The 57671-nt window shown below is 71.2% G+C and carries 50 protein-coding genes (1 of these 50 running past the window's edge); 39 read left to right on the top strand and 11 right to left on the bottom strand.

The annotated features are described in order from the left end of the window. The 14 genes from OO67_RS32760 to OO67_RS32695 all read left to right on the top strand — a co-directional run. On the top strand, positions 1–1121 hold the 3' portion of the coding sequence (locus tag OO67_RS32760) for a CTP synthase (protein WP_033305455.1). Its footprint begins 550 nt before the window's first position; 1121 of the gene's 1671 nt are visible here — the last part of the coding sequence; its start codon lies off the left edge, out of view; the stop codon is at positions 1119–1121. Between the two features lie 78 nt (positions 1122–1199). Then, positions 1200–1826: an NUDIX domain-containing protein gene (locus tag OO67_RS32755; protein WP_033305454.1), complete on the top strand. Its 627-nt coding sequence runs from the start codon at positions 1200–1202 to the stop codon at positions 1824–1826. Positions 1827–2161: 335 nt separating this feature from the next. Then, complete coding sequence (locus OO67_RS32750; RefSeq protein WP_033305453.1) at positions 2162–4237, top strand: tetratricopeptide repeat protein; 2076 nt, start codon at positions 2162–2164, stop codon at positions 4235–4237. Between the two features lie 165 nt (positions 4238–4402). Then, entirely contained in the window at positions 4403–5518 is a 1116-nt protein-coding gene (gene ald, locus OO67_RS32745; RefSeq protein ID WP_033305472.1) for an alanine dehydrogenase, read from the top strand. A gap of 359 nt (positions 5519–5877) precedes the next feature. After that, positions 5878–6996: a ParA family protein gene (locus tag OO67_RS32740; protein ID WP_033305452.1), complete on the top strand. Its 1119-nt coding sequence runs from the start codon at positions 5878–5880 to the stop codon at positions 6994–6996. Then, positions 6993–7574: a hypothetical protein gene (locus OO67_RS32735; protein WP_033305451.1), complete on the top strand. Its 582-nt coding sequence runs from the start codon at positions 6993–6995 to the stop codon at positions 7572–7574. The genes OO67_RS32740 and OO67_RS32735 overlap by 4 nt, the downstream gene beginning before the upstream one ends. 105 nt (positions 7575–7679) lie before the next feature. Beyond that, positions 7680–8822, top strand: a complete 1143-nt coding sequence (locus tag OO67_RS32730; RefSeq protein WP_033305450.1) for a segregation and condensation protein A — start codon at positions 7680–7682, stop codon at positions 8820–8822. Next, a complete protein-coding gene (gene scpB, locus OO67_RS32725) occupies positions 8819–9469 on the top strand; it encodes an SMC-Scp complex subunit ScpB (RefSeq protein WP_033305449.1) in 651 nt (216 codons plus the stop codon). Before OO67_RS32730 ends, scpB begins: the two co-directional genes overlap by 4 nt. Then, positions 9469–10641, top strand: coding sequence for a pseudouridine synthase (locus OO67_RS32720; protein WP_033305448.1), 1173 nt, complete (start codon positions 9469–9471; stop codon positions 10639–10641). The genes scpB and OO67_RS32720 overlap by 1 nt, the downstream gene beginning before the upstream one ends. A gap of 139 nt (positions 10642–10780) precedes the next feature. Then, positions 10781–11434 (top strand): nicotinamide riboside transporter PnuC, encoded by a 654-nt coding sequence (gene pnuC, locus OO67_RS32715; RefSeq protein ID WP_033305447.1) that lies wholly within the window; start codon positions 10781–10783, stop codon positions 11432–11434. Then, complete coding sequence (locus OO67_RS32710) at positions 11431–12510, top strand: AAA family ATPase (protein WP_033305446.1); 1080 nt, start codon at positions 11431–11433, stop codon at positions 12508–12510. The genes pnuC and OO67_RS32710 overlap by 4 nt, the downstream gene beginning before the upstream one ends. Continuing rightward, a complete protein-coding gene (locus OO67_RS32705; protein WP_033305445.1) occupies positions 12507–13250 on the top strand; it encodes an NUDIX hydrolase in 744 nt (247 codons plus the stop codon). Before OO67_RS32710 ends, OO67_RS32705 begins: the two co-directional genes overlap by 4 nt. Beyond that, positions 13247–14269, top strand: coding sequence for an ADP-ribosylglycohydrolase family protein (locus tag OO67_RS32700; protein WP_033305444.1), 1023 nt, complete (start codon positions 13247–13249; stop codon positions 14267–14269). Before OO67_RS32705 ends, OO67_RS32700 begins: the two co-directional genes overlap by 4 nt. Positions 14270–14272: 3 nt before the next feature. Beyond that, positions 14273–15064, top strand: coding sequence for a nucleotidyltransferase domain-containing protein (locus tag OO67_RS32695; RefSeq protein WP_033305443.1), 792 nt, complete (start codon positions 14273–14275; stop codon positions 15062–15064). A 14-nt stretch (positions 15065–15078) separates the two neighbouring features. Here the strand turns inward: OO67_RS32695 and OO67_RS32690 are convergent, their stop codons facing one another. Beyond that, positions 15079–15771, bottom strand: a complete 693-nt coding sequence (locus tag OO67_RS32690; RefSeq protein ID WP_033305442.1) for a nucleotidyltransferase domain-containing protein — start codon at positions 15769–15771, stop codon at positions 15079–15081. Between the two features lie 19 nt (positions 15772–15790). After that, positions 15791–16189: a Rieske (2Fe-2S) protein gene (locus OO67_RS32685; RefSeq protein ID WP_033305441.1), complete on the bottom strand. Its 399-nt coding sequence runs from the start codon at positions 16187–16189 to the stop codon at positions 15791–15793. Positions 16190–16408: 219 nt separating this feature from the next. Here OO67_RS32685 and aroH point away from each other — a divergent pair, with 219 nt between their 5' ends. The 5 genes from aroH to der all read left to right on the top strand — a co-directional run bounded on the left by aroH (position 16409) and on the right by der (position 20878). Continuing rightward, a complete protein-coding gene (gene aroH, locus OO67_RS32680; protein WP_033305440.1) occupies positions 16409–16771 on the top strand; it encodes a chorismate mutase in 363 nt (120 codons plus the stop codon). Next, entirely contained in the window at positions 16768–17853 is a 1086-nt protein-coding gene (locus tag OO67_RS32675) for a prephenate dehydrogenase (RefSeq protein ID WP_033305439.1), read from the top strand. The genes aroH and OO67_RS32675 overlap by 4 nt, the downstream gene beginning before the upstream one ends. Positions 17854–17972: 119 nt before the next feature. Next, positions 17973–18689, top strand: coding sequence for a (d)CMP kinase (cmk, locus tag OO67_RS32670; protein ID WP_033305438.1), 717 nt, complete (start codon positions 17973–17975; stop codon positions 18687–18689). Next, positions 18686–19345 (top strand): lysophospholipid acyltransferase family protein, encoded by a 660-nt coding sequence (locus OO67_RS32665; RefSeq protein WP_033305437.1) that lies wholly within the window; start codon positions 18686–18688, stop codon positions 19343–19345. Before cmk ends, OO67_RS32665 begins: the two co-directional genes overlap by 4 nt. 63 nt (positions 19346–19408) lie before the next feature. After that, a complete protein-coding gene (gene der, locus OO67_RS32660; protein ID WP_033305436.1) occupies positions 19409–20878 on the top strand; it encodes a ribosome biogenesis GTPase Der in 1470 nt (489 codons plus the stop codon). A 67-nt stretch (positions 20879–20945) separates the two neighbouring features. Here the strand turns inward: der and OO67_RS32655 are convergent, their stop codons facing one another. Continuing rightward, positions 20946–21251, bottom strand: a complete 306-nt coding sequence (locus OO67_RS32655; RefSeq protein ID WP_033305435.1) for a hypothetical protein — start codon at positions 21249–21251, stop codon at positions 20946–20948. 137 nt (positions 21252–21388) lie between these two features. Further along, positions 21389–22171, bottom strand: coding sequence for a hypothetical protein (locus OO67_RS32650; RefSeq protein ID WP_033305434.1), 783 nt, complete (start codon positions 22169–22171; stop codon positions 21389–21391). Between the two features lie 300 nt (positions 22172–22471). Between OO67_RS32650 and OO67_RS32645 the strand changes: the two genes are divergently transcribed. Both OO67_RS32645 and OO67_RS32640 read left to right on the top strand, forming a co-directional pair. Beyond that, entirely contained in the window at positions 22472–23752 is a 1281-nt protein-coding gene (locus tag OO67_RS32645; RefSeq protein WP_033305433.1) for a glycosyltransferase, read from the top strand. A 432-nt stretch (positions 23753–24184) separates the two neighbouring features. Further along, positions 24185–24400 carry an I78 family peptidase inhibitor gene (locus OO67_RS32640; RefSeq protein ID WP_033305432.1) on the top strand — a complete coding sequence of 72 codons (216 nt, stop codon included), beginning with the start codon at positions 24185–24187 and terminating at the stop codon, positions 24398–24400. 128 nt (positions 24401–24528) lie between these two features. On the opposite strand, the gene OO67_RS32635 is transcribed toward OO67_RS32640, so the two are convergent. Beyond that, the gene (locus OO67_RS32635) at positions 24529–25557 is read right to left on the bottom strand and encodes a phosphatase PAP2 family protein (RefSeq protein WP_033305431.1); all 1029 of its coding nucleotides are present in this window, start codon (positions 25555–25557) and stop codon (positions 24529–24531) included. 491 nt (positions 25558–26048) lie between these two features. Here OO67_RS32635 and OO67_RS32630 point away from each other — a divergent pair, with 491 nt between their 5' ends. Further along, the gene (locus tag OO67_RS32630) at positions 26049–27782 is read left to right on the top strand and encodes an MFS transporter (protein WP_033305430.1); all 1734 of its coding nucleotides are present in this window, start codon (positions 26049–26051) and stop codon (positions 27780–27782) included. 89 nt (positions 27783–27871) lie between these two features. Further along, positions 27872–29089, top strand: a complete 1218-nt coding sequence (locus OO67_RS32625; RefSeq protein WP_033305429.1) for an acyl-CoA dehydrogenase family protein — start codon at positions 27872–27874, stop codon at positions 29087–29089. A gap of 22 nt (positions 29090–29111) precedes the next feature. Here the strand turns inward: OO67_RS32625 and OO67_RS32620 are convergent, their stop codons facing one another. Beyond that, positions 29112–29552: a cell division protein SepF gene (locus OO67_RS32620; protein ID WP_033305428.1), complete on the bottom strand. Its 441-nt coding sequence runs from the start codon at positions 29550–29552 to the stop codon at positions 29112–29114. A gap of 309 nt (positions 29553–29861) precedes the next feature. Between OO67_RS32620 and OO67_RS32615 the strand changes: the two genes are divergently transcribed. Continuing rightward, positions 29862–31073, top strand: coding sequence for a DUF5685 family protein (locus tag OO67_RS32615; RefSeq protein WP_208861115.1), 1212 nt, complete (start codon positions 29862–29864; stop codon positions 31071–31073). Between the two features lie 80 nt (positions 31074–31153). Here OO67_RS32615 and OO67_RS32610 read toward each other — a convergent pair whose 3' ends face one another. After that, on the bottom strand, positions 31154–32086 hold the full coding sequence (locus OO67_RS32610; protein WP_033305426.1) for an ABC transporter substrate-binding protein: 933 nt from the start codon (positions 32084–32086) through the stop codon (positions 31154–31156). 450 nt (positions 32087–32536) lie between these two features. On the opposite strand from OO67_RS32610, the gene OO67_RS32605 reads away from it, so the two are divergent. The 10 genes from OO67_RS32605 to OO67_RS32560 all read left to right on the top strand — a co-directional run bounded on the left by OO67_RS32605 (position 32537) and on the right by OO67_RS32560 (position 43009). Further along, positions 32537–33403 (top strand): amino acid ABC transporter permease, encoded by an 867-nt coding sequence (locus OO67_RS32605; RefSeq protein ID WP_033305425.1) that lies wholly within the window; start codon positions 32537–32539, stop codon positions 33401–33403. Continuing rightward, complete coding sequence (locus tag OO67_RS32600; protein ID WP_033305424.1) at positions 33400–35241, top strand: FAD/NAD(P)-binding protein; 1842 nt, start codon at positions 33400–33402, stop codon at positions 35239–35241. Before OO67_RS32605 ends, OO67_RS32600 begins: the two co-directional genes overlap by 4 nt. 45 nt (positions 35242–35286) lie before the next feature. Next, the gene (locus tag OO67_RS32595) at positions 35287–36189 is read left to right on the top strand and encodes an amino acid ABC transporter permease (protein ID WP_033305423.1); all 903 of its coding nucleotides are present in this window, start codon (positions 35287–35289) and stop codon (positions 36187–36189) included. A 35-nt stretch (positions 36190–36224) separates the two neighbouring features. Beyond that, a complete protein-coding gene (locus tag OO67_RS32590) occupies positions 36225–36977 on the top strand; it encodes an amino acid ABC transporter ATP-binding protein (RefSeq protein ID WP_033305422.1) in 753 nt (250 codons plus the stop codon). A gap of 29 nt (positions 36978–37006) precedes the next feature. Beyond that, positions 37007–37981, top strand: coding sequence for an ABC transporter substrate-binding protein (locus OO67_RS32585; protein WP_033305421.1), 975 nt, complete (start codon positions 37007–37009; stop codon positions 37979–37981). A gap of 16 nt (positions 37982–37997) precedes the next feature. Beyond that, positions 37998–39074, top strand: coding sequence for an LLM class flavin-dependent oxidoreductase (locus OO67_RS32580; RefSeq protein ID WP_033305420.1), 1077 nt, complete (start codon positions 37998–38000; stop codon positions 39072–39074). Then, positions 39071–40360: an NtaA/DmoA family FMN-dependent monooxygenase gene (locus tag OO67_RS32575; RefSeq protein ID WP_033305419.1), complete on the top strand. Its 1290-nt coding sequence runs from the start codon at positions 39071–39073 to the stop codon at positions 40358–40360. The genes OO67_RS32580 and OO67_RS32575 overlap by 4 nt, the downstream gene beginning before the upstream one ends. Before the next feature lie 4 nt (positions 40361–40364). Then, positions 40365–41171, top strand: coding sequence for a DUF1684 domain-containing protein (locus OO67_RS32570; RefSeq protein WP_033305418.1), 807 nt, complete (start codon positions 40365–40367; stop codon positions 41169–41171). Between the two features lie 269 nt (positions 41172–41440). Next, the gene (locus OO67_RS32565) at positions 41441–42343 is read left to right on the top strand and encodes a S1 family peptidase (protein WP_033305417.1); all 903 of its coding nucleotides are present in this window, start codon (positions 41441–41443) and stop codon (positions 42341–42343) included. A gap of 186 nt (positions 42344–42529) precedes the next feature. Then, positions 42530–43009 (top strand): hypothetical protein, encoded by a 480-nt coding sequence (locus OO67_RS32560; protein WP_033305416.1) that lies wholly within the window; start codon positions 42530–42532, stop codon positions 43007–43009. Positions 43010–43021: 12 nt separating this feature from the next. Here the strand turns inward: OO67_RS32560 and OO67_RS32555 are convergent, their stop codons facing one another. Next, complete coding sequence (locus OO67_RS32555) at positions 43022–43951, bottom strand: DUF4231 domain-containing protein (RefSeq protein WP_033305471.1); 930 nt, start codon at positions 43949–43951, stop codon at positions 43022–43024. A gap of 211 nt (positions 43952–44162) precedes the next feature. On the opposite strand from OO67_RS32555, the gene fxsA reads away from it, so the two are divergent. The 4 genes from fxsA to fxsT all read left to right on the top strand — a co-directional run bounded on the left by fxsA (position 44163) and on the right by fxsT (position 52095). Next, positions 44163–44327 (top strand): FxSxx-COOH cyclophane-containing RiPP peptide, encoded by a 165-nt coding sequence (gene fxsA / locus OO67_RS37350; protein ID WP_078598423.1) that lies wholly within the window; start codon positions 44163–44165, stop codon positions 44325–44327. Between the two features lie 110 nt (positions 44328–44437). Then, positions 44438–46714 carry a radical SAM/SPASM protein FxsBH, inactivated beta-hydroxylase extension form gene (fxsBH, locus tag OO67_RS32550; RefSeq protein ID WP_078598421.1) on the top strand — a complete coding sequence of 759 codons (2277 nt, stop codon included), beginning with the start codon at positions 44438–44440 and terminating at the stop codon, positions 46712–46714. A gap of 150 nt (positions 46715–46864) precedes the next feature. Continuing rightward, complete coding sequence (gene fsxC, locus OO67_RS32545) at positions 46865–48166, top strand: FxsC protein (RefSeq protein ID WP_157841754.1); 1302 nt, start codon at positions 46865–46867, stop codon at positions 48164–48166. Next, positions 48163–52095: an FxSxx-COOH system tetratricopeptide repeat protein gene (fxsT, locus tag OO67_RS32540; protein ID WP_078598419.1), complete on the top strand. Its 3933-nt coding sequence runs from the start codon at positions 48163–48165 to the stop codon at positions 52093–52095. The genes fsxC and fxsT overlap by 4 nt, the downstream gene beginning before the upstream one ends. A gap of 51 nt (positions 52096–52146) precedes the next feature. Here fxsT and OO67_RS32535 read toward each other — a convergent pair whose 3' ends face one another. Further along, complete coding sequence (locus OO67_RS32535) at positions 52147–53031, bottom strand: alpha/beta fold hydrolase (protein WP_033305414.1); 885 nt, start codon at positions 53029–53031, stop codon at positions 52147–52149. 437 nt (positions 53032–53468) lie between these two features. Here OO67_RS32535 and OO67_RS32530 point away from each other — a divergent pair, with 437 nt between their 5' ends. After that, on the top strand, positions 53469–54554 hold the full coding sequence (locus tag OO67_RS32530) for a S1 family peptidase (RefSeq protein ID WP_033305413.1): 1086 nt from the start codon (positions 53469–53471) through the stop codon (positions 54552–54554). Between the two features lie 80 nt (positions 54555–54634). Here the strand turns inward: OO67_RS32530 and OO67_RS32525 are convergent, their stop codons facing one another. Together OO67_RS32525 and OO67_RS32520 are read right to left on the bottom strand one after the other, a co-directional pair. Then, on the bottom strand, positions 54635–56620 hold the full coding sequence (locus tag OO67_RS32525; RefSeq protein WP_033305412.1) for an N-6 DNA methylase: 1986 nt from the start codon (positions 56618–56620) through the stop codon (positions 54635–54637). Positions 56621–56933: 313 nt separating this feature from the next. Then, the coding region (locus tag OO67_RS32520) for a C40 family peptidase (RefSeq protein WP_037665772.1) at positions 56934–57671 on the bottom strand (738 nt) is incomplete at its 5' end.

Raw genomic sequence — 57671 nt, 5'->3', positions numbered from 1 at the left:
CCTACATCGGCCCGTCCGGCGAGCTGAAGACCAAGCCCACCCAGCACTCCGTCGCCGCCCTGCGCAACATCGGCATCCAGCCGGACGCCATCGTGCTGCGCGCCGACCGCGACGTCCCGACCGCCATCAAGCGCAAGATCTCGCTGATGTGCGACGTCGACGAGACCGCCGTGGTGGCCTGCAAGGACGCCCGGTCGATCTACGACATCCCCAAGGTGCTGCACACCGAGGGCCTGGACGCCTACGTCGTCCGCAAGCTCGACCTGCCGTTCCGGGACGTCGACTGGACCACCTGGGACGACCTGCTGGACCGCGTCCACAACCCCGACCACGAGGTCACGGTCGCCCTGGTCGGCAAGTACATCGACCTGCCCGACGCCTACCTCTCGGTCACCGAGGCCATCCGCGCGGGCGGCTTCGCGAACAAGGCCCGCGTCAAGGTCAAGTGGGTCGCCTCCGACGACTGCAAGACGCCGGCCGGTGCGCAGCGGCAGCTCGGTGACGTCGACGCCGTCTGCATCCCCGGCGGCTTCGGCGAGCGCGGTGTGGTCGGGAAGGTCGGCGCCATCCAGTACGCCCGCGAGAACAAGGTGCCGCTGCTCGGCCTCTGCCTCGGCCTGCAGTGCATCGTGATCGAGGCCGCGCGGAACCTCGCGGGGATCACCGACGCCAACTCCACCGAGTTCGACGCCGCCACCGGCCACCCCGTCATCTCGACGATGGAGGAGCAGCTGGCCTACGTCGAGGGCGCGGGCGACCTCGGCGGCACCATGCGGCTCGGCATGTACCCGGCGAAGCTCGCCGAGGGCTCCCTCGTCCGCGAGGCCTACGCCGGCGAGCCGTACGTCGAGGAGCGCCACCGCCACCGCTACGAGGTCAACAACGGCTACCGCGCGGAGCTCGAGAAGAAGGCCGGACTGGTCTTCTCCGGCACCTCCCCGGACAACAAGCTCGTCGAGTACGTCGAGTACCCGCGTGAGGTCCACCCCTACCTGGTCGCCACCCAGGCGCACCCGGAGCTGCGTTCCCGCCCGACCCGCCCCCACCCGCTCTTCGCCGGCCTGGTGAAGGCCGCCGTGGAGCGCAAGGTCGCGGCACACGGGACGGGCGCCGACGCGTAAGAGCGATACGGTTGACCGGGGTACGGATCCTTCACGGGATGCGTGCCCCGGTTTCTGTTTGTTCGTGGGAGGACGTACATGGGTTTCCAGGACACGCCCGAGGAGTGGCAGGTCACCGCGACGGTGACCCCCTTCACCGGTAACAAGACCAGCGTCCGCACCGACGACGTGGTGATGCCCGACGGCAGCGTCCACGGCCGGGACTACCAGGTCCACCCCGGTTCCGTGGCCGTGCTCGCGCTCGACGCGGACGGCCGGGTCCTCGTCCTGCGGCAGTACCGGCACCCGGTGCGCCACAAGCTGTGGGAGATCCCGGCGGGACTGCTCGACGTCCCCGGCGAGAACCCGCTGCACGCGGCGCAGCGCGAGCTCTACGAGGAGGCCCACGTCAAGGCCGAGGACTGGCGGGTGCTGACCGACGTCTACACCACGCCCGGTGGCTGCGACGAGGCCGTGCGCATCTTCCTCGCCCGGGACCTCTCCGAGGCCGAGGGCGCGCGCTTCGAGGTCTCCGAGGAGGAGGCCGACATGGAGCAGGCACGGGTGCCCCTCCAGGAGCTCGTACGGGGTGTGCTCGCCGGTGACCTGCACAACAACTGCCTGGTCGTGGGCGTCCTGTCGCTCACCGCGGTGCTCGCGGGAGACGGCGTGGACTCGCTCCGCCCGGCCGAGGCGCCCTGGCCGGCCCGCCCGTTCGAGGCCTGACCCGGCCCGTCCGCCCTCGCCGCCTGCCCACCCCGGCCCGCCGTTCGGCGGCCCGGGTGGGACGGGCGGCAGCCGCACGGCCGGTCCGCGGTCGCCCGCAGCGGCCGGTCCGTCGCCGTCGGCCGGTCCGTCCCCGGTCGGCCGGTCCGTCCCCGTCTCGCGGTCGGGTGGTCCGACGTAGGGCCGACAGAAGGCTGATCGTACGAAAGGTTGATCCGATCGAGGGACGTGTCCGCCGCGCTCGGCCGTGATCGTCCGCACCACTGAACTACGCTCGAAAGGCCCCGACCGGAGTTCCGGCGGGCAACCGCGTGCAGCGAAGTGGAGCGTGGCCCGTGACCGATCAGGCGGTGGACACCAGCGGCCCGGCCGAAGCGGCGGGGACGGCGGGAGCCAAGGAGCCGCCGGATGTGACACTGCCTCAGTTCTTCGGCCGTGAACGCGAGTTGAGAGCCCTTCAGGAGGACATCGAGCGCGCGGGCCTGGACACCCTGGCCGGCCGCAAAGCGGCCCGTGCCCGGGTCCTGCTGATCGCCGGCCGGCCCGGATCCGGACGCACGGCTCTCGCCTCCGAACTCGCCCGAAGGCTCGCGGAACCGGGTGACTACCCCGACGGGGTGTTCCGGATCTCCCTCACCGAACCGGAAGGTGAACGCGTCCCGCCGGAGCGCACCGCGCGCGCACTTCTGGACCTGCTCCACGTCAAGGCTCCGCCCGGAGCCGACGAGGACGAACTCTCCGAGATGGTCCGCGAGGCGTTCGCCGGACGACGCGCGCTGATCCTGCTCGACGACGCGGTGGACGCCCAGCAGGTCGATCCCCTGCTGCCGGACAACCCGGACTGCCTGGTCGTCGCCACCGCGACCGGCCCGCTCACCGGAATCCCCGGCGTCCGCCCGTGCACCATCGGCGGACTGGACACGGGATCCGCCGTGCAGCTGCTAGCCCGCGCCATCGGCCAGGTCCGCGTCACGGTCGACCCGCGGACCGCCGAGACGCTCGCGGAGGAGTGCGGGGGGCAGCCCGCCGCACTCACCCTGGTGGCGGGCTGGCTCGCAGCCCGGCCCGGCGCGTCGGTCGCCGACGTGGCCAAGCAACTGCGCGACCGGCAGGACGACCCTGAACAGCCCGCCGCCGCACGGCCGTTGGCCCGCGTCTTCCGGCTGGTCCACGAGTCGCTGCCACCGGCCGCCGCCCGGATACTGCGGCTGCTCGCACTCGCGCCCGCCGGGCTCGCCGACGCCCACACCGCATCCGCGCTGGCCGGATGCTCGGTGTCGGCCGCCCGGACGACCCTGGACGACTTCGTCCGGTTCGGACTGCTCAGGACGAACGGCGCCAGGGTGCCGCAGTACGAGGTGCCCGGATGTCTGGCACCGCTGGTGCGCGCCGTGCTGGAGGAGCAGGAGCGGCCCGCCGAGATCCAGCTGGCCCGGGCCAGGATGCTGGAGCGGACCGTGCGCCGGCTCCAGGCCTGCCGTGCCGTCACCGATCCGGAGGACTCCCCGGCCCGCCGCCGGCTCGCCGGGCTGCCGCGCTCGCTGCGCTTCCCCGATCCGGGGTCCGCCGCCGAGTGGCTGCGGATCCGTGAGCCGGCGCTGCTGGCCTCCGCCCGAGCGGCGGTGAGCGACGGGGGACTGGACACCCTCGCCCGCCGGCTGGTCGCCGCGCTGGTCCGCGCCCTCGCAGCGCACCGGGGCACCGAGGAGGCCGCGCCCGTGCTGTACGGGCTGCACGGCCTGGTCCTCGACGTGGCGGAGCGCCGCGACCTGCCCAGGGAGAAGGCCGCCGCCCTGCTCAACCTCGCCGACCTGGACGCCAGGACCGGCCGTACGCGAGAGGCGCTGGCCCGCTACCGGGCCGCGCTGGACGCGGGACGCGCGGCGAACGACCTCTACGCGACCGGCAGGGCCATGGAATCCGCAGGCGGCGCATACGCGGAACTGGGGGACTACAACCGGGCCTCCGACTGGTACGGCAGGGCTCTGGCGCAGCGGCTCTCGCAGGGGGAGCGGGCCGACGAGGCGAGGCTGTACGGGCGGCTCGGAGCGGTCCACACCTACGCCGGGCGCTACGGCGAGGCCCTGCGCAACTGGCGGGCGGCGGCCGCGGGCCACCGCAGGCTCGGGGACGTCCCGGCCCAGGCGCGGGCGCTCAGTGAGGCCGCGCGGGTGCAGGAGTACGCGGGCAGACCGCAGGAATCGCTCCACACCTGCCGGGAGGCGGTCGGACTGGCCGGCCGTGCGGGTGACGTGCGACTGCAGGCCGCGCTGGAGATCAGGCTGGCGGACACCCTGGACCGCCTCGGGGATCCGGCTGCGGCCCGGTTGCACCGTGCGGCGGCCGACAGACTGCTCGACGAGGACGGTCAGGCTGCTGAGCAAGGAGAGGTCGACCTACGAAATCCGTAGTGCTTCGATCAAAACTTAATGCTTTGTAAGGCTGGACAGCGAGAAGCCCTTCATTAATGATGGCTCTGCCGCACATCACTGCGGTGTCTCCCCTTATGCTTGGTTTCATACGGGTACCTCCCGCTGTGTCCGAGCGTTTCTCCGAGCCCAAGGACCGTGATCGACGTGAAGGTCGGCATCCCCCGCGAAGTCAAGAACAACGAGTTCCGGGTGGCGATCACCCCTGCCGGAGTGCATGAGCTCGTCCGCCACGGCCACCAGGTCCTCGTCGAGCAGCACGCCGGCGAGGGATCCTCCATCCCGGACGAGGAGTACATCGCCGCCGGCGCGCGCATCCTGCCCACCGCCGACGAGGTCTGGGCCGCCGCGGACCTGCTGCTGAAGGTCAAGGAGCCGGTCGCCGAGGAGTACCACCGCCTCCGCAAGGGCCAGACGCTCTTCACGTACCTGCACCTCGCAGCCTCCCGCGCGTGCACGGACGCCCTGCTCGAGTCGGGCACGACCGCCATCGCGTACGAGACCGTGGAGACCGCGAGCCGCGCACTGCCCCTGCTCGCCCCGATGTCGGAGGTCGCGGGCCGCCTCGCCCCGCAGGTCGGCGCGTACCACCTGATGCGTTCGGTCGGCGGACGCGGCGTGCTCCCCGGTGGTGTCCCCGGCACGGGGTCGGCCAGGGCCGTGGTCATCGGCGGCGGGGTCTCCGGCTGGAACGCCACGCAGATCGCCGTCGGGCTCGGCTTCCACGTCACGCTCCTCGACAAGGACATCAACAAGCTGCGTGAGGCCGACAAGGTCTTCGGCACGAAGGTGCGCACCGTCGTCTCCAACGCCCTCGAGCTCGAGAAGGCGGTCGTCGAGGCCGACCTCGTCGTGGGCGCGGTGCTGATCCCGGGCGCGAAGGCGCCGAAGCTGGTCACCAACGAGCTCGTCGCCAAGATGAAGCCCGGAAGTGTTCTTGTCGACATCGCGATCGACCAGGGAGGCTGCTTCGAGGACTCGCATCCGACCACGCACGCCGAGCCGACCTTCGCGGTCCACAACTCGGTCTTCTACTGCGTCGCCAACATGCCGGGTGCGGTGCCGAACACCTCGACCTACGCGCTCACCAACGCCACGCTGCCCTACATCCTGGAGCTCGCGAACCGTGGCTGGGCCGACGCCCTGCGCCGGGACGCCGCGCTGGCCAAGGGCCTCAACACCCATGACGGGCAGGTCGTTTACCGCGGGGTGGCCGAGGCGCACGGTCTCGACCACGTCGAACTGAGCACGCTTCTCGGCTGAGCGGGTCAACCCTCTCCGTCAACCTCACGCGTCCGGCCGGACCTTGCCCAGCAAGGTCCGGCCGGACGCGTGAGAGGCCCCGGCCCAACTCGCCGGAGACATGACCCTCTACCCTTTTTGCACCCCCGCGAAAGGTGCGCGCCGGGCGCTCCGCGCTCTTGACAGAGGGGTGTTCGATTGCCGACACATCGGGCCGGGTCCGGCGGATTGTGTTGCTGCGAACCGGTGACACGCCATAGAGTCGCCAATCGTCGGCATGGTGCCACGCTGACCTATCGATAAGTTTCCTGGTCACATCCAAGGAGGTAAGACGACTTGTGAATGAGTCGACAATTACTCCCGGGGGTGGTCAACCAGGGATGCCTGCACGGGGTCTGAGCCCGATCGGGCTCGAAGCTGTCGGCTCCGTCGCTGTCCGCACCTTCGCCACCCACCAGCACATGACGACAGCCCCCCAGATGATGGACGGCCTACACGTGAACGCCATGGCCGGCAACGAAAGTGGCCGAGAGACCTCCCACTTCGCCGACTTCGCCGAGGTGCCCGAGGGGCACTTCTACGACCCCGATGCCGAATACGAGCCCGATCCGGAGTACGCGGCCACGCTCGCGCCCGACGCCGCTCGCCAGCGCCGCGAGCGGATCGGCCCGACCGGCCGGCCGCTGCCGTACTTCCCGATTCCCGGTCCGCTGACCGATCACGGCCCCGCGAAGATCATCGCGATGTGCAACCAGAAGGGCGGCGTCGGCAAGACCACGTCGACCATCAACCTGGGCGCCGCACTCGCGGAGTACGGCCGGCGCGTCCTGCTCGTCGACTTCGATCCGCAGGGAGCCCTCTCCGTCGGCCTCGGGGTCAACCCGATGGAGCTCGACCTCACCGTCTACAACCTGCTCATGGAGCGGGGCATGGCGGCCGACGAGGTCCTGCTCAAGACGGCCGTGCCCAACATGGACCTGCTCCCCAGCAACATCGACCTCTCCGCCGCCGAAGTGCAACTGGTGAGCGAGGTCGCCCGGGAGTCGACGCTGCAGCGCGCCCTCAAGCCGCTGATGGCCGACTACGACTACATCGTGATCGACTGTCAGCCCTCGCTCGGCCTGCTCACCGTGAACGCACTGACGGCGGCTCACAAGGTGATAGTCCCGCTCGAGTGCGAGTTCTTCGCGCTTCGCGGTGTGGCGCTGCTCACCGAGACGATCGAGAAGGTTCAGGAGAGGCTCAACCCCGAGCTGGAGCTGGACGGCATCCTCGCCACCATGTACGACTCCCGCACGGTGCACAGCCGTGAGGTGCTCGCGCGCGTCGTCGAGGCCTTCGACGACCACGTCTACCACACCGTCATCGGGCGCACCGTGCGCTTCCCGGAGACGACGGTCGCCGGTGAACCCATCACCACGTACGCGTCGAACTCGGTCGGTGCCGCCGCCTATCGCCAGCTGGCCAGGGAGGTGCTCGCCCGGTGTCACGCCGAGTGAGTCTGCCGGGGGCCGACGAGCTGTTCCGTACCACCGGGGGCATGGGTCTTCAGGCCTCGTCCTCCGCCGAGCGGCGACGCAAGGCGAACGGCGAGGCGCGGGTGCCCGCACCTGCCGGAGGGGGTGATCCGGCTGCCGAGACCGGCCAGGGCGGAACCCCGGGCGGGGACACGTCCGCCGGGGCGTCCCGTGAGGAGCACTCCGCGGCGGAGGCCGACGGCACCGGCTCGCGCAGCCGCGCCGACGGGGAGGTCCGCGGCGCGGCCGCCCCGCCCCGGCCGCGTACCGCGCCCGCCCAGGAGGCGGCGCCCACCGTCCAGCCGCAGCGCGGACGCGGGGGCGGGCGGGGAGCGAACCGACGGCCCAGCGGCCGGGAACGCCACGACGAGAAGATCACGGTCTACGTGTCGGCCGAGGAGCTGATGGACCTCGAGCACGCGCGCCTCGTGCTGCGCGGTGAGCACGGGCTGGCCGTCGACCGCGGGCGCATCGTCCGGGAGGCGGTCGCCGTGGTGCTGGCCGACCTGGAGTCGCGCGGCGACGCGAGCATCCTCGTACGGAGACTGCGGGGCCGCTGAGCGGTGCCGCGCCGGTAGCCTGCCGGGGGAGGGCTGCCCCTGTGCGGGGGTGGCCCCGCCCGGGGCCCACCGCCCGCCTCCCGCCGCACCCCTGGACCCCAGTACATGCCGACTGCCGACGACCCGACCCGTCCCGCCCGCCGTGCCCTCGGCCGTGGGCCGGGGACGAGGCCTGCGGCTCCTGATCCCCTCACCACCCCTCCGGAGGCCCTGGAGGCTCCCGCGACCCCGTCCGGGGCTCCGGAGCCCCCGGCGGTCCTTCCGGGCGCCCCAGGGCCCGTCGAGGGCCCTCCTGCCGCGGATGTCCCGTCCGCGCAGGCGGCGGAGCCCCGCGGGGCCGGGCACGAGGCGGCCGGTGAGGGCGGGGACCGAGCCGTTCCCGGCCCGGAGCCCCAAGCCGTGCCCGGGGAGGCCGGGGAGGGCACCACCGAGGCCGCGGACGACCGGCGGTTCACCGTACGGCTGGTCAACTTCGAGGGCCCCTTCGATCTGCTCCTCGGGCTGATCTCCAGGCACAGGCTCGATGTGACCGAGGTCGCGCTGTCGAAGGTCACCGACGAGTTCATGGCCCACATCAGAGCCATGGGGCCGGACTGGGACCTGGACCAGACCACCGAGTTCCTCGTCGTCGCCGCGACCCTGCTCGACCTGAAGGCCGCCCGGCTGCTCCCCACCGCCGAGGTGGAGGACGAGGCGGACCTCGCCCTCCTCGAGGCGCGGGACCTGCTCTTCGCGCGGCTGCTGCAGTACCGCGCGTACAAGCGGATCGCGGAGATCTTCAGCGACCGGCTGGAGTCCGAGGCCCGCCGCCACCCCCGCACCGTGGGCCTCGAACCGCAGCACGCCGAGCTGCTGCCCGAGGTCGTGATCAGCATCGGCCCCGAGGGGTTCGCCCGCCTCGCGGTGAAGGCGATGCAGCCCAGGCCGAAGCCGCAGGTGTACGTCGACCACATCCACGCGCCGCTGGTCAGCGTGCGCGAACAGGCGGAGATCGTGGTCGCGCGGCTGCGGGCGGAGGGCGAGATCAGCTTCCGGGCGCTCACCGAGGACGCGGAGGACACCCTCACGGTCGTCGCCCGTTTCCTGGCGCTCCTGGAGCTCTACCGGGAGAAGGCGGTCGCGCTCGACCAGGAGGAGGCGCTCGGTGACCTCCTGGTGCGCTGGGCCGGCGGCGAGGGGGCCGGACCGGTGGTCACGGACGAGTTCGACCAAGAGGTGCGCGACGTACAGGAGGACGTACAGGCATGACCACGGACGACGACGGGCGCGAGTCCGCGGTGGCCGGGCTCGACCTCAGGCCCGCCCTGGAGGCGGTCCTCATGGTCGTCGACGAGCCCGCCACCGAGGAACACCTCGCCAAGGTCCTCCAGCGGCCCCGCAGGGCCGTCGCGGACGCCCTGCGGGAGCTGGCCGACGAGTACACCGTCCAGCGCCGCGGTTTCGAGCTGAGGCTCGTGGCGGGAGGCTGGCGCTTCTACACCCGTCCGGAGTACGCGGAGGCGGTCGAGGGCTTCGTCCTGGACGGCCAGCACGCCCGGCTCACCCAGGCGGCGCTGGAGACACTCGCGGTGGTCGCGTACCGCCAGCCGGTCAGCCGTTCGAGGGTCTCGGCGGTGCGCGGAGTGAACTGCGACGGCGTCATGCGGACCCTGCTCCAGAGGGGTCTCGTGGAGGAGGCGGGCGCGGAACCCGAAACAGGTGCGATCCTGTACAGGACGACGAACTACTTTCTGGAGCGCATGGGCCTGCGAGGCCTGGACGAGCTCCCGGAGCTCGCGCCCTTCCTCCCGGAGGCGGACGCGATCGAGGCTGAGACGCTAGAGGGTGTGCCGTCGTTCGATCCGGACGCACCGGACACCCCGGAAACTCACGCAGACGACAAGACGGACTTTTGATGCGAAGCAGTGGCAGGAACAGCGGCAGCAGCGGCAGCGGCGGCGGCAGGAACAGCAGCGGCGGCGGCGGCAGGAGCGGTGGCGCAGGCGGCAGGAACAACAGCGGCAGCGGCAGGAACAGCAACCCGAACCCCCGGGTCTCCGGATCCGGGCGCGAGGACAAGCAGGACGACAAGCGCCCCCGCCGGCCCCGTCCCGAGGAGCGCCGCTACGACGTGGGCTCCGACAAGCCGGGCGGCGACGGCGGCCCCCGCAAGGGCCGCGGCGCGGCGGCACGCGGAGGTGCCAAGGGCGGCCCGAAGCCCGCACAGAACGTGAGCAAGGGTGGACGACGGGTCGGCGCTCCGTCCCGCCCCCGCGAGCTCGACGCCAAGATCGAGCAGCGCAACCGTGACCGGTACGCGGACAAGCCCGAGATCAAGACCCCCAGGACCAACCCGGGGGCCGAGCAGGAGGGCGAGCGTCTGCAGAAGATCCTCGCCCGCGCCGGGATGGGCTCGCGCCGGGCGTGCGAGGAGCTGATCGAGCAGGCCCGCGTCGAGGTCAACGGCGAGATCGTCCTCGAACAGGGCAAGCGCGTCGACCCGCAGAAGGACGAGATCAAGGTCGACGGCCTGACCGTCGCGACCCAGTCGTACCTCTTCTTCGCGCTGAACAAGCCCGCCGGCGTGGTCTCCACCATGGGCGACCCGGACGGCCGCCAGAACCTCGGTGACTACGTCAACAACCGCGAGACGCGGCTGTTCCACGTCGGGCGGCTCGACACCGAGACCGAGGGCATCATCCTCCTCACCAACCACGGGGAGCTGGCCCACCGCCTGACGCACCCCCGGTACGGCGTGAAGAAGACCTACCTCGCCGCCATCCAGGGCCCGCTCCCGCGTGACCTCGGCAAGCGGCTCAAGGACGGCATCCAGCTGGAGGACGGGTACGCGCGCGCCGACCACTTCAGGGTCGTCGAGAACACCGGCAAGAACTACCTGGTCGAGGTCACCCTCCACGAGGGCCGCAAGCACATCGTCCGCCGCATGCTGGCCGAGGCCGGCTTCCCGGTCGACCGCCTCGTGCGGACGTCCTTCGGACCGATCCCGCTGGGTGACCAGAAGTCGGGCTGGCTGCGCCGCCTGACCAACACCGAGGTGGGCATGCTGATGCGCGAGGTCGGCCTGTAGCGCACCGGGGCACTGCGCCCGACCCCGAACGGCCCGCGGCCGGTTCCTCGTTCACTTCTTCGAACAGGAACCGGCCGCGGGCCTTTCGCGTCCGCCGTTTCTTCTTTATAGTCAGAGTGACCATTAAGAAGGAGGCGGCGTGACGCTCGCGGACGTACTGCATCCCCTGCAGCAGCCACTGGTGACGGTCCTGGACACCCCGGTCAGCTGGACCGAGGTCCTCGGCTTCGGCAGCGGTGCGCTGTGCGTCTGGCTCGTGGCCCGCCAGCACCTCGCCAACTGGCCGATAGGCATCGCCAACAACCTGTTCTTCATCCTGCTGTTCGCCCAGTCCGGTCTGTACGCCGACGCCGGCCTGCAGATCGTCTTCATCTCCCTCGCCGCGTACGGCTGGTGGACCTGGACCCACGGGGGTGGACCGGGTACATCCGTCCTGCCGGTGCGGAGCACCACCCGCACCGAATGGACCTGGCTGCTCGCGGCGGGGGCCGCGGGGACCCTCGGTCTCACCCTGCTGCTCTCCCGCGCCACGGATTCGACCGTGCCGTTCTGGGACGCCCTGACCACCTCGCTGTCGTTGATGGCGACGTACGGGCAGTGCCGCAAGCGCGTCGAGTCATGGTGGCTGTGGATCGCCGCCGACGTGGTCTACATCCCGCTGTACGCGTACAAGGAGCTCTACCTGACCTCCCTTCTGTACGCCGGTTTCCTGACGCTCTGCGTCGTCGGGCTGCGCAACTGGAGCCGGGACCTCGCCCCGGTCCGGCGCCAGAACGCGGTGGCGCCCGTATGAAGCGTCACGGCCACGGTCTGGTGCTCGGCAAGTTCTATCCGCCGCACGCCGGCCACCACCACCTCGTCCGCACCGCCAGGGACCGCTGCGAGAAGCTCACCGTCCTGGTCTGCGCCGCCTCCGTCGAGTCCGTCCCGCTCGCCGACCGGGTCGCCTGGATGCGGGAGGCGCATCCCGACGTCAGGGTGGTGGGGGCCGTCGACGACATTCCCGTGGACCTCACCGACGCGGCCGTCTGGGAGGCCCACATGGCCGTGTTCACCGCTGCCGTGCCCGGACGGGTCGACGCCGTCTTCACCTCGGAGGAGTACGGCGAGGAGCTGGCACGCCGCTTCGGCGCCGAATCCGTTCTCGTCGACCCCGGCCGTACCCTCTTCCCCGTCTCCGGCACCGCGGTCCGCGCCGACCCCGCCGGGTGCTGGGACTATCTGGAGCCGCCCGTACGGGCCGCGCTGGCACGCCGGGTCGTCGTCCTGGGCGCCGAGTCCACCGGCACCACGACCCTGGCCCGCGCCCTGGCCGACCACTACCGGGGGCGCGGCGGCATCTGGGCACGGACGCGGTACGTCGCCGAGTACGGCAGGGAGTTCAGCGAGGCGAAACTCGCCGCCCTGCGCAGCCGGTGGCCGGGAGCCCAGTGGGAGGACGTCACCTTCACCACCGACGACTTCCCCCTCATCGCCGAGACCCAGAACGCCAGGGAGGAAGCCGCCGCGCGGGTGGGGTCCCCGGTCCTCTTCTGCGACACCGACTCCTTCGCCACCACCGTCTGGCACGAGCGCTACATCGGCGGCCGCAACCCGCTCGTCGAGCAGACCGCCGACCGGGCCGTCCACCACCTCTGGCTGCTCACCGACCACGACGGTGTCGCCTTCGAGGACGACGGACTGCGCGACGGCGAGGAGCTGCGGCCCTGGATGACCGACCGCTTCCGTGCCGAACTCACCCGTACAGGACGGAAGTTCATCGAGGTCACCGGATCCCGCGGCGAGCGCCTCGACACGGCGGTCGCCGCGGTGGACGCGCTCCTCGCCGCCGGCTGGAACTTCACCGCCCCCCTGCCGGAGAAACGATGAGCAGCGCCCCCGAGGGGTACGACCCCCACGCCTTCTTCCCCTTCGCCGTCACCGTCGATCTCGCCGTCTTCACGGTCCGCGAAGCCCGGCTGCACGTGCTGCTCGTGGAACGCGGCGAGGCCCCCTACAAGGGGCGGTGGGCGCTGCCCGGCGGCTTCGTCCTGCCCCGGGAATCAGCCGAGGCGGCGGCCCGCCGCGAGCTCGCCGAGGAGACCGGCCTCACCCAGAAATCCGTGTGCGGCTTCCACCTGGAGCAGTTGCGCACCTACAGCGACCCGGACCGCGACCCCAGGATGCGGGTCGTCTCCGTCGCGTACGCCGCGCTCGTGCCCGATCTCCCCGAGCCACGGGGCGGCGGGGACGCGGCTCACGCGCAGTGGTGGGACGCGGGCGCCACCGGGCCGCTCGCCTTCGACCACGACCGCATCCTGGCCGACGCGCACGACCGGATCGGTGCGAGGCTCGAGTACTCCTGCCTGGCCACCGCGTTCTGTCCCGCCGAGTTCACCCTCGGAGAGCTCCAGCAGGTCTACGAGACCGTCTGGGGCGTCGAGCTCGACCGGCCCAACTTCCGGCGCAAGGTCCTCACCACGCCCGGCTTCGTCAAGGCCGTGGACGGACCGCCGCGCCGCACCGGCGGACGGGGAAAACCGGCCGCCCTCTACCGGGCGGGTGCCGCTACCGCCCTGCACCCGCCATTGCTGCGCCCGGAAGGACGCCCTGAAGGACGGACATCATGATCCCGACACGGATTCTCACCAAGCAGGCGGCCACGGGCGCGCTGACCGGGCTCGCGCTCGGCGACGCGCTGGGCTTCCCCACCGAGTTCAACGACGTCCCCTCGATCCTCGCCAAGTGCGGGCCCTGGCGCGGTATGCGACTGCCGAAGCCCGCGTTCGTCACCGACGACACCCAGATGACGCTCGCACTGGGCCAGGGCATCCGTACCGCCATGGACCGGGGCCTGCTCACCCCGGAGCGCCTGGTGGGGCCGGTCCGGGAGGAGTTCGTCCGCTGGTACCGCTCCCCGGACAACAACCGTGCGCCGGGCCGCACCTGCATGACCGCCTGCCGCATGCTCGAGGAGGAGAGGCCCTGGCAGGAGGCCAGCCAGACCGGCTCCAAGGGCTGCGGCGCCAACATGCGGGTCGCACCCGTCGGTCTCGTACCGGGCCTCAGCGAGGAGCAGCGCTCCGGTGCCGCCCAGCTCCAGGCCGCGCTGACGCACGGCCACCCCACGGCGCTGGCCGCCTCCGACCTGATGGCCCGCGCGGTCTTCCTGCTGGCCCAGGGGGCCGAACCCATGGGGTTGGTGGGCCAGTTGCGGAGCTACGCCTACGAGAACGCCGGCCGCTACCCGGCACGTTGGCTCGGCGACCTCTGGCGGTACGCGGGCGACGCCTCACCCGAGGCGTACATCCGGCGCGGCTGGGACGAGTGCCTCACGGCGCTCGCCCGGGTCCAGGACGCCCTGCGGGCCCCGTCGCCCGAGACGGACCCGTGCGAGCGGACCGGCGACGGCTGGGTCGCCGAGGAGGCCCTCGCCACGGCCCTGCACTGCTTCCTGCTCTTCCCCGAGGAACCGGTCACCGCCTTGCGCCGCGCCGCCTGCACACGGGGCGACTCCGACTCCCTCGGATGCCTCACGGGCGCGCTCGCGGGAGCACACCTGGGGGCGGAGGCCTGGCCCAAGGAGTGGTCGGAACGCATCGAGTACCGCAGCGACCTGCTGTCGCTGGCAGCGCTCTGGGACGCGTGATCCATGCACAGCGACACGACGCTCCTCGGACGCGCCGGCCTGCCGGTCACCGACCTGACTCCGGTACTCGCCGGGGAGCCCTGCCCGCTCCTGTTCGCCACGGTGTCCGGCGCCCACCTGTACGGCTTCCCCTCGCGGGACTCGGACGTGGACCTGCGGGGGGTCCACGTCCTGCCCGCGGAGGACCTGGTCGGCCTCCGGACACCGGAGGAGACACGGTCGCGGATGTGGGACCAGGACGGGGTCGAGATGGACCTCGTCACCCATGATCTCCGCAAGTTCGTCCGGCTCATGCTGAAACCCAACGGCTACGTGCTGGAACAGCTGCTGTCCCCGCTGGTGGTGCACACCACGGCGCTCCATGCCGAACTCGTCGCGCTGGCCCCGGCAGTGCTGACCCGCAACCACGCCCACCACTACCGGGGGTTCGCCGGCACGCAGTGGAGGCTGTTCGAGAGGACCGGCGAGCTGAAGCCGCTCCTCTACACCTTCCGCGCGCTGCTCACCGGCATCCATCTGATGCGCACCGGCATGCTGGTGGCGCATCTGCCGACCCTGCTGGGCGAGGTGGACGCGCCTGCCTGCCTGCCCGCGCTGATCGAGGCCAAGGCGGACGCCGAGCACGGGCCGGCGCACATGGCCGACGTGGCGGCCGCCGCGCGTGACGTCGAGGCGCTGCACGCCGTGCTCGACGAGGCGCAGGCCGCGTCACGGCTCGCCGAGGCGCCTTCGGGCTTCGACGCCCTGCACGATCTCGTCGTCCGGGCGCGGCTGGGCGCGGCCGGACGGTCCTGACGCCCCCAGCGGATCTATCCGCCCGCCGACGCCCGCCGGGCCCTGACCAGGAACGCCTCCACGCGTTCCCGGTCGGGCTCCGGCGGGAGCGGGGACCGGGAGGCCGCCTCGTCGTTCTCCTCGGCCAGGCGCGTCATCCGGCGTTCCACCTCGGCCCACGGGACCTCGCCCCGCTTCACCGCCAGCAGCTCCTCGCGCGCGTCCCCCACCTCGATCCGCAGCTCACCCGTCCTCAGCAGGTCCCGGCAGGACACCAGCAGCCGCAGCAGGTGCATGGCGTGCTTCCAGCGCGGAGCGCCGTGCACACGGACATCGGCCTCCAGCTTCCGCCGCTGGCCCAGCGCATAGCGTACGAACGTCCCGTGTGCCTGCCGGGACAGGAAGGCCCCGCGCAGGGCGACGAGCTCCCGGCCCGTGGCGTCGATCCGCTCCACGAGGGGGCTGTGCAGGCACTCCAGCACATTGGGGTTCGCCCGCAGTGCCAGCTCGCAGAAGCGCTCCAGCTCCCACGAGAACTGCTCGTCCGCCGGGCCCTCGACATGGGCGGGCGGCTTCGTGAAGCCCCAGAACAGAGGCGTGGGCGCCTGGAACACCCCGCGCCGGTCCGTGTCGCTGTCGTCGGTGGCCAGCCCGAAGGCGCGGGAGCCCATCACACAGGAGTAGACGGTGTGCTCGCGCACGAGCCGCGTGCCTTCAGGGGTGATCATGCGCGCGAGGGTACGCGCTCTACGCGAGCCGGATGCTGTCGCCTTCGACGGTGATCCTCTCGGCGGGCAGCGGGCGCGTCGCGGGACCCTGCTCGACCGCCCCGTCCCCGATGCCGAAACGACTGCCGTGACACGCGCAGTCGATGGTGCCGTCGGCGACCGAGGAGACGATGCAGCCCGCGTGGGTACACACCGCGGAGAAGGCCTTGAACTCGCCGGCGGCCGGCTGGGTCACCACGATCTTGCGGTCCTTGAAGATCGTGCCGCCGCCTGCCGGGATGTCCGAGGTCCTGGTCAGCTCCGCGTCCCCCGGCGCCGGCGGGGAGCTCTCCTCGCCCCCGCCCCCCTCGGACGAGCCGCAGCCGGCCGCGAGTGCCGCGGCCCCCGCGGTCAGGACCGTCCTTCGCCGTGCGTTCATGGCTCTCCTCACTGGGTGGTCGGTGCATCCGGCCGATGACTGGCATGGTGGCCCCGCCGGGCGCCGGGAAGGCGCAACCCGGCGGTGCGTGCGCCCGACCGGGTGCGCCCGGAGGACCGTGCACGCCGTCGCGTCTCACGGACAGAGCACCGTGACCGGCGCCGCCGCCGCACCTCTAGGCTGAAAGGGCACACAGCACGAGGCGACGAGGGGTACGACGTGGCGGTACGAGCAGTCCGAGGAGCCGTCCAGCTGGAGCGGGACGAAGCCGGTCACATGGACGAGCGGGTGAGCGAACTCCTCACCGCGGTCCTGGAGCGCAACCAGCTCGTCGCCGACGACCTGATCAGCGTCTGGTTCACCGCCACCCCCGACCTGCACAGCGACTTCCCGGCGGCCGCCGCCCGCGGCCTCGGTATCGTCGACGTCCCGCTGATCTGCGCCCAGGAGCTCGACATCGCCGGGGCCATGCCGCGCGTGGTCCGCGTCCTCGCGCACGTGGAGACGTATCTCTCCAAGTCCGAGATCAGCCACGTCTACCTCGGCGCCACCGGCGCCCTCCGCAAGGACATCGCCCAGTGAGAACAGCCCTCGTCATCGGAACCGGCCTGGTCGGCACCTCCGCGGCCCTCGCACTCGCGGGGCGCGGCGTCCAGGTGCACCTCGTCGACCGCGACCCCGCCTCGGCGCAGACCGCGGCAGCCCTGGGGGCCGGCACGGACGAGGCGCCCGAGGGCCCCGTCGACCTGGCGGTCGTCGCGGTACCGCCCGCCCACACCGCCGCCGTGCTCGCCTCGGCGATGCGCGACGGGGCCGCCCGTGCCTACCTCGACGTCGCCAGCGTCAAGGGCGGCCCGCGCCGCGAGCTCGAAGCGCTGGGCGTCGACCTCACGCCGTACATCGGTACGCACCCCATGGCGGGCAAGGAGCGTTCCGGGCCCCTCGCGGGCACCGCCGACCTGTTCGAGGGCCGCCCCTGGGTCCTCACGCCCACCCGGGAGACCGACACCGAGGTCCTCAACCTGGCCCTGGAACTGGTCGCGCTCTGCCGGGCCGTCCCGGTCGTCATGGACGCCGACGCCCACGACCGTGCCGTAGCCCTCGTCTCCCACACCCCGCAGCTGATCTCCTCGATGGTCGCCGCCCGGCTGGAGGAGGCCGACGAGACCGCCGTACGCCTGTGCGGTCAGGGGATCAGGGACGTCACCCGCATCGCGGCCTCCGACCCCCGGATGTGGGTGGAGATCCTCTCCGCCAACCCGGGTCCCGTCGCCGACGTGCTGGCGGGCGTCGCCGCCGACCTGGACGAGACGGTCAGGGCGCTGCGGGGTCTGCAGTCCGCCGACGAGGACAAGCGCCGCACGGGAACCGAAGGCATCGAGGACGTCCTGCGCCGCGGCAACGCCGGCCGGGTCAGGGTCCCCGGCAAGCACGGGGCCGCCCCGGCCTCGTACGAGATCGTCGCCGTGCTCATCAGCGACCGGCCGGGGGAGCTGGCGGCGATCTTCGCCGACGCGGGGCGGGCCGGCGTCAACATCGAGGACGTACGCATCGAGCACGCCACCGGCCAGCAGGCCGGACTGGTCCAGCTGATGGTCGAGCCGAGCGCCGCACCCGCACTGGGCGCGGCCCTCGGCGAACGCGGCTGGTCGATCCGTCCGTAGCGGGCGCGGGACGGGGCCCGGAGACGGGGTACGGAGCCGCTTCGCGCACTCGGTAACCTTGTGGGGTGGGCGCCCCGGTCTGCCCTGTCCCGCTCCACCCACCCCCGTGTACCAGGAAGGTGTCCACCACCGTGGAAACCGTAAGCGCCGCCGCCCGGACCGCCCCGGCCGCAGTGATCGTCGCCATCGACGGCCCCTCCGGCACAGGCAAGTCGAGCACCTCCAAGGCCGTCGCCGCCCAGCTCGGCCTCAGCTACCTGGACACCGGCGCCCAGTACCGGGCCATCACGTGGTGGATGCTGAACAACGGCATCGACGTGCAGAACCCCGCCGAGATCGCCACGGCCGCCAGCAAGCCGGTCATCGTCTCCGGCACGGACCCGTCCGCCCCGACGATCACCGTCGACGGCGAGGACGCCTCGGGCCCGATCCGTAGCCAGGAGGTCACCTCCAAGGTCAGCGCCGTCAGCGCAGTGCCCGAGGTGCGCGCCCTCATCACCGAGCTGCAGCGCTCGATCGCCAGGGAGGCGGAGCGGGGAATCGTCGTCGAGGGCCGTGACATCGGCACCACCGTGCTGCCCGACGCCGACATCAAGATCTTCCTGACCGCCTCCCCGGAGGCGCGTGCCGCCCGCCGCAGTGGTGAGCTCAAGGGCTCGGACCTCGCCGCCACCAGGGAGGCCCTGGTCAAGCGGGACGCGGCCGACTCCGGCCGCAAGACCTCGCCGCTGGCCAAGGCCGCCGACGCCGTCGAGGTGGACACCACCGACCTGACCCTCGCGCAGGTCATCGAGTGCGTCGTCACCCTCGTCGGGGAGAAGCAGGCCGCGAAGTGACCGAAGCCACCGCCGCGCCGACGCCGCGCGGAGCGGCCGTCGGGCGCGGGATCGGCATCGGGCTCATGTACGGCCTGTTCAGGCCCCGGGTGCTCGGCGCGTGGCGCGTCCCCACCGCGGGACCCGTCATACTCGCGGTGAACCACGCGCACAATATCGACGGACCGATGCTGATGGGCACCGCGCCACGGCCCGTCCACTTCCTGATCAAGAAAGAGGCGTTCGTCGGCCCCCTCGACCCGTTCCTTCGCGGAATCGGGCAGGTCAAGGTGGACCGTACGACCGTCGACCGCAACGCCATCACGCGGGCACTCGGCGTGCTGGACGACGGCGGGGTCCTCGGGATCTTCCCCGAGGGCACCAGGGGCGAAGGAGACTTCGCCTCCCTGCGTGCGGGGCTCGCGTACTTCGCGGTGCGCGGCGGGGCGCCGATCGTTCCCGTCGCGGTCCTGGGAAGCACGGAGCGCCGTGGACGGTTGATATCGGCACTGCCTCCGCTGCGCAGCCGGGTCGACGTCGTCTTCGGCGACGCCTTCCAGGCCGGCGACGGCAGTGGGCGGCGGACCAGGAAAGCGCTGGACGAGGCGACGCTGCGCATCCAGGGTGAACTGACCGCTCACCTGGAGAACGCCAGGCGTCTCACCGGACGCCTGTGACACTTGAGTAGTGGGCCGCGCGATCGTGGCCCATCGATGATGATGCAAAGAGGAACGGACTTCATGAACGACCAGATTCACTCCGGCGGCTCGGACCACGAGCACGGAGCACTTGGCGATGCCGAGTACGCGGAGTTCATGGAGCTCGCCGCGCAGGAGGGGTTCGACCCCGAGGACGTCGAGGGCGCGATCGGTGAGGCCGGTCACGGCCCGCTTCCGGTGCTCGCCGTCGTCGGCCGCCCGAACGTGGGCAAGTCGACCCTGGTGAACCGCATTCTCGGCCGCCGCGAGGCCGTCGTCCAGGACAAGCCGGGCGTCACCCGCGACCGGGTCACCTACGAGGCCGAATGGGCCGGCCGCCGCTTCAAGCTGGTCGACACCGGCGGCTGGGAGCAGGACGTGCTGGGCCTCGACGCCTCCGTCGCCGCCCAGGCCGAGTACGCGATCTCGACCGCCGACGCGGTCGTCTTCGTGGTGGACGCCACCGTCGGTGCGACCGACACCGACGAGGCCGTCGTCAAGCTGCTGCGCCGGGCCAAGAAGCCCGTCGTCCTCTGTGCCAACAAGGTCGACGGACAGAGCGGCGAGGCGGACGCCACCGCGCTCTGGTCGCTCGGTCTCGGCCAGCCCCACCCGGTCTCCTCCCTGCACGGCCGCGGCACCGGCGACATGCTCGACGCCGTGCTGGAAGCGCTGCCCGAGGCCCCGGCCCAGACGTTCGGCAACGCGCTCGGAGGCCCGCGCCGCATCGCGCTCATCGGCCGTCCGAACGTCGGCAAGTCCTCGCTGCTGAACAAGGTCGCCAACGAGGACCGCGTCGTCGTCAACGAGCTCGCCGGCACCACCCGTGACCCGGTCGACGAGCTGATCGAGCTCGGCGGCATCACCTGGAAGTTCATCGACACGGCCGGCATCCGCCGGAAGGTCCACCTCCAGGAGGGCGCGGACTACTACGCCTCGCTGCGTACCGCGGCCGCCGTGGAGAAGGCCGAGGTCGCCGTCATCCTGATCGACTCCAGCGAGTCGATCAGCGTCCAGGACCAGCGCATCGTCACCATGGCCGTGGAAGCCGGCCGTGCGATCGTGATCGCCTTCAACAAGTGGGACACCCTCGACGAGGAGCGCCGCTACTACCTGGAGCGCGAGATCGACACGGAGCTCGCGCAGGTCGCCTGGGCTCCGCGGGTCAACGTGTCCGCTGTGACCGGCCGCCACATGGAGAAGCTGGTCCCGGCGATCGAGACCGCGATCGAGGGCTGGGAGACCCGTGTTCCCACCGGGCGGCTGAACGCCTTCCTCGGTGAGATCGTCGCCTCCCACCCGCACCCCGTGCGCGGCGGCAAGCAGCCCCGCATCCTCTTCGGCACCCAGGCGGGCATCAAGCCGCCTCGGTTCGTGCTCTTCGCCTCCGGCTTCCTGGAGCACGGCTACCGACGCTTCGTCGAGCGCCGTCTGCGCGAGGAGTTCGGCTTCGAGGGCACGCCGCTGCACATCTCGGTGCGGGTGCGCGAGAAGCGCGGCCGCAAGAAGTGAGCCGGCGATACGGCGAAGCCCCGGACCACCCGCACGGAGCGGGTGGTCCGGGGCTTCGCCGTATTCCTCAGGAGTCCGTGGATCCGGGCGGCAGCGCCGCGGGCCGGGCGCGCCCGGCGTGCCGTCCGACCCGCTGCCAGGAACCGGGATTGCCGCCGGCCGCGCTGTGGCTTCCCTGGGCGTTCGCCGCCGTACGGCCGCTCAGCGGTGCACGGCTGCCGAACATCCCGATGCCGAACGTCTTGAACCCCATGTTCTCCTCGCCGGTGCGGTCCCCGGGAAGCGCCCTGAACGATCGCCTGTACTCGGAGTACAGCGCGTCGTAGATCGGGGTGGCGGACCTGCCGCCCGAGGGATCCTGCGACGGGCGCATGGCCGGAATCGGGGTCTGCTGCTGGCGAGGAGGGTCGTATGAGTGCACGTAGGTGCCAACGACCTCACCGCCTGTCGGATGCGGGCCGGACGGAGAAAACGCTGTCCGGCGGGCGGCGAAGGGCGGCACGGACACGGTCAGGTCCCGGCGAGCGGCATCGTCGCTGCGACCAGGAGACCGTTGACGGCGGCCTTGTCCAGCGCGTCACGGAGCAGGTCCTCGCGCGGCTGCTGGCCGATGGAACCGGCGGGCGCGGCGAAGACCAGCACGCTCTGCGACTTGTTGGCGGCCGTCCGCCAGCCCTCGGTGACCTGGAGCGGCTGATGGGCCTGCCACCAGGCGACCGGGCTGCCACCGCCGGCGCCCGGCTGGAGCACGGCGTGCAGCTGGCCCATGGCGAGGAGTACCGACCAGCCGGGGAGGACGCCGGGCAGCCGGTTCAGGTGGGGCGCGGGGAGGAAACCCTGCTCCAGCAGGAGCTGGAGGAACTGGTCGCCGCCGCTGCCGTCCGTGCCGGGCCTGGCGATCGGCCCGGTCGGTTCGACGACCAGGGCCGGGCGGAGGTCGTCCTCGATCAGGACGAGACCGCTGGTGATGCCGAGCACGGCCTGTTCGGGCATGAGGCCCTCCGAATTCTGTGGCTCGCTACCGGTGATGGACCGCACGGCGCCCTGGAGCTGGTCCTCCGCGACCTGGACGACCTGCGAGGGGATGCAGGTGGCATGGGCGAAGGCGAGCACGGCGGTCTCGTCGCCCACGAACAGCACCGTGCTGGTGCGTTCCTGGTCGGAGTCGCCGGGGGTGCGGCACGAGGTGCAGTCGTAACTGCCTGGGGCACTGTCGCCGACGAGCAGCCGGTCGGCTTCGGCATCGCCGATCTCGGCGCGTACGTCCTCGCTGACGTCGAGCATGCGCGGCACGGGTGGCTCCTCGAACTCGGTGCGTGAGCCGGGCGGTTCCCGGCTCATGAAGAGACAACGGAAGACCCGGGGCCGGAGTCACGCGCGAATACGGAGATTGAGCGCCTGAACCGGCAGGCCGATGGACAAGGAGATCGCGCAGGTGATCCGGAGTCGTCCATTCCGCGAAAGGCCCCCGGATGCGCGGGTGTTCGTTCGAAACGTCACGGCCGTGTGCGACTCCTGTGCGAATGCTGTGGCTGATCCTGACGCCGCGTAAGGTCCGATGCAGACCAGTCGAACAGGGGAAACGACTACGTAATGCACATTTCATTCCTGCTCCACAACGCGTACGGCATCGGGGGAACGATCCGTACCACTTTCACGCTCGCCACGACCCTGGCGGAGCAGCACGACGTCGAGATCGTCTCCGTCTTCCGGCACCGCGACGACCCGAAGCTCGGCGCACCCGCCGGGGTCCGGATGAGCCATCTCGTCGACCTCCGCAAGTCGAGCTCCGGGTACGAGGGGGAGGCCGCCGACCACGCCCGGCCCGCAGCGGTGTTCCCGCGTGGCGACACGAGGCACGGGCAGTACAGCCGGCTCACCGACAGCCGCATCGCGGCCCATCTCGGCGCGCTCGAGGCCGACGTCGTCGTCGGCACGCGCCCCGGCCTCAACGTGCACATCACCCGGCAGGCCCGGCGCGGCCCGGTGCGCATCGGCCAGGAGCACCTCACCCTGGAGAGCCACGGCTACCGGCTCCGCCGGGAGCTGAGCCACCGGTACGGGCTGCTCGACGCCGTCACGACCGTCACGGAGGCCGACGCCCGGGACTACCGCACCAGGCTGCGGCTGCCCGGTGTACGGATCGAGGCCATCCCGAACAGCGTGCCCGAGCCCGCGGGGCCGCCGGCCGACTGCGACGCCAAGTGGATCGTGGCGGCCGGGCGGCTGCACCGGGTCAAACGCTACGACGTACTGGTCCGGGCCTTCGCCGAGGTCGCGGCGGTGCGCCCGGAGTGGAGGCTGCGGATCTACGGCGCCGGTGACGCGTCGGGCAACGAGCAGCAGCCCCTGCGCGGGCTCGTCGACGAGCTCGGACTCCGGGAGCGGGTGTTCCTCATGGGTTCCGTCGACCCGATGGAGGACGAGTGGCCCAAGCACTCCGTCGCCGCCGTCACCTCCGAGCGGGAGTCGTTCGGCATGACCATCGTGGAGGCGATGCGCTGCGGGGTGCCGGTGGTGGCGACCGACTGCCCCCACGGGCCCGCCGAGATCATCGACGACGGCACGGACGGGCGGCTGGTGCCACCGGGGGACACCGGCGCGTTCGCGAAGGCCCTGCTCGGGCTCATCGACGACGACGCCACGCGGCACCGGATGGGCCGTGCGGCGCGGGTCTCCGCCGCGCGGTTCGATCCGGCGCCGATCGCGGAGCGGCACGTGAAGCTGTTCACCGAACTGGCGGCGCGGGGTGGGGAGAGGAGATCGCAGGGCGCGCTGCGCGGTGTGATCCACCGTTCCCGGGGCGGCGTTCTGGACGGGGCGTACGCGCTGCGCTGCAAGGCCGCAGAGGTGATCCGCAGAGGGCGGAGCTGAGGCGGGGCGCCCGGACGAGCAGTCCGGGCGCCGCATCCCGGACGGTTGCATTCCGGATGGGGCGCGGCCCCGGGGACGCCGCCTGCCGGGCCCCGGCAGGCGGCGGGTGGGGGAAAGTAAGGCCGGCGTAAGCGTGAGTGAATTCCAGGTGGCGTGCTCGTATATTCTCTTTTTCGGCGGACTCGGAAAAGAGGCCGGTCACGGCCTCTGTTCTCCCGCCATTTACTTCCTGCAGCCCCCGGAGGAGCTTTTCGCGGCGGCGTGCAATTACGGTCACTCGCTGTACGACTGGCCGTTCGGGTGAAGTGGCCGGGCGTAAACGCCTGTGGGGATCCTGTGACACAAGCGTGACCGCCGGGGTGCGCGAGGATGCGCGGAGGCCGGCAGGGCCACTGCTTCCGCCAGGGCGCGAGGCGGCCTACGGTGAGGGGTATGGCACCTGTACCGACCCCTCCCGCCCAGCCGGACGACACCCCCGAGTCCTACGTGGGCCTCGACGCCGAAGCCGCCGAACGGCAGGCCAGAGCGCGGGGCTGGAGCACGGTCCGGGCCCTTGCGCCGGGCACCGTCATCACCATGGAGTTCCGCGGCGGGCGCATCAACTTCGAGGTGGACGCCTCGACCGTGACCCGCTGCTGGGTCGGCTGAACCCGGCCCCGACGAGTGAAGGCCCCGACCGGAGTCGGGGCCTTCGCCGTGCCCGGCGGCGGGGACGCACGCCGTCCTCGCAGGTCAGGAGCGACCGGTCAGGGAGCGGCAGCAGGGGCGAGACCGGGTCAGGGTGCGACCGGACCGCCCGTCACCGGGCGGGAGGGACCCGCGCTGCTCCGCGGCGAGCGGTCGGAGTGCGGCGGACGGCGTGAGCCGGCCGGGGCCGGCGGCGTCCGTTCCGGACGGACGGGGTGCGCCGGGTGCGCGCGCGCCCTGGCCGCCGCACCCGGATGACCCGCTGTCCCGGACGCCGGCCCCCGGCCCGCGGCCTCATGGGCGCTCTCGGAGCCGCCGCCCAGCGCCTGCGGCAGCAGGACCGGCTCCGGTGTCACGGGAGCGGCCGGAACGGACTCGCGGAGCCTGCGGCGGTCCCGCCACTGCTCGCGCACCGAGAGGATCCAGACCTCCGTGCGGGTGATCAGCGGCTCGAACCAGGGCAGGGCCAGCAGGATCAGCAGGCCGGCCGCCCAGCCCAGCAGTACGTCGCTGAGCCAGTGGGTGCCGATGTAGACGGTGGTGAGGCCCACGCCCAGGGAGACGAACGCCGACAGGGCCGACAGGTAGCGCCTGGCGCGTGGCGTGGTGGCCAGGTAGGCGAGGATTCCCCAGGTCACGACGGCGTTGGCGGTGTGTCCCGAAGGAAATATATCGCCGCCGGCGTAGAGCTCCGCCGAGCCGATCTGAGTGGCGTAGTGCGGGCCGAGCCGTCCGAGGCCGAGCTTGACCGCGCCCACCGACAGATTGAGCAGCAGCAGGGAGGTGCCCAGGGTGAGCAGCGGACGCAGCGTGTGCTGGCGCCAGGAGCGCCAGCCGAGCCAGGAGGCGACCATCACGGCTGTGGGGCCACGCTGGCCGAGCACGACGTAGTAGTCGAGGAAGGCGTGCAGTTCCGGCCACTGCTGATAGGGCCGGAACAGCATGACCTTCCAGTCGAGAGCCACCAGCCAGGACGAGACGAGCACGGCAACGACGATGGCGAGATAGAACGCCAAAGTCCCGCCGAAGAGAGCGATGCGGTGACGGCTCATCCGCGGGGTCTCTATCTTCGGCGGTTCCGGCTCCCGGTCCAGACGGGCAAAGATGTCGGTACGCACGCAATGGACGTTACAGCGAGTGAGTGTGTGATCCGGCCGATCCCGCGTCTTTGTGATGACGATGTGATGTGGACTTTGTCTCAGTCCGGTATCCATTACCGGTGCCGCGGGGAATCGCATTGGTGGCGCCCGCTATTCGCCGGTGATGTTATTCGCAGAAATGTTTGGGCGTCGATGAATTGGCGCACCGCGACTCCGCCGTGTGCGCGCGAGGCCATTCGGGGCCGCCGCCCGGGCGTCACGGGGCGGCGGCCGGGGGCGACCTCGCCGCGCCTGTGCGGTGCCCGGGGCGGGGCCCCGCGTGCCGGTTGTCAAGTGGCGTACACCACACCCGGTGGCCGGTGAACGTATGAGCTGCACCACGCGTGACCACGTGGAACTCGCGTACGCTGACGGCTCACTCGCCCGTCGATGCCGGGCCAGGGGGAGGCCGTGAGCCGGATCCCCGACGGTCTGCCGAGCGCGAGGGACTCATTGTGGGAGGTACGTACATGACTGGGACGTCCACGGCCGTGAGCAGGCTGCGCGCTGCGGCCGACGGTGCCAACCGCTGGGTCGTCCTGGTCGTCCTCTGTCTCAGTCTGCTGCTGGTCGCGCTCGACGCGACCGTGCTGCACGTCGCCGTCCCGGCCGTCACCGAGGACCTGCGGCCCAGTGCCGTCGGTCTGCTGTGGATCGTGGACGCCTACCCGCTGGTCTGTGCCTCGCTGCTGATTCTCTTCGGCACGCTCGGAGACCGGGTGGGAAGACGACGTGTCCTCCTCTTCGGCTACGCGCTCTTCGGGGTCGCCTCCGCCCTCGCGGCTACGGCCGACTCCGCCGGTGTGCTCATCGCGGCGCGTGCGCTGCTCGGCGTGGGCGGCGCGATGATCATGCCCGCCACGCTGTCGATACTCCGCCAGGTCTTCCCCGACCGCCGGGAGCGTGCCCTGGCCATCGGCGTGTGGACCGCGGTCGCTGCGGTGGGTGCCGCGACCGGACCGGTCATCGGCGGATTCCTCGTCGAGCACTACTGGTGGGGCTCCGTCTTCCTGATCAACATCCCGCTCATGGCCCTGATCCTCCCGGTCGGGCGCTGGCTCCTGCCCGAGTCCCGCGGTGAGGACGACGGCCCCTGGGACGTGCTCGGCGCACTGATGGCCGCGGCCGCCGTACTGGGCGTCGTGCTGGGGATCAAACGGATCGGCGGCGGCGAGGGGCTGCTGAACCCCGGCACCCTCGTCCCCCTGCTCGCCGGTGCCGCCCTGCTCGTCCTCTTCGTGCGCAGGCAGAAACGGCGTACGCATCCGCTCATCGACATCGCGATGTTCTCCCGGCCCGCCTTCACCACCGCGGTCGGCTGCATCGTGCTCGCCATGCTGGCCCTGGTGGGCCTGGAACTCATCGCGGTCCAGTACCTCCAGCTGGTCCTGCACCTGAGCCCCCTGGAGACCGGCCTGCGGCTGCTGCCGCTGACCTTCGCCGCGATGGCGGCCGGGGCCACGGGTTCGTACACCCTGAGCCGTGTCGGTCCCCGGCGGATGGTCGGCTGGGGCTTCGTGCTCACGGCCGCCTCGGTCCTCCTGCTGACGCTGATGGGCCAGCACGACCGGCCCGTGCTGCTCACCGCCGGCTTCGTGCTGCTCGGCTTCGGGCTGCAGTCCACGCTCTTCGGGGCGTACGAATCGATGCTGAGCGAGGCCCCCGCCGAGCGGGCCGGCGGCGCGGCCGCGATCGGCGAGACCTCGTACCAGCTGGGTGCGGGCCTGGGGATCGCGCTGCTCGGCAGCGTCATGAACGCCGCGTACGCGCCCGGACTCTCCCGGCTCCACGAGGAGGGCGTGCCCGCCGCCGCCGGATCGGCCGCGTCGCATTCGCTGGGCGAGGCCTACCAGGTGGCCGGGCGGCTCGGCGGCCCCATGGGGGACCTGCTGCGGGACACGGCCCGGCACGCCTTCGTCGAAGGCCTGCACGTCACGCTGCTGGTCAGTGCCGGCCTGCTGCTGCTCGGGGCGCTTGCGGCGCTGCGCCTGCCGGGCGTCATGGACTGCACTCCGGTCAAGGGCGCCTGCCGCGAGCCGGCGGCCAAGGTGCCGGGACAGGCGGCGGGCCCCGGACCGGCCGGGTCCGAACCTCACCGCGACGCCCTTCCGCTCCCGGCGAAGGACGCCCGGGGGCACTCGGTCCCCCGTCCCACCCGGCGCGAACCGGCCGAGGCCACGGGCTCTGGACGGGCGGCACGCTGAGCCGTAACGTCGGCACGGCGCCCTGACTACCACTGCTAGTTTCAGTACCGTGGCGCGCTTCTGTACCGAGCGAGCCGCCGGAGGCGTTCATGTCCACCACCGAGTCCGTGAAGCCGTCGAGGCAGCCGTTCGATCCGGGCGACCCCCTCGGCATCGACGACCTCCTCGAGCCGGAGGACCTCGCGATCCGTGGGACCGTGCGCGCCTGGGCCGCCGACCGGGTCCTCCCGCACATCGCCGAGTGGTACGAGAACGGCGAGCTGCCCGGCATCCGCGAGCTGGCCCGCGAACTCGGCTCGCTCGGCGCGCTGGGCATGTCCCTGCAGGGGTACGGCTGTGCCGGGGCGAGCGCCGTCCAGTACGGCCTGGCCTGCCTGGAGCTGGAGGCCGCGGACTCCGGCATCCGCTCGCTGGTCTCCGTCCAGGGCTCCCTCGCCATGTACGCCATCCACCGCTTCGGCTCCGAGGAGCAGAAGCAGCGGTGGCTGCCCGGCATGGCGGCCGGCGAGACCATCGGCTGTTTCGGCCTCACCGAACCGGACCACGGCTCGGACCCCGCCGGGATGCGGACGTACGCCGAGCGGGACGGCTCGGACTGGATCCTCACCGGCCGCAAGATGTGGATCACCAACGGCTCGGTGGCCGGGGTCGCCGTCGTATGGGCGCAGACGGAGGAGGCGGGCGGCGGCCCGGGGATCCGCGGCTTCGTCGTGCCGACGGACAGCCCCGGCTTCTCCGCACCCGAGATCAGGCACAAGTGGTCGCTGCGCGCCTCGGTCACCAGCGAGCTGGTACTGGACGGTGTGCGGCTCCCCGCCGACGCGGTACTGCCCGGCGCCACGGGGTTGCGCGGCCCGCTCAGCTGTCTCAGCCACGCCCGCTACGGAATCGTCTGGGGCGCCATGGGCGCGGCGCGGGCGAGCTTCGAGGCGGCTCTGGACTACGCGAAGTCCCGCGAGCAGTTCGGCAGGCCCATCGGCGGGTTCCAGCTGACCCAGGCCAAGCTCGCGGACATGGCCCTGGAACTGCACAAGGGCATCCTGCTCGCCCACCACCTGGGCCGCCGGATGGACGCGGGCAGGATCCGTCCGGAGCAGGTCAGCTTCGGAAAACTGAACAATGTGCGGGAGGCGATCGAGATCTGCCGCACCTCGCGCACGATCCTCGGGGCCAACGGGATCTCACTGGAGTACCCGGTGATGCGGCACGCCACGAATCTGGAGTCGGTGCTCACCTACGAGGGCACCGTGGAGATGCACCAGCTGGTGCTGGGCAAGGCGCTCACCGGACTGGACGCCTTCCGGTAGGGCCCTCCGGCGAGCGCCCTGCTCAGCTCTGGTTGAAGAAGCCGTCGGCGGGCCGGCCGGCGACTTCCCCGTTGACGACCTGGGTGTGGGCGGGGGTCAGCAGGAAGACTCTGGTCGCCACGCGCTCGATGGAGCCACGCAGTCCGAAGGTCAGTCCCGCGGCGAAGTCCACGACGCGCTTCGCGTCGGCGGGGTCCATCGCCGTGAGGTTGACGATCACCGGGACGCCGTCCCGGAAGAGTTCGCCGATCCCACGCGCGTCCCTGAAGCTGTCCGGGGTGACGGTGGCGATCCGGCGGCCCGTGTCCTCGGCCTTCTCGGAAACCACCTGCACGCGGGGGTCGGTCACCCATGGCTGATTCGTGCCGGTCTCCACATCCTCGGAGTACTCGTCGTCGTAGTACCGCTCGTCGTTGTCCTCCACGAGGCCCAGCCAGGCGCTCGCCTTGCGCACCGATCCCATGGACGCCTCCTCTCACCGCGGTTCGTTGGTGTTCCGCATGTCTTTCCTATCCCCATGGTCGTCCATGATGCGGATCCAGCGCCAAGGGGATAGCCGCCGCGCGCGCGATTCGTGACGCTACTGGTGCAGAACATGTGGCGATTCGTCAGGGTTCCTACCGCTAAAGGGGGCTTGCGGAAAGAAAATATGATGCTCCCGTCCGTCCGGGTGACCCGGCGGGCGTACGGGTGAACGGATGGCTCGATACGATGCACGCCGCGCCGGTGCACGTGCGCGGCTCGTCAGGTGAACGGCTCCCGGGGGATCGTCGTGTTCGGAATCGTGAGGCCTTGTACCCATCGGCTGTCCGAAGGGCTCAAGGCCGAGTGGATGGCTCATCTCTGCGGTCTGTGTCTCGCCCTACGCGCGGACCACGGTCAGTTCGCCCGCATCGTCACCAACTACGACGGCTTGATAGTCTCCGTCCTGACGGAGGCTCAGTCCGAGCGCTCCGCCGGGCAGCGGCGCACCGCGGGCCCCTGCCCCCTGCGCTCGATGCGGACGGCTCCGGTCGCCCGCGGCGAAGGGGCCAGGCTCGCCGCAGCCGTCTCGCTGGTGCTGGCCTCCGCGAAGGTGCGCGACCATGTCGCCGACCGTGACGGCCTGTTGAAGCGGCGCCCCGTGGCCGCCGCCGCACGCCGCGTCGCCGCGGGCTGGGACAGGGCCGGGGCGCGCACGGGGGCCGAGCTCGGCTTCGACACGGGAGTCCTGCTCGACGCCATCGGCCGGCAGACCGGGATCGAGACCCTCGCCGGGCCGGGCACCCCGCTGCTGACGGTCACCGAGCCCACCGAGACGGCCACGGCCGCGGCCTTCGCGCACACCGCCGTGCTCGCGGGCAAGCCGCGCAACGCCGAGCCGCTGGCCGAGGCCGGCCGGCTCTTCGGGCGGCTCGCCCATCTGCTGGATGCCGTGGAGGACCGCGAAGCTGACGCCGCGTCGGGTGCGTGGAACCCGCTCACCGCGACCGGGACGTCGCTCGCCGAGGCCCGCCGCCTGTGCGACGACGCGCTGCACGGCGTGCGCCTCGCGATGCGGGACGCGGAATTCACCGACGGCACGCTGGCGCACGTGCTCCTGGTGCATGAGCTGCGTCGCTCGGTGGACCGGGCCTTCGGGCCCGCCTCGTGCTCGCACCAGCGGGAAGGGCAGCCGTCGGGGGCGTTCGGCCCGCCGCCCGGCAACCCGTACGCGCCCACCCCTGGGGGCCCGCCCGGCCCTCCCGGACCGCCGCTGCCGCCCGAGCCGCCCCGTAACCGGCGCGGTCTCATAGCCGGCTGCCTGGTCTGGGCCGGTCTCGCCTGCACCTGCCAGCTCTGCTGTGCCGGCAGCTTCAACGACCCGTGGAGCGGCCAGGAGCGCGAAGGACTCTGTCACAAGAACGACTGCAACGACTGGTGCGAGGGCTGCTGCGAAGGCTGCAACTGCTGTGGCAAATGCTGCGACTGCTGCGATGGCTGTGACTGCGGGTGCAACTGCTGATCCGGCGCCGGGCGGCGGTTGCCGCCCCGACGCCGGGCAGCCGTCGCTGATGTGGCGTCAGGCAGCCGCACCCTCCGGATTCACTTGATCTCGGGCGGAGAGATCTGCGACGTCTCGATCGCCGACTTCCCGGTACCCCACTTCTTCAGGATGCGGTCGTAGGTCCCGTCCTCCTGGAGACCGTTGACCGCGGCCTGGAAGGCGGGAGCCAGCGGGGTGCCCTTCTTGAAGGCGAACCCGACGTCGAGCCGCTTGAACTCGTTGAGGAAGCGCAGCCCGTCCATCTGGGTCACGGCGTAGCGCAGTCCGTTGATCGTGGACATCAGGACGTCACTGCGGCCCTGCTGGAGCGAGATCCAGACGGCGGCCTGATCGGCGTACGTCTTGACCTCGTACGGCTTCTCGCCGGCGTCGGCGCACCGGTGCTTGTTCTCCTCCAGAGTCGCCTCGAAGGTGGTTCCGGCGCCGGTGCCGACGGTCAGGCCGCAGAGCTGTGTGAGATCGGTGACCTCCTTCAGCTTGCTGTCGTCACGGACGGCGAAGCCCTGCCCGTCGTTGATGTACGTGACGAAGTCGATCGTCTTCCGGCGCTCGTCCGTCACCCCGAAGTTGCCGGTCCCCAGGTCGTACTTGCCGCTGCCGAGTGCCGGCAGGATCGCCTCGAACGAGGCGACTTCGCGCTTCAGCTCCAGCCCGAGCGACTTCGCCACCGCGTCCGCGAAGTCGATGTCGGCGCCCGCGAGCGTCTTCCCGTCCTCCTCGTAGAACGCCCCTGGCGGGGCGCCGACGCTGGACGCGAGGGAGAGCGTGCCCGAGGCGCGCACGCCGGCGGGCAGCAGCTCCGCCGCGGCCTCGTTCTTCTTCACCGCCGAGACCACATCGGTCGTCGGGGTCTTCGCCCTGCCCGCGGGACCGGCCTGGGGGTCCGCCGGGTCCCCCGATCCGCACGCGGTCAGCGAGAGGGCGGCCACGGTGATCAGCGCGAAGGCGGCGTTGTGCCGGGATCGGGGCATGACGGAGTTTCTCCGGTTCGTCGACCGCGCTCCGGTGCCCGACGGGCAGGGAGCGTGGGTGCGGGAGATCAGCTGTACGAGGGGAGGGCGGAGCGACGCTGTGTACGTGAAGGCACGCAGGGGATTTCGCTCGAGCGCCGACGGGGGCGCGAGCGGGAGGAGCGGAAACGCAGCGGGGTCAGCTCAACAGGAACAGGACCACACGCGACCGAAGTCGATGTGGGAGCGGGTGACCAGCCACTGCTGCGAATGCATGGCCCAAGTGGAACAGGCATCCGGTTGTGCGTCAACCGACATGAGACGTACGGCTCACACTGCGGACAAGCTTGACAACGGCACCGGGATGGCGCTTTTCTCAGGAGCGGACCGGCGCTGAGGGGCCCGGTCCACGTTGTGTTCCGCGCTGAAGGCACGCCCCGTGTTCGATCTCTGCATCCACGGAGCCTTCGCATGTCCGCGCAGACAGAAATCCATGCCCCGTCACTTCCCTTCCCGCCTGGCGGGAACGCCGGCGAGGAAACCCCGCGCATCGTCCCCGTACGCCGGACCGGCCAGTGGGCGGCGGCCGTTGTCGTACTGCTCCTCCTCGCGGGCGCCCTGGTCTCCGTCGTCCGCAACGACGCCTTCCAGTGGGGCGTCGTGGGCGAGTACCTCACGACCGACGCCGTGCTGCGGGGCCTCGGCCTCACCCTGTGGCTCACCGCCCTCGTCATGGTGCTCGGCTTCGCCCTCGGCACCCTGCTGGCGGTGTTCCGGCTCTCCGGCAACCGGGTTCTCCAGGCGGTGAGCTGGGGTTACATCTGGCTCTTCAGGTCGACACCGATCCTGGTCCAGCTGCTCTTCTGGTTCAACATCGGCGCCCTCTACCCGCAGATCCTCGGCGTCGACACGGTCAACCTGCTGAGCCCGATCACCGTCGCCGTCATCGGCCTCACGCTCCACGAGGCCGCGTATGCCGCCGAAGTCGTCCGCGGCGGCATCCTCTCCGTCGAGCGCGGACAGCTGGAGGCCGCCCAGTCGCTCGGCCTCGGGCCCTGGCGCCGGCTCCGCCGGATCGTGCTGCCCCAGGCCATGCGGTCCATCGTGCCGCCCGCCGGGAACATGCTGATCGGGACGCTGAAGGGCACCTCGATCGTCAGCATCATCGCCGTGCAGGACCTGCTCTACTCCGTACAGCTCGTCTACCACCGCACCTACGAGGTCATCCCGCTGCTGCTGGTCGCCACGCTCTGGTACGTGGCCGTCACCTCGCTCCTGTCCATCGGCCAGTACTACGTCGAACGCCACTACGCACGCGGCACGGCGGGCACACGATGACCGGTGCTCCCGCCCTCGTGGTCATCGGCGCCGGACCGCGCGGGACCGGCGTCATCGAACGCATCGCCGCCAACGCCGCCGAGCTGTACGGCGGCCGGCCCCTGGACATCCACCTCGTCGACCCGTACCCGCCGGGCGGGGGCCGGATATGGCGGAAGGACCAGTCCCCGCTGCTCTGGATGAACTCCATGGCCGAGGACGTCACCATGTTCACCGACGACACGGTCCAGCTCGACGGCCCCGTCCGGCCGGGCCCCGCCCTGCACACCTGGGCCGCGGACGTCCGCGACGGACGGGCCGTCATCTCGGCCGGCCCCGGGGTGCTGGAGGAGATCCACGGCCTCGGCGACCAGGACTTCCCCAGCCGGAGGCTGCAGAGCGCCTATCTGCGCTGGGTGTACGAGCAGGCGCTCGCCGCGCTCCCGTCGGGCATCACCGTCCACGAGCACACCGGCCGCGCACTGAGCGTCCAAGGGCCTCGCGGCGGCCGGCAACGCGTCCGGATCCAGGGGCGCGCCGAGCCGCTCGTCGCCGACCTCGTCGTCCTCACCGTCGGCCACCTCGACGCCGAACCGGACGCGGAGCAGCAGGAACTGGCCGCCTTCGCCGCACGTCACGGACTGGTCCACCTGCCTCCCGACTTCACCGCCGACACCGACCTGACGGCCCTGCCCGCGGGGGAACCCGTCCTCGTGCGCGGCTTCGGTCTCGCCTTCATCGACCTGATGGTGCTGCTCACCGAGGGGCGCGGGGGTCGCCACGAGAACGGGACGTACGTCCCCTCCGGCCGGGAGCCCGTCCTGTACGTCGGGTCGCGGCGAGGCGTCCCGTACCACTCCAAGATCGGCTACACCTGGCAGGGCGAACGGCCGCCTCTCCCGCACCACTTCGGCCCCGGCGTGGTGGAGGAGATCCTGAACCGCCCCGGCCCCGTGGACTTCCGGCGTGACCTGTGGCCGCTGGTCGCCAAGGAGCTGGGCCACGCCCACTACCACCGGCTGTTCACCGCCCATCCCGAGCGCACCGCCATGCATCCGGCCGACTTCGAGGAGAAGTACGCCGCCGCCGATACCGGCAGCCCCGAGTTCGCGGCCCTCGTCGCCTCGGCCGTCCCCGATCCCGCGGACCGGCTCGACCTCGACGCCCTCGACCACCCGCTCGACGGGGTGCGCCACGACTCGTACGACTCACTGCAGGACGGGCTGCGCGCCTACATCACGGCCGACCTCGAACGCCGGCACGACCCCCGGCACAGTCCCGACCTCGCCGTGTTCCTCGGACTGCTCTCCGTCTACGGGCAGTTGACCCGTCTCGGCGACACGGGGCAGCGGTGGCACGGCTTCTTCAGCTACCTCGCCTCCGGACCGCCCGGGCCCCGGCTGCGCCAGCTCCTCGCCCTCTCGCGGGCCGGCGTCGTCCGGTTCCTCGGCGCGGGCATGACCGTCGAGGCCGACGAGGAGAACGGCGTCTTCCGCGCCCGCAGCGCCACCGTGCCCGGCGCCCGGACCGATGCCCGCGCCCTGGTCGAGGCCCGGCTGCCCGACCCGTCGCTGCGCACGACCCGCAGCCCTCTGCTGCGCGGGCTGTACGAGGACGGGGCCGCCGGCACCGACACGGGGCTGCTCTCCGTCGACCCCGCCGACGGCCGGATCCTGGACCGCGACGGCCGCCCCCACCCGCGCCGCTTCGCCCTCGGCCCGTACACCACCGCGCGCGCCAGCGGTGCCTTCACCCGGCCGCGCACCGGCGGCCCGGCTTTCCGGCAGAACGACGCCACCGCCCGCACGGTGCTCGCGTTCCTGCGCGACCTCTCCTGTCCGGACCGCCTCACCGCGTGAGCACGGCACCCCGTTCCGCACTTCTGTCCCGGAGGAACCTCCACCATGTCGCTGACCAGCGATCCACCCATCCATCCACCGGCCCCGACCGAACCCGGCGAGAAGCCGGCCGCCGACGAGTACGCGGCGCTGAAGGTCGTCCCCGTCCGCCACCCCTGGCGGTGGGTGGCCGTCGCCGCCACGGCCGTGCTGCTCGCCCAGTTCCTGAACGGCCTGATCACCAACCCCGGCTGGGAATGGGATGTCTTCGCCCGCTTCGTCACCACCGAGACCATCCTCCACGCCGTCTGGGTCACCCTGCAGCTGACCTTCTACGGCACGGTCATCGGCTTCGCGCTCGGCATCGTCCTGGCCTTCATGCGGCTCTCCGCCAGCCCGTTCCTCAGGGGGGTCTCGTACGCGTACATCTGGGCGTTCCGTTCGATCCCGCTCATCGTCCAACTGCTGTTCTGGTTCAACCTGGCGTACCTCTACAAGGAGCTCCAGTTCGGTATCCCCTTCGGGCCCGGATTCGTCGCCTTCGACACGATGAACCTCGTCGGCGCGATGAGCGCGGCCGTCCTGGGGCTCGCCCTGCACCAGGCGGCGTACGCGGCGGAGATCGTCCGGGGCGGCGTACTGGCCGTGGACGGCGGACAGCTGGAAGCAGCCGCCGCCCTGGGGATCCCCCGGCTGCGTCAGCTGCGGCGCATCGTGCTGCCGCAGGCGATGCGCTCCATCCTGCCGAACGCCGCCAACGAGATCATCTCCCTCTTCAAGGGCACCTCGATCGTCTCCGTGATGGCGATCGGCGAACTCTTCTACCAGGTCCAGGTCGTCTACGGCCGCAACGGCCGGGTGGTGCCCCTGCTCATGGTCGCCACGGTCTGGTACATCCTCCTGACCACCGTGCTCTCCGTCCTCCAGCACTACGTCGAACGTCACTACGCCAAGGGGGCCGTGCGATGAGCGCACCCACGAAAGAAGCCACGGGATCCGACGCCATGGTCGAGATCCGGTCCGTGCACAAGAGCTTCGGTCCGCTCGAGGTGCTGCGCGGCATCGACCTGTCCGTACGCGCCGGAGAGGTGACCGTGGTCCTCGGCCCCTCCGGGTCGGGGAAGTCCACCCTGCTGCGCACCATCAACCACCTGGAGAAGGTCGACCAGGGCTGGATCAGCGTCGACGGCACCCTGGTCGGCTACCGCAGGTCCGGCAACAAGCTGTACGAGCTGCGCGAGCGCGAGGTCCTGCGTCAGCGCACCCGGATCGGCTTCGTCTTCCAGAACTTCAACCTCTTCCCGCACCTCACGGTCCTCGAGAACGTCATCGAGGCCCCGATCGCGGCCCTGGGCCGCCCCCGCAAGGACGCCGTCGCCGCGGCGGAGAAGCTCCTGGCCCGCGTCGGGCTCGCCGAGAAGGCCGGGGCCTATCCCAAGCAGCTCTCCGGGGGCCAGCAGCAGCGGGTCGCGATCGCCCGCGCCCTGGCCCTGGAACCGAAACTGCTGCTCTTCGACGAGCCGACATCGGCGCTCGACCCCGAACTCGTCGGCGAGGTCCTCGACGTCATCAAGGATCTGGCCCGGGGGGGCACCACGATGATCGTCGTCACGCACGAGATCGGTTTCGCCCGCGAGGTGGCCGACACCGTCGTCTTCATGGACGAGGGACGGATCGTCGAGCAGGGGCCGCCCGCCGACGTACTCGACCGTCCCGTCCAGGAGCGCACCCGCGCCTTCCTCTCGAAGGTCCTCTGAGCATGTCCCACCGATCAAGGAGCAGTCACGTGTCCGTCCACCGCACCCTCGCCGTCGCTCTCGCCGCCCTCACCGCCGCAGGGCTGCTCACCGCGTGCGGCAGCAGCGACGCGGGCGAGGACGTGATCCGTCCCAAGGGCGAGAAGGACACCGGGATCAACATCGGCCCCGACCAGAACCGGATCAGGGGCGAGAAGGTGGACGCCATCGCGGCCCGGGTGCCCGACGCCGTCCGCGAGCGCGGCACGCTCCGGCTGGGCGCGAGCGCCGACGCCTCACCACCGCTCGGCTTCTACGCGACCGACGACAGGACCCGGATCGGCAGCGAGATCGACCTCGCCACCCTGATCGCCGACACGCTGGGCCTGAAGCCGGAGTTCGAGGAGGTCTCCTGGGAGAACCTCTTCGTCGGTCTCGACAGCTCCAAGTTCGACGGGGTCCTCTCCAACGTCACCGTGACCGAGGAGCGCAAGGAGAAGTACGACTTCGCGACCTACCGGCTCGACAACATCGCCTTCGAGGCCAAGAAGGGCTCCGGCTGGAAGGTGAAGGGCCCGGCCGACGTGGCGGGGAAGACCATCTCCGTCTCCTCGGGCACCAACCAGGAGAAGATCCTCGTCGACTGGAGCGAGGAGAACGTAAAGGCCGGGCGCGAGCCGGTGGAGATCAAGTACTTCCAGAAGGACACCGACTACTACCTGGCCCTCCAGTCGGGCCGCATCGACGCCTACCTCGGCCCGAGCCCTTCCGCCAACTACCACGTGGCGTCGGCCGGGCAGTCCGAGATCGTCGGCACGCTCTCCGGCGGCGGTGACGGTGTCCAGGGGAAGATCGCCGCGACCACGAAGAAGGGCAGCGGCCTCGCCGAGGCGTACGCGGCCGCGATCGACCACATCATCCAGGACGGTTCGTACGGCGAGGTGCTGAAGCGCTGGGGCCTGTCCAACGAGGCCGTGGAGAAGTCGGAGATCAACCCGCCCGGCCTCCCCAAGACCGAGAACTGACCCCGAGAGGTCCCGCATGCCCGCCACCAGACCACTCCACCTCGCCGCCGAGATCGGCGGCCCGCCACGCTACGACGCCGCCTCCCACGTCGCGCTCGCCCGCCTCGCCGAAGGGGGCGCGCTCGACTACGTCACCCTGAGCGACTCCTTCGCCCGTCCCGGTCCCGACGCGCTCGCCGTACTGGCCCGCGTCGCCCCGGCCACCACCCGGATCGGTCTCGTGCCGACCGTCACCACCACCCACACCGAGCCGTTCCACGTCTCGTCCGCCGTCGCCACCCTCGACTGGGTCAGCAAGGGCCGGGCGGGCTGGCTGGCCGACGTGTCGACGACCGAGGCCGAGGCACGGCTGTTCGGCCGGCGCCCGGCGGCACCCGCCACCGCGCTGTGGCAGGAGGCGGGAGAGGTCGCCGACGCCGGGGCGAGGCTGTGGGACAGCTGGGAGGACGACGCGGAGATCCGGGACGTCGCCAGCGGCCGCTTCATCGACCGCGACAGGCTGCACCACATCGACTTCGAGGGAAGCACCTTCTCCGTCCGGGGCCCGGCCATCGTGCCCAGGCCGCCGCAAGGCCGCCCCGTCACCGTCATCGACGGCACGAGCGGGCCCTCACGGGAGCCCGCCGCGCGGCACGCCGACGTCGTCCACGTACGGGCCACCTCACCCGGGCAGGCGGCCTCGCTCCGCGACGACCTGCGCCGCGGTGCCGCGGCACACGGCCGGGACCCCGACAGCCTCCGGGTCCTGGTCGCCCTCACCGTCGACCTCGGGGACGCCGAGACGGCACCCGAACCCGGACTGGAGAGCGGCCCGCAGCTCGCCGGGCGGGGGACCTACTTCCGGGGCGGCCCGGTGGACCTCGCCGAACTCATCACCCAGTGGCACCGGGGCGGAGCCGTGGACGGCTTCCACCTCACCCCCATCACACCGGAGCGCGACCTCGAGAGGATCGTCAACGGAACCGTGGCCCTGCTCCAGCACCGCAGCCTGTTCCGCACCTTCCACCCGGGCGGCACGCTCCGCGAGCACCTCGGGCTGAGCCGGCCGGCCAACCGCTACACACATGCGAGGGCCTCGGAGGTGACCTCATGAAGCAGATGCACCTGGCCGCCCATTTCCCGGGCGTCAACAGCACCACCGTGTGGGCCGATCCCCGCTCGCGGAGCCAGATCGAATTCGCGTCCTTCGAGCACCTGGCCAGGACCGCGGAGCGCGGGAAGTTCGACTTCTTCTTCCTCGCCGAAGGGCTGCGCCTGCGCGAGCACAACGGCCGCATCCACGATCTCGACGTGGTGGGGCGCCCGGAATCCCTCACCGTCCTGAACGCACTGGCCGCCGTCACCGAGCGCCTCGGACTGGCCGCCACGGTCAACGCGACCTTCAACGAGCCGTACGAACTCGCCCGCCGCCTCGCCACACTCGACCACCTCAGCGCGGGCCGCGCCGCATGGAACGTGGTGACCTCGTCGGACGCCTTCACCGGCGAGAACTTCCGTCGTGGCGGATACCTCGACCGGGCCGACCGGTACACCCGGGCGGCCGAGTTCGTCGCCACGGCACGGGAGTTGTGGGACACCTGGACACCGGACGGCACCTCGCGGCCGTTCGCGCACTCGGGCCCGCACTTCGACATCAGCGGGGAATTCACCGTCCCCCGCTCGCCCCAGGGGCACCCGGTGGTCATCCAGGCCGGGGACTCCGACGAGGGCCGGGAGTTCGCCGCGTCCACGGCCGACGTCATCTTCACCCGGCACGGCACCCTGGAAGCCGGACGCGTCTTCTACGCCGACGTCAAGTCCCGGCTGGAGAAGTACGGCCGAGGGCGGGACGACCTGAAGATCATGCCCGGGGTCACCGTCGTCCTGGGAGACACCGACGCGGAGGCCCACCGGAACGCCGCCGAGATCCGCCGCAAGCAGGTCTCCCCGCAGAACGCGATCCTCGCCCTCGAACAGGTCTGGGGCCTCGACCTCTCCTCCTACGATCCCGACGGGCCCCTCCCCGACATCGATCCGGACCCCGGATCGAACATGGTCCAGGGCAGGGCCCGGGTCGCGGACCCGCAGGCCGTGGCCGCGAGATGGCGGGCGCTGTCCGAGGCCAAGGGGCTGTCCATCCGTCAGACGGTCATCGAGACGACGGCGCGGCAGTCCTTCATCGGCTCCCCGGAGACGGTCGCCGGCGAACTGGCGATGTTCGTAGCCGGGGACGCGGCCGACGGATTCATCCTCGTACCGCATCTCACCCCGGGCGGCCTCGACGACTTCGTCGACCGGGTCGTCCCGCTCCTCCAGGAACGCGGAGTCTTCCGCTCGGAATACACCGGCTCCACGCTGAGGTCGCACCTCGGGCTGGCCGACCCGGTGTGGAAAGGTTGACGGCATGAGCACGGACGCACAGCAGGACAGCGAGGAGTTCCACGCCTGGCAGCGCTGGCACGAGGGGCGCATCGTAGCCGTGGCCGCTCCGCACGGCCCGCTCTCCCTCACCGGCACGCACTGGCTCGCCGACCATCCGGAGGGTCGAATTCCGGCCGTACCCGGGCTGTGGCGTGAGGAGGGCGGTGAGGTGGTGCTCACCGCCACCCCGGAGGACGGGCTGACCGTCGACACCAAGCCGCTGGCCGGTGAGATCCGCCTCGGCGCCGACCGCGGCTCCATCGACACGTCCAGGGTCGCGCAGGGGGACCGCCGACTGGTCCTGCTGAGCCGCGAAGGCCTGTGGGCGGTACGGGACTTCGACCCGAAGTCCCCGGCCCGTCAAGCCTTCCGGACCATCGACGCCACGCCGTACGACCCCGAGTGGTCGCTGGAGGGCACCTTCCGGCCGTACGGCTCCGACCGGACCGTACGCGTCGAGAACGCCGACGGGCGTGAGCGGGGGCTGGGGCTCTCGGGCGAGATCAACTTCACCGTGCGGGGAGCCAGGCACACCCTCCAGGTGGCGGTCGAGCCCGACGGTTCGCTCTGGGCCGTCTTCGCCGACGCGACCAGCGGGGACAGCAGCTACCGCTTCCGCTTCCTGCGGCCGCCGGCGCCCGACGGGAACGGCAACGTACGGGTCGACTTCAACCGCACGCTGCTTCCACCGTGCGCCTTCGCCGACCACTTCATCTGCCCCTTCCCGCCCCCGGGCAACACCCTCACCGTGGCCGTCCCGGCGGGGGAGCGGAACCGGATCGACGGCTGAGCCGTCCCACCCCGGACGCAAGGGCCCGGCACACCGGCCCCGGCAGCCACAGGGCTGCCGGGGCCGGTGCAGCCGTGTGCCGATACGGCCGAAAAGGCACCCTTGCGTGGCGCATCGGCGCCCCCCAATACTCCCGAGCAGCGTCCGTCGGAAGCATGACGAATCCGAAATTCGAACGCATTTCGGAACGCGTCCGTGCTACCTGACCGCGCCTCACGGGTCCGGCCACCCCACAGGCGGGCCCCCGACTCCCTCGGGAGGAATCACAAGTGAGGATCAAGCACCCCTACCCCCGCAGCGGCCGCACAGCGAGACGCAGCCGGATCACGGCCGTGTCCGCGGGCCTCCTGGCCCTCGCGGCCCTCACCGTCCCCACGGCCGACGCCGACCAGGCCGACACCTACAGCGCCGACCGGCTCAGCGCGGCGGGAGAGGCCGTGCTCGAAGCCGACGTCGCCGGCACCGCCTGGAACGTCGATCCGGCGGCCGGACGGCTGGTCGTCGTCGTGGACAGCACCGTCTCGCGGGCGGAGATCGAAAGGATCAAGGATTCCGCCGGAACCGACGCGGGGGCCCTGCGGATCGAACGCACCCCCGGAAAGCTCAGCAAGCTGATCTCGGGGGGTGACGCCGTCTACGCCTCGGGCTGGCGCTGCTCCCTCGGCTTCAACGTCCGCAGCGGCAGCACCTACTACTTCCTGACGGCCGGCCACTGCACCGACGGCGCCGACACCTGGTGGGCCGACCCGGCGCGCACCATCGTCCTCGGCACCACCGCGGGTTCCAGCTTCCCGGTCGACGACTACGGCATCGTCCGCTACACCAACGACTCGGTCACCAAGTCCGGCACCGTCGGCAACCAGGACATCACGAGCGCGGCCAACGCCACGGTCGGCATGCCCGTCACCCGGCGGGGCTCCACCACAGGGATCCACAGCGGCTACGTCACCGGCCTCAACGCCACCGTCAACTACGGCGGCGGCGACGTCGTCCACGGCATGATCCGCACCAACGTGTGCGCCGAACCCGGCGACTCCGGCGGCCCCCTCCACTCGGGCCCCCGGGCGATCGGTCTCACCTCGGGGGGCAGCGGCAGCTGTTCCACCGGCGGGACCACCTTCTTCCAGCCGGTGACCGAAGCGCTGAGCGCCTACGGCGTCAACGTGTACTGACCGTCCGGGCACCGCGCACTCCCGTGAGCCCCCGCCGATACGCGGCGGGGGCTCCCGTCCGGACGGCGGCTCTTGAGAGGATGTCGGGACGGCCGGTCGCAGAGGCACCACGGGGGGCGGACGCTGTGCCCGTCCGGAGGGGTGCCCTCCGGGAGCCCCCGGCAGACACCAGGGGGTTCCAGATCCGTGAAACGCATCGGAGTGACCGGTCACCGCTCCATCCCCCAGGAGGTCCACGCGCACGTGCTGGAGGGGCTGAAGGCGGCACTGTGCGGACACGAGGGCTCCCTGGAGGCGCTCTCCAGCCTGGCGGTCGGCGCGGACCAGCTCTTCGCCGACGTCGCCCTGGCCCACGGCGCGGAGCTGACCGTGGTCATCCCCAGCGGGGACTACGAGGCCGGCTTCGCCGACGAGGCCGAACTGCGGCAGTACCGCATGCTCAAGGCCCGGGCCGCCCGTGAGATCCGGCTGGACTTCCCGCACTCCACCGACGAGGCCTACTTCGCTGCGGGCGCCTACATCGCCGACCACTGCGACCGGCTGCTCGCGGTCTGGGACGGCCGGCCCGCGCGCGGTCTCGGAGGCACCGGCGACATCGTGGCGTACGCCCGCGGTCTGGGGCGGCCGGTCACCGTCATCTGGCGCGACGGGGTGGAGCGCGACTGAGCCCGTCCGCGCTCACACCCGGTGCCTGACCAGCCAGTCCGTGTGTTCGGGGGAGACGATCCGTTCGGTCTCGAAGACGGCGGCCGCCCACTGCCGCTCGGTGAGCGTGGTCTCCATCGCGGCCTGCATGTTCTCCAGGTCCTCCTCGACCAGGGAGTGCGCGCTCACCAGAGGGTGATGACGGCGCATCTCGTTCCAGGCGAGAAAGGCCGCAGCGGCGGCGGAGAACGTCCCCGTCAGTGCGAACGACCCGGCGCCGCCGAAGGTCTGCAGGACGGCGAGGACCAGTGCCGGCAGGGTCAGCGCGGCGATGGTGCTCGACCAGACGAGGGCACCGCGCCGCGACACCAGTCTGCGCCTGCGGTACCAGCGCCGCTGCTCGATCAGTCTGTCGCGGATGTACGTCTCCTTGCGTACGGTGAACGCCTTGTCCCGCAACTCCCGCATGGACGCGGTGATGAGACCGCCGCCCGAGTCGGCCATCTCCTCGCGCGGGTCGTCCCAGCCGACCTTCCGCAGCTCCTGGAGCCCCTCCTCGAGGCGGCTGGCGAAGACCGCCTCGGGGTGCTGGACCGCGGAGTCGAAGGGGGAGCCGTGGACCGCGTAGCGCCAGCAGTTCGACTTGATGAACTCGGCGGCGGAGCGGTTGAGTTGCCAGTGCGACTTTGCTTTGCGCCTGGAGCCGAGATAGGTCGCGATCAGGACACCGAGATAGGCCAACACCGCGATACCATCGAGGAGTTGTATGTCGGTCCCGACCTCGGCGTGCCAGGGCAGGGCAGCCGGCACGGTGCCCACGACGAGCAGGACCAGCTGTATGCGGGTGGTGTTGACCGCCTCCCGCTGACGTGCGACGGCGACGGCGTCGGTGTGGTGGAAGAGCGCGGGCAGATCAGCGCTCCTGAAGACCATGCTCTGGAGTGGTCCGGGAATCGCCGTCATGATCACTCCTGTATTCGATGTAGTGGTCACCCCGGCCCTTGGATCGGGTTACCGCTCATTCGGAGTAGTTCTGCGGAAATCACTCGGGTTACGGCTGTACGAGTCGAGTTGCGCACCGGGGCCATGAGAGTAAAGTCGTGCCGCCGGACACTGCAATGGTGCAGGTGCCGGTGCTGTTTCCGTGTCCGGAACGAGCCCATCGAGGACGGCCGTGAAGACCTACGAATCCACTCCGACATTCGCTGTCGCGAAGCGTCGTGTGCCGCTTGCGAAGATCGAAGCATCCGGCAGTGCAGCAGCCAGGAAGATGGGCCGGGTGCTCGCGACGGCAGGCGGTCGCCCGACACAGATCTCCACATTCAACTCCTCGCTGTAGGAACAGCGGGGAAGCCGGTGCCGTAAAGCGTCAAGAATTCCACCCGTTCGGCCGATCGTCTTCCGTCGTCGTCGGCCGGATCCAAGGCGCGGCTGGACTAGAGTGGTGGAATGACAGGCCCCGCGGTCCCGTTCCGCGAAATCGTTCTGAAGGTTCACAGCAGGTGTGACCTCGCCTGCGATCATTGTTATGTCTATGAACATGCGGATCAGAGCTGGAGAACCCGGCCCAAGACGATTTCTGATCACGTCATCGCCAAGACGGCACAGCGCCTGGCTGAACACGCAAAGACACACGCACTGCCCTCCGTGTCAGTGATCCTGCACGGAGGGGAGCCTCTGCTGGCGGGCCCCGCCCGTCTGCGGCGCGTATGCGAGGAGTTCGGTTCCGCCCTGTCGGGCGTCGCGGACCTCGACCTCCGGATCCACACCAACGGCCTTCAGCTCAGCCCCCGGTATCTGGACCTCTTCGACGAGTTCGGCGTCAAGGTGGGTATCTCCCTGGACGGCGACCGTGCGGCCAACGACCGGCACCGGCGCTTCGCGGACGGACGCAGCAGCCATCCCCTCGTGCTGAAGGCGGTCGAGCTGCTCCGGCAGGACCGCTACCGCCACCTCGATCTCGGTCTCCTGTGCACCATCGACATCCGGAACGACCCCCACGCGGTGCTGGACGCCCTGGTCGCGCTCGACCCCCCGCTCATCGACTTCCTCCTCCCGCACGCCACATGGGACGAGCCGCCGCCCCGCCCCGACGGATCGCCCACGGCCTACGCCGAGTGGCTCCTCGCGGTCTTCGACCGCTGGCAGGAGGAGGGCTCACCCGTCCCGGTGCGGCTGTTCTCCTCGGTGCTCTCCACGCTGAGCGGCGGCCCGAGCCTCACCGAGTCCCTCGGGCTCGCCCCCACCGACCTGGTGGTCGTCGAGACCGACGGCCAGCTGGAGCAGGTCGACTCCCTCAAGAGCGCCTACGAGGGCGCCGCGGCCACCGGATTCGACGTGTTCTCGCACTCCTTCGACGACGTCGCCGCCCATCCCGGGGTCCGGGCGCGGCAGCTCGGTCTGGCAGGCGTCAGCGAGACGTGCCGCCGGTGCCCCGTCGTACGGTCCTGCGGCGGCGGGCTCTACACGCACCGCTACCGCTCGGCGAACGCCTTCGACAATCCGTCCGTCTACTGCGCCGACCTGGAGGCGCTGGTGCGGGGGATCGAGGCGCGCACGAGCGCGGTCACCGTGTCCCCTGCGCTGAACGACCGGCATGAACTGGCCGCCGAGCAGCACGACCTGACCCGGACGCTCCTCGCCGGCCTCCACGACGCTCTGGACGGCCGCGGCGGCGCCCGCTGGGACGAGGCCTGGGGGCTCGCGGGCGTGCTGGAGTCCTCCGGCGAGGGCGCCGCCGGGCTCGACCGCGTCCTGGCGCACCCGTACACGCGTACCTGGCTGCTGGACGTCCTGGAAGGGCTGCACGCCGAAAGGCCCGGAGCCGTCGGTCAGGCACTGCGGCTGCCGTCCTACGTGGCGGCTGCAGCGGTGCGCTCCGGTCTCGACCTGGAGGTGCCTGCGGACTACCGGGACGGCAGGCTCTTCCTGCCCACGCTCGGCGAGCTGCGCCTCGCGGAGCCGGGCGAGGCGGGCCGGGCCCGGGTGCGAGCCGTCGGCGAGGGGCTCTCGGTCCGGCGGGAGACCGGCGGTGAACGGATCGTACCGAGGGGGGCGGACGGTCCCGAGTGGCTCCCGGTCCGTCACTGCACCGTCGGGGGAGCGCTCCGGCTCGCCCTCGACGACGTGGACCCCTACCGGGACTGCTTCGAGGCTCCGGCCGCGCCCCGTCTGGGCCGGGCGGAGGCGGAGTCCTGGACCGAGGCCGTCGGCAGGGCGTGGGAGCTGCTGGAGAGGGCCGCGCCCCGGCAGACGGCGGAGGCCGCGGGGAGCCTGACCACGCTGACCCCGCTCGTGGCCGGCCGGAACGCGAAGCGGCCGCACGGCTACGGGGCCGTCGGGCTCATGATGACGGGGGACGGCCAGGAGCTCGCCCTCGCGTTGATGCGCGGTCTGCGGCAGACGGGACTGCGCGCCCTCCTCGATGTCACGGATCTCCACGCACTGGACGGGGCGTGGGAGTACCGGCTGCCCTGGGAGCGGAATACAAGGGTCCCTTTCTCCGGACTGCTGGCCGGCACATACGAACGTGTGGGACTTTCCTTCCTCTTTCCCGGATTCCTGGACGGAGTGCCGGAGGCGCTCGACATGATGGACGGTGCGGCCGAGCCGACCGTCGGGGGAATGCGGCTGCTGAGGGCACTCCGGGACGAGGTGAGAGGTGTACATGGGACAAGTGGGATGAACATCCTCATGAATGCCGTGGATCTCGAACCTGTTCGATGAATCCTGGGTATGGATGACTGAAAAGCGGCGTTGATTGACCGAACGCCATGGGGGTGGAGCACAGTCCGCTCCGGAATGATGAATTCGCTCGCACCCTCTCCATAGTCCTGGGATGCGGGTGCTCACACAGGACGGGGGTCGTGTGCACGCATGACGCAACAGCGAGCGGACCATCGGCCGTACTTTTTTCTGAGCTACGCGCATACACCGGGGTACGGCGGTGGATCGGACCCGGACATGTGGGTCGAACGGCTTTTCCAAGATCTCTGCGGTCATGTGATGGCGATGACCAATCTCCCCGCGGGATCTCCGGCCGGCTTCATGGACCGGGAGATACGCTCCGGAGAGGGCTGGTCCGAGCGGCTGGGGAATGTCCTGGCCAACTGCCGGGTCTTCGTCCCGCTGTTCTCGCCGCGCTACTTCGCCAGCGAGATGTGCGGTAAGGAGTGGTACGCCTTCGAACAGCGCGCCATTCATCACCGGGCCCGGTCGAATCAGCCCGCCGAGGCGATCGTCCCCGCGCTCTGGGTGCCGGTGCAGCCGAGCCAACTGCCGGGACCGGCCGAACGGTTACAGTTCAATCACCGGGACTTCGGTGACCGGTACGTCAGCGACGGCCTCTACGGGCTGATCAAGCTCACGCTGTTCGCCCAGGACTACGAGCAGGCCGTCTACCATCTGGCCAAACGCATCGTCCACGTCGCGGACACCGTGCAGATCGGCTCGGGCAGACCCCTCGACTTCCGCCTCGTCCCCAGCGCCTTCGGCGCACCGGGCAGCGGAGCGGGCGCCCCGAGGCCCATGCGGATCAGCATCGCCGCCCCCACCCGCCACGACCTGCCGGAAGGCAGGAACCCGGAGTACTACGGCGACAATCCGCAGGAGTGGAACCCGTACCACCCGGCCGCGGCCAGACCCCTGGCCTACGTCGCCGAGGAGCTCGTGCGGTCCCTCAACTACCAGGCCGTCGTCACGTCGTTCGACGAGGAACCCGGGCAGCGGGAAGGCAAGCAGCCGCCCAGTACCCCGGAGATCCTCCTCGTCGACCGCTGGGCCCTGCAGGACGAGGACCTGAGACGGCGGCTGGCCGCCTTCGACCGGGAGAACCGGCCCTGGGTGACCATGGTCGTCCCCTGGTGCAGGGAGGACCATCAGAGCAGGGCGGCCGAGGCCGAACTGACCGAGAAGCTCGAGCAGACGATGCCGGTCAAGATGCGGCAGGGGCGGGCCTTCTGCCGTGTCGCGGCCAAGGGGGTGCCCAGTATGGAGGCGTTCGGCCAGATCCTTCCCCAGGTGGTCGAGGTGGCCGCCCAGCAGTACCTCAGGCACGCCACGGTCTACCCGCCGGCCGGCGGACGCCACAGTGAACGGACGCGACTCATGGGGCCCATGGGCAACACCCGGTTCATACCCGACATGCACGACCCTGCGACGGATGCGGAGGACGTATGACAGCCGGTCGTGACGGGCGCATCGTCACTTTCTACTCGTACAAGGGCGGCACGGGGCGCACCATGGCCCTGGCCAACACCGCCTGGATCCTCGCCGCCAACGGCAAACGGGTGCTGGCCGTCGACTGGGACCTGGAGGCCCCGGGACTCCACCGGTTCTTCCATCCCTTCCTCGACCCCTCGACGCTCGGGGCCACCACCGGCGTGATCGACCTGATCACCGAGTACGCCTGGGCGGCGACCAACCCCGCCCAGCGGGCCGACGACTGGCACCGCGACTACGCCCGCATCCAGCCGCACGCGGTCTCGCTCACCCCCGAGACGTTCGGCTGGGAGTTCCCGAGGGGCGGCACCCTCGACTTCGTCTCCGCCGGGCGGCAGAACCGTGAGTACTCCGCCACCGTCTCCACCTTCGACTGGGACAACTTCTACGACCGGCTCGGCGGCGGCCACTTCTTCGACGCCCTGCGGGACGACATGAAGGCCAACTACGACTACGTCCTCATCGACAGCCGTACAGGGCTCAGCGACATCGCCGACATCTGCACCGTCCACCTCCCGGACGTGCTCGTCGACTGCTTCACCCTCAGCGACCAGTCCATCGACGGCGCGGCCTCGGTCGCCCGGCAGATCGCCGAGCGTTACACCGGCCGGCCCATCTCCATCTTCCCCGTCCCGATGCGGATCGACGAAGGCGAGAAGGAGAAGGCGGACGCCGGCCGGGCGCTGGCCCGGCTGAAGTTCGACCGGCTGCCCCGTGACCTCTCGGGCGACGAACTCACCGCCTACTGGGGCGCGGTGGAGATCCCGTACCGCCCCTACTACGCGTACGAGGAGACCCTGGCCACCTTCGGCGACGAGGCCGGGCTGAGCAACTCGCTCCTGTCCGCCTTCGAACGCCTCACCGCGGTCGTCACACAGCAGGAGATCACCTCTATGCCCCAGGTGGGCGACGAGGTGCGGCTGCGCATCCGTGACGCGTTCACCCGGCGCAGGCCCGCGCTGCCCGCCGATCTCTTCCTCAGCTATGTGGCGGAGAACCGCATGTGGGCCGACTGGATCGAATCGGTCCTCACCCGGGCGGGGTTCCGCGTGGTCCCGCGCGACGTCTCCGCCGACCCGGGCCCCGTCGACGCCCCGCACGCGGCCGAGACCGCCGCCCGCACGGTCGTCCTGCTCTCCAGCGCCTACCTCAAGTCGCAGCGGGCCGTCGACCTCTGGGAGAGGGCGGTCTCCGAGGATCCCGGCGGGGGCCGGCGTCAGCTGCTGCCTCTCAGGGTCAGTGACGTACGGCTGTCCGCGCCGTACATCGACCGCAACCCGGTCGACCTGTTCCGGCTGGACGAGGTGCACGCCACCACGGCCCTCATGCGCGCCCTGGACCGGCCGGTGCAGCTCGGCGACGGAATGTCGCCCGGTCCCCGCTTCCCGGGCACCGTGCCCCGGATCTGGAACGCACCGCCCCGCAACCCGGGCTTCACCGGCCGCTCCCTGGTCCTGGAGCGGATGCGTGACCAGCTCGGCGGCGGTATGGCCGTGGTGCTGCCGCAGCCGCAGACCCTGTACGGCCTCGGCGGCGTCGGCAAGACGCAGGTGGCCCTGGAGTACGTGCACCGCTTCATGGCCGACTACGACCTGGTGTGGTGGATATCGTCCGAACAGATCGACGACGTCGTGGCCAGCCTCGCGGAACTCGCCGTACGGCTCGGCGCCCAGGGCGGCGACGACATGGCGGCCGCGTCCCAGGAAGCCGTGGACCTGCTGCGGCGGGGTGTGCCCTCCGAACGCTGGCTGCTGGTCTTCGACAACGCCGACGATCCCGAACGCCTCAGCCGCTACTTCCCGCAGGGCGGCTCGGGACACATCCTCGTCACGTCGAGGAACCAGACGTGGTCCCAGCACGGTGACGCGCTGCCCGTCGACGTGTTCCTGCGGGAGGAGTCGATCGAGCACCTCCAGCGCCGTGCACCGGGGCTGAGCGACGAGGACGCAGCGCAGGTGGCGACCGCCGTCGGGGACCTTCCGCTCGCGGTCGAACAGGCGGCGGCGTGGATCGCGGAGACCGCCACCCCGATCGACGCCTACCTGGAGCAGCTGGCCCGCCAGGCCCCCCAGGTCCTCGCCCTGAACCAGCCGGCCAACTACCCGGAGCCGGTGGCGGCCACCTGGAACATCTCCATCGAACGCCTCAAGGAGCGTTCCCCCGCCGCGGTGCGGCTGCTCCAGCTCTGCGCGTTCTTCGCGCCCGAGCCGATCTCCGCGAACCTCCTCTACAGCAAGGAGATGATCGAGGCGCTGAAGCCGTACGACGCCTCGCTCCAGGAGAAGCTGGTGCTGGGCCGGGTCATCCGGGAGATCGGCCGCTTCGCCCTCGCCAAGGTCGACCAGGTGTCGAACTCCATCCAGGTGCACCGGCTGGTGCAGGCGGTCATCAGGGCGCAGCTCAGCGAGGAGGAGCAGCGCGAGGCCAGGCATGTCGTCCACCGCATCCTGGCGGGTGCCCGGCCCGACGACGACGAGCCGATCGACAACCCCGAGACCTGGCCGCGTTTCGCCACGATCTGGCCGCACCTCGGCCCGTCGGACGCGCGCAACTGCAGGGAGCCGGAGACCCGCAGGCTGCTGATCGACCGGGTGCGCTACCTGTGGAAGCGGGGAGACGTCCGGACGGCGGGCCGGCTCGGGGACGAGCTCCGCGACACATGGCGGGACATGCTGGGGGAACGGGACCTGCAGTACCTCTACCTCTGCTTCCACCAGTCCAACATCCTGCGCACCCGCGGCCGGTACGTGGAGGCCAAGGAGCTCGACGAGTTCACTCTCAGCCGGCAGCGGGAGGTGCTGGGGCCCGAGCATCCCCACACCTACATGACCACCAGCAGCCTGGCCATCGACCTGGGGCTGCTCGGTGACTACGGCAGGGCGATCGAGCTGGCGACCGCGGCTCACGAGGGGTTCAGCCAGATCTTCCACGACCGGCACCCCCGGACGCTGGCCGCGGCCAACAACCTGGCGCTGAACCTGCGGAGCGTCGGACAGTACGCACGCGCCAGGGAGATCGACCAGGACGTCTACGACCTGCGGTCCGAGGTCCTGGGGCCCGAGCACCCGTACAGCCTGTCCTCCGCCATGTGCCTGGCGCGTGACCTGCGTGAGGTCGGGCGGTACGAGGACTCGGTCGGCCTGCTCAGCCGGACATACGACAGTTTCAAGGCCACACTCGGCCGGACCTATCCCACCACGCTGAGCGCCGCGAAGAGCCTGGCGGTCTCCCTGCGCAGGGCGGGCCAGCTGGAGGACGCGCGGAGGCTCACCGTGGCCACCCGGGCCAGGTACCGGGCCAAGTACACCTCCGCCAACCCCGAATCGCTGGCCTGCGACCTGAACATGGCGGCCGACCTGTTCGCGGCGGGGGAGCCCGTCGCCGCAAGGGACACCGCCCAGGAGGTGGTCGACCAGTACATGAAGGTGCCGGGGGAGCAGCATCCGTACACCCTGGCCGCGCAGAACAACCTCGGCGTCTACCTCTCGGGGACCGGCGAGTCCCTGGAGGCGGAGAAGCTGCTGACGCGGGTGGTGGCCTCCATGCGCGAGGTGTTCGGAAGGGAGCACCCGAACACGCTGTTCTCCGTGATGAACCTGGCCAACGCCACGGCCGACCGTGGCGGGTCCGAGATCGTGCTGGAGACGGAGCGCACGGTGGCGGGCCAGCTCAGGGAGGTCCTCGGGGCGCACCACCCGGAGACCCTGGCCATGACCTCGAACATCGCGGTCACGCTCGACGCGATGGGACGCAAGGACGAGGCGACGAGGGTGCGCGCGGAGACGGGGGACGAGCTGGCGCGACAGCTCGGGGACGAGCACCCGCTGACCCGGATAGCGAGGGACGAGCGGAGGTTCCGGCGCGAGCTGGAGCCGATGGCGGTGTGAGCCGGCGGGCTCCGGGCCCCGGAGGTCCGGGGCCCGGAGCACCTTCCTCGATCAGCAGACGGCGGCTTCCCGGTCGTCCAGCAGCCAGTTGAGGATGTCCGGCAGTACGGACAGCGCGTCGAAGTGTGCCGCCGCCGGTTCCAGTACGGCGGTGGCGCCGGGGATCTGTGCTGCCAGCCAGCGGGAGTGTCCCACGGGTGAGAACACGTCCTTCACCCCGTGCCACAGCATCACCGGCCCCCTGATGTCCGCGGGGTCGAACCCCCACGGCCGGGAGAACGCCATCGCGTCGTCGATCCAGCCGTAGGCCGAAGTGCGCAGACCCTCACGGAAGTTGGCCAGCAGCATCGTGCGGATCCCGGCGTCGTTGACCACGACCCGGTCGGAGTCGGTCAGCTCCCGGCGGAGGTCGTCCAGGAGCCTTGCCGGGTCCTGCCGGATCGCCTCCGAGCGGCTGATGAACGACTCCGCCAGCCCGTCCGGATCGGCCGTGGCCCTGGAGTACGCGAGCACGTTCGAGGCGGCCATCCCGTCGAACCAGTCGAGGCCTTCGGCATCCCGGGGAGCCAGGCTGACCAGGGCGGCGGTCCGGGTGACCCGGTCGGGCATCAGCGCCGCGCAGGCCAGGGCGTGCGGAGCGCCGCCCGAGCGGCCGACCACGGCGAAGCGCTCCAGACCGAGCGAGTCGGCGATCGCCCGTACGTCCTCCGCGACATCCATCACCCTGCGCCCCGGCTGACGGTCGGAGCCGCCGTACCCCGGCCGGTCGTAGGCGATCAGCTGCGTCTTCCGCTGGTAGAGGACCATCCCGCGTGGAGCGGGACCCAGCCGGCTGCCCGGCATCCCGTGCAGGAGGAACACCGGTCTGCCTCGGGGGTCCCCCTGACGCTCGACCATCAGATGCCGTCCGTCCCCCACGCGCACCCGACTTCGCACGCCGCTCCTCCGCTCGGTCACCCCGCTCGGTCCGGGCATCAACTGCCCGGTGTGTACTGCCTGTTCGATGATGACCTATCGGAAGCGATACCGGCACTCCCTGTCGGGACGAGACGGTGGTGTTCGGGGACGTCCGGAGGCATTCGGTGGTGTCCGGCTCGAGGGACGCCCTCCACGGCATCCGGACTCCGGGAGCTGTTACAGGACAGGACCAGTCCTCACCCGCTGCCGACATCCCGTCGCGCCGGGTGTTCGCGAACGGAACCGACGTGGTGTGACGTCCGGCTTGTGAACACGGCGCGGGTGAACGGTCGTCGTCGTGTGTGCGTCCGGAAGTCGACCTTGTGTGCTACCGGTCGCATCGGAATAGTGGGCGCCCCATCCTCCGTGTTCCGGACACCCCACTTGTCCGTGCACGGCCCCACAGGAGGTCGAAGTTGAAGCACCGACGCATATCCAGGAAGCGCGTGGCCCTGGCCGGATCGGCCGTCCTCGGCCTCGTCGCGGCCGGAGTGACGTTCCAGACCGCGAACGCCAGCGAAGACGTACCCCGGTCCACCCCGCGTACCCTCAGCGCGGACGCGGCCGGAAATCTCGCCACGACCCTGGACAAGGCCCTGGGCGGTGACACCGCGGGCGCGTACTACGACGCGAAGGCCGACAACCTCGTCGTCAACGTCGTGGACGAGGCGGCGGCCGAGCAGGTCCGCCAGGCGGGCGGCAAGGCCAGACTCGTCCAGCACACGCTCGCCGAGCTGACGAACGCCCGGCAGACCCTCGCCGACAAGGCCACCGTCCCCGGCACCTCCTGGGCCGTCGACCCGGTCAGCAACAAGGTGGTCGTCACCGCCGACCGCACGGTCGACGGCGCGGCCTGGGACAAGCTGAGCAAGGTCGTCGACGGGCTCGGCTCCAAGGCCGAACTGAAGAAGACCGCAGGGGAGTTCAAGCCCCTGATCGCGGGTGGCGAGGCCATCTGGGGCGGCAGCGGGCGCTGCTCACTGGGCTTCAACGTGGTCAAGGACGGCGAGCCGTACTTCCTGACCGCCGGGCACTGCACCGAGGGGATCACCAGCTGGTCCGACACCCAGGGCGGCTCGGAGATCGGCGCCAACGAGGGTTCGAGCTTCCCGGACAACGACTACGGCCTGGTCAAGTACACGGCCGACGTGGAGCACCCCAGCGAGGTCGACCTCTACAACGGCTCCACCCAGGCCATCACCAAGGCGGGTGATGCGACCGTCGGCATGTCGGTGACCCGCAGCGGCTCCACCACCCAGGTCCACGACGGTGAGGTCACCGCCCTGGACGCCACGGTCAACTACGGCAACGGCGACATCGTCAACGGCCTCATCCAGACCACGGTCTGCGCCGAGCCGGGCGACAGCGGCGGCTCGCTCTTCTCGGGCGACACCGCACTCGGCCTGACCTCGGGCGGCAGCGGCGACTGCTCCTCGGGCGGCGAGACGTTCTTCCAGCCGGTGCCCGAGGCGCTGGCGGCGTACGGTGCCGAGATCGGCTGACCTGCGGTCATCGGTGCACCGGCGAGCCCGCTCCCTCACGCGAGGGGGCGGGCTCGTCCGCGCACACCGGCCTGCCGCGGCTACCGTCCAGCGGTCAGGCCACCCGCCGCGAGCCGGTCGCTGATGTCGTCCGCGAGCTGCTCGCCGAGTACGTCCGCCCCTCTCAGCAGGTGCCTGAACGAGGTGAGGCGCCGGAACACCTCCGCATAACCGGCCTGCTCCTCCAGGGGCAGCTGCAGCACGTGCAGGCGCCTGATGTCGACGCGGGACGAACTCGATGCGTGCGTGCCGGCCTGGCGGCCGTTGGACGGGGCGCGCAGGCAGCCGGCCAGGAAGTGGGCGTTCAGTCTCGCGGGCTCCACGCGCAGGGCGTAGAGCTGTGGACCCAGGGCCATCGGCGGACCTTCGTGCACCCACGCCCTGAACGCGCGGACCACACCGGCGACCACGACGTCGCCCTCCTCGGCCACGGTCCCGGCGGCCTCGGGAGCCACCCGGGTGCCCGGAGTGCCGTCCCTCAGCAGGTCGGGGACGGTGAGCAGCGCCAGGTCGGTCTCGTGGGGTGACGCCGTGGTCGCCGCCGGCTGCTGGCCGGCGCGCAGGGTGAGGGCTCCGGCCTTGACGAGGTCGCCGACGGTGACGGTCGTGCGCGCGCCCCCGGCCGAGAGGCTCAGCTTCGACAGATGCTGCGTCAATGCGGTCAGCTGGCCGAGAGCGCCCGTCAACTCAGTCCACGAAGCCGCGAGTTCGACGCCCGACGGTGCTCCCGCCGAGATGTGGCGGCCCGGAGTGACGTCGACCTCGTCGTCCAGCAGGTCGAGGAGCGGGACCCGTACGGCCCCGTCCGGGAGTTCGCCCTCCGGGACGTCGAGCTGCGACACGGCGGACAGGACGAAATCCGTCAACGGGCCCCATTCGGGTCCCTGTTCGCGTGCGCCGGACTTCGCGAGCCGGTTGGCGTCCAGCAGGAGGACGTTCTGGGCGGTGGAGGCGGGACCGTCCGGAGCCGCCCGCAGCACCCACAGCTGGAGCGAGACGCTGTGCGGCTGCGCACAGCCCGGCGGCAGTGCGACGACCGCCCGCAGCATGCCCGTACGCAGCAGTGATCCCCGGATGCGGCGGCCCGCCCTCCGTGACGCGACGGCCGGGGGGAGGACGGCCACGGCGGCGCCGCCGGGCCGCAGGTGGGTCAGCAGGTGCTGGACCCAGGCCAGCTCCGGTTCGGTGCGCGGCGGCAGCCCGTGGGCCCAGCGCTGGTCGGTGGCCAGCTCCTCGTAGCCCCAGTCGCGCTCGTTGAAGGGCGGGTTGCACAGCGCGATGTCGGCCCGCAGCCCTGCGAACGGATCGGCTCGCAGGGCGTCGGCCGTGGCGATCTCCGTACGCACGCCGGTCCGGCCCTCCGCCACGAAACCGAGGCGGGCGGTGGCGAGGGCGGCGAGCGCCGGATCGCGCTCGCATCCCACCAGGGTCAGCCCCGGGCCGGTGTACTCCTGGGCGGCCGCGACCGGCAGATGCCCGGTGCCGCACGCCGGATCGAAGACCGTCAGGCCCCCGGCGCCCTGACCGAGCCGGGCACCGAGCGCGATCCTGACCATGAGCGACGCCAGCTGCGCGGGTGTGGTGCTGAGCTGGCGCACGTGGGTGTCCAGCCAGCGCTGCAGCAGGAACTCGAACGTCTCGCGCGGTCCCTCGATCCGTCCCAGCCGCGCGGCCTCACCGGCCAGGTCCCGCGCCTCGTCGGAGAGCTCCGCGAGGGTGGAACGTTTCCGCGGGGAGCGCATCCGGCGGGCGGCCTCGGCGACGGCGAGACCCGAGGCGTCCCTGCTGCCGAGCGCCTCGAACCGGGGCCACAGGAATTCGCGGCCGGTGACGTCGTGGAGCTTGCCGTTGTCGCGCAGCCACTGTTCCACTTCGGACAGCGAGAACTGGGGGCTGACGTCCGTACCGCCGATGCGGGAGGGGAACGAGTCATGGCGCCGGCGCCAGTTGCTGACCGCTGCCCGCCCCACACCCGCGATCCGGGCGATCTCGGCGAGACTGACCGGTACGGCGCCGGCTGCGGGCATTCGAGGTCTCCGGTCCTTGGCGGTTCGGGCGGGTCGGCATCCCAGCGGCCTCAGTCATGGCAGGCTACTACGCTCATTGACTTGGTTCACAGGTCGGTGCGGGGGTGAGGCCGCGCAGGAGCGGGGGAGGCTCGGCCACGTGGCGTACGAGCTCGAATCGCTGTCAGGGGCCGCGCTCCGCCCGGAACCCGTCCTCCGGAGCGGGCGGAACGGGTGGGTCGCCGATGCCGGTGAGGGGTCGTGGTCCGGGACGGCCCGCCCCCGCCACGCCTCAGGACGGGGAGCAGAAGCACGCTCCCACGTCCGGACGTGATCAGATGCGCACCGCGGCCTGGAAGCTGCCGATGGTGTTCATCGACTCGTAGCGGACGTAGGTGCCCGGGTACGGGGCGTGCAGCACGGTGTTGTTGCCCGCGTAGAGGCCCACGTGCGAGGTGTTGCTGAAGAAGACGAGGTCGCCCGGTTTCAGCTGGCTGCGCGGGATGCGGGTGCCTTCGTTGATCTGGGTGTAGGTGGTGCGGCTGATCTGGACGCCGGCCTGGGCGTAGGCCCACTGGGTCAGACCGGAGCAGTCGAAGGAGTCGGGGCCCGTGGCGTAGCGGGCGTACGGCTTGCCCACCCGCGTGTCGGCGGCCTGGAGGGCAGCGGCGCCGAGGGCGGAGGCAGGGACCTCGTTGCCGAGGTCGGCCTGCTCACCGCCGCCGCCGTCATTGCCGCCGCCACCGACGCCGACACCGACGCCGCCCCCGGCGTCGCCATCGGCGGAGGCGGGAGCCTCGTTGCCGCGCTCGACGCGGTCGGCGGCGGCACGGCCGGCGCGCTGTTCCTCTTCGGCGATCCTGGCGCGCTCGGCGGCGGTGAGGGTGTTGAGCAGCTTCTGCGCCTCGGCGAGCTTGCCCTGGGACGTCTTCTTGTTCTCGTTCAGGGTCTTGTGGACGTCGGCGACGTCGGTGAGCTTGCCCTGCGCCTCCTGGCGCTGCTGCGCGAGGGTGCGCTGCTTCGCCTGGATCTTCTGCAGCGACTCGGCCTGCTTGGCCGTCAGCTGGTCCAG

The organism is Streptomyces atroolivaceus (genome assembly GCF_000717025.1).
In the GTDB taxonomy this organism is placed as follows: Bacteria; Actinomycetota; Actinomycetes; order Streptomycetales; family Streptomycetaceae; genus Streptomyces; species Streptomyces atroolivaceus.
The sequence above is the reverse complement of the archived record's forward strand: the minus strand, read 5'-3'. Positions and strand labels throughout refer to the sequence as shown.

Excerpts from the sequence above, each read along its gene's own strand:
- OO67_RS32755 (WP_033305454.1), top strand. The coding sequence starts at position 1,200 with ATGGGTTTCCAGGACACGCCCGAGGAGTGGCAGGTCACCGCGACGGTG.
- OO67_RS32740 (WP_033305452.1), top strand. The coding sequence starts at position 5,878 with ATGCCTGCACGGGGTCTGAGCCCGATCGGGCTCGAAGCTGTCGGCTCC.
- OO67_RS32730 (WP_033305450.1), top strand. The coding sequence starts at position 7,680 with ATGCCGACTGCCGACGACCCGACCCGTCCCGCCCGCCGTGCCCTCGGC.
- scpB (WP_033305449.1), top strand. The coding sequence starts at position 8,819 with ATGACCACGGACGACGACGGGCGCGAGTCCGCGGTGGCCGGGCTCGAC.
- OO67_RS32720 (WP_033305448.1), top strand. The coding sequence starts at position 9,469 with ATGCGAAGCAGTGGCAGGAACAGCGGCAGCAGCGGCAGCGGCGGCGGC.
- OO67_RS32710 (WP_033305446.1), top strand. The coding sequence starts at position 11,431 with ATGAAGCGTCACGGCCACGGTCTGGTGCTCGGCAAGTTCTATCCGCCG.
- OO67_RS32705 (WP_033305445.1), top strand. The coding sequence starts at position 12,507 with ATGAGCAGCGCCCCCGAGGGGTACGACCCCCACGCCTTCTTCCCCTTC.
- OO67_RS32700 (WP_033305444.1), top strand. The coding sequence starts at position 13,247 with ATGATCCCGACACGGATTCTCACCAAGCAGGCGGCCACGGGCGCGCTG.
- OO67_RS32695 (WP_033305443.1), top strand. The coding sequence starts at position 14,273 with ATGCACAGCGACACGACGCTCCTCGGACGCGCCGGCCTGCCGGTCACC.
- OO67_RS32690 (WP_033305442.1), bottom strand. The coding sequence starts at position 15,771 with ATGATCACCCCTGAAGGCACGCGGCTCGTGCGCGAGCACACCGTCTAC.
- OO67_RS32685 (WP_033305441.1), bottom strand. The coding sequence starts at position 16,189 with ATGAACGCACGGCGAAGGACGGTCCTGACCGCGGGGGCCGCGGCACTC.
- der (WP_033305436.1), top strand. The coding sequence starts at position 19,409 with ATGAACGACCAGATTCACTCCGGCGGCTCGGACCACGAGCACGGAGCA.
- OO67_RS32655 (WP_033305435.1), bottom strand. The coding sequence starts at position 21,251 with ATGCGCCCGTCGCAGGATCCCTCGGGCGGCAGGTCCGCCACCCCGATC.
- OO67_RS32645 (WP_033305433.1), top strand. The coding sequence starts at position 22,472 with ATGCACATTTCATTCCTGCTCCACAACGCGTACGGCATCGGGGGAACG.
- OO67_RS32640 (WP_033305432.1), top strand. The coding sequence starts at position 24,185 with ATGGCACCTGTACCGACCCCTCCCGCCCAGCCGGACGACACCCCCGAG.
- OO67_RS32630 (WP_033305430.1), top strand. The coding sequence starts at position 26,049 with ATGACTGGGACGTCCACGGCCGTGAGCAGGCTGCGCGCTGCGGCCGAC.
- OO67_RS32625 (WP_033305429.1), top strand. The coding sequence starts at position 27,872 with ATGTCCACCACCGAGTCCGTGAAGCCGTCGAGGCAGCCGTTCGATCCG.
- OO67_RS32620 (WP_033305428.1), bottom strand. The coding sequence starts at position 29,552 with ATGGGATCGGTGCGCAAGGCGAGCGCCTGGCTGGGCCTCGTGGAGGAC.
- OO67_RS32610 (WP_033305426.1), bottom strand. The coding sequence starts at position 32,086 with ATGCCCCGATCCCGGCACAACGCCGCCTTCGCGCTGATCACCGTGGCC.
- OO67_RS32605 (WP_033305425.1), top strand. The coding sequence starts at position 32,537 with ATGTCCGCGCAGACAGAAATCCATGCCCCGTCACTTCCCTTCCCGCCT.
- OO67_RS32600 (WP_033305424.1), top strand. The coding sequence starts at position 33,400 with ATGACCGGTGCTCCCGCCCTCGTGGTCATCGGCGCCGGACCGCGCGGG.
- OO67_RS32595 (WP_033305423.1), top strand. The coding sequence starts at position 35,287 with ATGTCGCTGACCAGCGATCCACCCATCCATCCACCGGCCCCGACCGAA.
- OO67_RS32590 (WP_033305422.1), top strand. The coding sequence starts at position 36,225 with ATGGTCGAGATCCGGTCCGTGCACAAGAGCTTCGGTCCGCTCGAGGTG.
- OO67_RS32580 (WP_033305420.1), top strand. The coding sequence starts at position 37,998 with ATGCCCGCCACCAGACCACTCCACCTCGCCGCCGAGATCGGCGGCCCG.
- OO67_RS32575 (WP_033305419.1), top strand. The coding sequence starts at position 39,071 with ATGAAGCAGATGCACCTGGCCGCCCATTTCCCGGGCGTCAACAGCACC.
- OO67_RS32570 (WP_033305418.1), top strand. The coding sequence starts at position 40,365 with ATGAGCACGGACGCACAGCAGGACAGCGAGGAGTTCCACGCCTGGCAG.
- OO67_RS32555 (WP_033305471.1), bottom strand. The coding sequence starts at position 43,951 with ATGACGGCGATTCCCGGACCACTCCAGAGCATGGTCTTCAGGAGCGCT.
- fxsBH (WP_078598421.1), top strand. The coding sequence starts at position 44,438 with ATGACAGGCCCCGCGGTCCCGTTCCGCGAAATCGTTCTGAAGGTTCAC.
- fsxC (WP_157841754.1), top strand. The coding sequence starts at position 46,865 with ATGACGCAACAGCGAGCGGACCATCGGCCGTACTTTTTTCTGAGCTAC.
- fxsT (WP_078598419.1), top strand. The coding sequence starts at position 48,163 with ATGACAGCCGGTCGTGACGGGCGCATCGTCACTTTCTACTCGTACAAG.
- OO67_RS32525 (WP_033305412.1), bottom strand. The coding sequence starts at position 56,620 with ATGCCCGCAGCCGGCGCCGTACCGGTCAGTCTCGCCGAGATCGCCCGG.